Annotated in this window: 49 protein-coding genes (2 of these 49 only partly in view); 18 read left to right on the top strand and 31 right to left on the bottom strand. The window is 39.5% G+C overall.

The genetic code is table 11. The annotated features are described in order from the left end of the window. Positions 1-838, top strand: the 3' portion of a protein-coding gene (locus tag J8L73_RS04975; RefSeq protein ID WP_211015176.1) for an NAD(P)/FAD-dependent oxidoreductase. 347 nt of this gene lie to the left of the window's left edge; 838 of the gene's 1,185 nt are visible here — the last part of the coding sequence; the start codon falls outside the window, past its left edge; its stop codon occupies positions 836-838. Here J8L73_RS04975 and J8L73_RS04970 read toward each other — a convergent pair. Beyond that, the gene (locus J8L73_RS04970; RefSeq protein ID WP_211015175.1) at positions 835-1,950 is read right to left on the bottom strand and encodes a GGDEF domain-containing protein; all 1,116 of its coding nucleotides are present in this window, start codon (positions 1,948-1,950) and stop codon (positions 835-837) included. The genes J8L73_RS04975 and J8L73_RS04970 overlap by 4 nt on opposite strands. A 242-nt stretch (positions 1,951-2,192) precedes the next feature. Next, positions 2,193-3,119, bottom strand: a complete 927-nt coding sequence (locus J8L73_RS04965; RefSeq protein ID WP_210998830.1) for a manganese-dependent inorganic pyrophosphatase — start codon at positions 3,117-3,119, stop codon at positions 2,193-2,195. 118 nt (positions 3,120-3,237) lie between these two features. Here J8L73_RS04965 and J8L73_RS04960 point away from each other — a divergent pair, with 118 nt between their 5' ends. Then, positions 3,238-3,753: a hypothetical protein gene (locus J8L73_RS04960; protein ID WP_210998831.1), complete on the top strand. Its 516-nt coding sequence runs from the start codon at positions 3,238-3,240 to the stop codon at positions 3,751-3,753. After that, positions 3,753-4,562: a bifunctional DNA-formamidopyrimidine glycosylase/DNA-(apurinic or apyrimidinic site) lyase gene (gene mutM, locus J8L73_RS04955; protein WP_211015173.1), complete on the top strand. Its 810-nt coding sequence runs from the start codon at positions 3,753-3,755 to the stop codon at positions 4,560-4,562. The genes J8L73_RS04960 and mutM overlap by 1 nt, the downstream gene beginning before the upstream one ends. Positions 4,563-4,854: 292 nt before the next feature. On the opposite strand, the gene J8L73_RS04950 is transcribed toward mutM, so the two are convergent. The 7 genes from J8L73_RS04950 to lptD all read right to left on the bottom strand — a co-directional run bounded on the left by J8L73_RS04950 (position 4,855) and on the right by lptD (position 13,592). Beyond that, positions 4,855-6,870, bottom strand: a complete 2,016-nt coding sequence (locus J8L73_RS04950; protein ID WP_210998833.1) for a methyl-accepting chemotaxis protein — start codon at positions 6,868-6,870, stop codon at positions 4,855-4,857. A 136-nt stretch (positions 6,871-7,006) separates the two neighbouring features. Then, positions 7,007-7,825, bottom strand: coding sequence for a symmetrical bis(5'-nucleosyl)-tetraphosphatase (locus J8L73_RS04945; RefSeq protein ID WP_210998834.1), 819 nt, complete (start codon positions 7,823-7,825; stop codon positions 7,007-7,009). Positions 7,826-7,833: 8 nt separating this feature from the next. Further along, positions 7,834-8,223 carry a Co2+/Mg2+ efflux protein ApaG gene (gene apaG, locus J8L73_RS04940; RefSeq protein ID WP_210998835.1) on the bottom strand — a complete coding sequence of 130 codons (390 nt, stop codon included), beginning with the start codon at positions 8,221-8,223 and terminating at the stop codon, positions 7,834-7,836. Further along, entirely contained in the window at positions 8,207-9,013 is an 807-nt protein-coding gene (gene rsmA / locus J8L73_RS04935) for a 16S rRNA (adenine(1518)-N(6)/adenine(1519)-N(6))-dimethyltransferase RsmA (protein WP_211015171.1), read from the bottom strand. The genes apaG and rsmA overlap by 17 nt, the downstream gene beginning before the upstream one ends. Then, positions 9,010-10,002, bottom strand: a complete 993-nt coding sequence (gene pdxA / locus J8L73_RS04930; RefSeq protein WP_211015170.1) for a 4-hydroxythreonine-4-phosphate dehydrogenase PdxA — start codon at positions 10,000-10,002, stop codon at positions 9,010-9,012. Before pdxA ends, rsmA begins: the two co-directional genes overlap by 4 nt. A gap of 2 nt (positions 10,003-10,004) precedes the next feature. After that, complete coding sequence (gene surA / locus J8L73_RS04925; RefSeq protein WP_211015168.1) at positions 10,005-11,300, bottom strand: peptidylprolyl isomerase SurA; 1,296 nt, start codon at positions 11,298-11,300, stop codon at positions 10,005-10,007. A 39-nt stretch (positions 11,301-11,339) separates the two neighbouring features. Further along, the gene (gene lptD / locus J8L73_RS04920; RefSeq protein ID WP_211015166.1) at positions 11,340-13,592 is read right to left on the bottom strand and encodes an LPS assembly protein LptD; all 2,253 of its coding nucleotides are present in this window, start codon (positions 13,590-13,592) and stop codon (positions 11,340-11,342) included. A gap of 102 nt (positions 13,593-13,694) precedes the next feature. Between lptD and J8L73_RS04915 the strand changes: the two genes are divergently transcribed. From J8L73_RS04915 to djlA, 3 genes are read left to right on the top strand one after another with little or no spacing between them, the layout of a single operon-like run. Further along, a complete protein-coding gene (locus J8L73_RS04915) occupies positions 13,695-14,696 on the top strand; it encodes a phosphotransferase (protein ID WP_211015164.1) in 1,002 nt (333 codons plus the stop codon). After that, positions 14,693-15,352 (top strand): N-acetylmuramate alpha-1-phosphate uridylyltransferase MurU, encoded by a 660-nt coding sequence (gene murU / locus J8L73_RS04910; RefSeq protein ID WP_211015161.1) that lies wholly within the window; start codon positions 14,693-14,695, stop codon positions 15,350-15,352. Before J8L73_RS04915 ends, murU begins: the two co-directional genes overlap by 4 nt. A 29-nt stretch (positions 15,353-15,381) precedes the next feature. After that, positions 15,382-16,242, top strand: coding sequence for a co-chaperone DjlA (gene djlA, locus J8L73_RS04905; protein WP_211015159.1), 861 nt, complete (start codon positions 15,382-15,384; stop codon positions 16,240-16,242). Here djlA and J8L73_RS04900 read toward each other — a convergent pair. The 3 genes from J8L73_RS04900 to rapA all read right to left on the bottom strand — a co-directional run bounded on the left by J8L73_RS04900 (position 16,225) and on the right by rapA (position 20,997). Continuing rightward, positions 16,225-17,157, bottom strand: coding sequence for a DUF3530 family protein (locus J8L73_RS04900; RefSeq protein ID WP_211015158.1), 933 nt, complete (start codon positions 17,155-17,157; stop codon positions 16,225-16,227). The two genes, djlA and J8L73_RS04900, sit on opposite strands and share 18 nt — an antisense overlap. Before the next feature lie 81 nt (positions 17,158-17,238). After that, positions 17,239-17,892, bottom strand: a complete 654-nt coding sequence (rluA, locus tag J8L73_RS04895; RefSeq protein ID WP_211015156.1) for a bifunctional tRNA pseudouridine(32) synthase/23S rRNA pseudouridine(746) synthase RluA — start codon at positions 17,890-17,892, stop codon at positions 17,239-17,241. Between the two features lie 210 nt (positions 17,893-18,102). Continuing rightward, positions 18,103-20,997, bottom strand: a complete 2,895-nt coding sequence (gene rapA / locus J8L73_RS04890; protein WP_211015154.1) for an RNA polymerase-associated protein RapA — start codon at positions 20,995-20,997, stop codon at positions 18,103-18,105. Positions 20,998-21,303: 306 nt separating this feature from the next. Here rapA and J8L73_RS04885 point away from each other — a divergent pair, with 306 nt between their 5' ends. The 3 genes from J8L73_RS04885 (at position 21,304) to J8L73_RS04875 (ending at position 27,442) form a co-directional block, all read left to right on the top strand. Continuing rightward, positions 21,304-22,701 carry a PhoH family protein gene (locus tag J8L73_RS04885; RefSeq protein ID WP_211015152.1) on the top strand — a complete coding sequence of 466 codons (1,398 nt, stop codon included), beginning with the start codon at positions 21,304-21,306 and terminating at the stop codon, positions 22,699-22,701. Positions 22,702-22,767: 66 nt separating this feature from the next. After that, the gene (locus tag J8L73_RS04880; RefSeq protein ID WP_211015150.1) at positions 22,768-26,559 is read left to right on the top strand and encodes an ATP-binding protein; all 3,792 of its coding nucleotides are present in this window, start codon (positions 22,768-22,770) and stop codon (positions 26,557-26,559) included. Then, on the top strand, positions 26,543-27,442 hold the full coding sequence (locus J8L73_RS04875; protein WP_210998847.1) for a diguanylate cyclase: 900 nt from the start codon (positions 26,543-26,545) through the stop codon (positions 27,440-27,442). The genes J8L73_RS04880 and J8L73_RS04875 overlap by 17 nt, the downstream gene beginning before the upstream one ends. Positions 27,443-27,527: 85 nt before the next feature. On the opposite strand, the gene J8L73_RS04870 is transcribed toward J8L73_RS04875, so the two are convergent. Further along, positions 27,528-27,908 (bottom strand): DUF3192 domain-containing protein, encoded by a 381-nt coding sequence (locus J8L73_RS04870; RefSeq protein ID WP_210998848.1) that lies wholly within the window; start codon positions 27,906-27,908, stop codon positions 27,528-27,530. 183 nt (positions 27,909-28,091) lie between these two features. Next, positions 28,092-29,036, bottom strand: a complete 945-nt coding sequence (locus J8L73_RS04865) for a D-2-hydroxyacid dehydrogenase (protein WP_211015148.1) — start codon at positions 29,034-29,036, stop codon at positions 28,092-28,094. 604 nt (positions 29,037-29,640) lie between these two features. Here J8L73_RS04865 and J8L73_RS04860 point away from each other — a divergent pair. Further along, the gene (locus J8L73_RS04860; RefSeq protein ID WP_211015146.1) at positions 29,641-30,774 is read left to right on the top strand and encodes a 1-acyl-sn-glycerol-3-phosphate acyltransferase; all 1,134 of its coding nucleotides are present in this window, start codon (positions 29,641-29,643) and stop codon (positions 30,772-30,774) included. Positions 30,775-30,907: 133 nt separating this feature from the next. Continuing rightward, positions 30,908-31,153, top strand: a complete 246-nt coding sequence (locus J8L73_RS04855; RefSeq protein ID WP_211015144.1) for a DUF1289 domain-containing protein — start codon at positions 30,908-30,910, stop codon at positions 31,151-31,153. On the opposite strand, the gene J8L73_RS04850 is transcribed toward J8L73_RS04855, so the two are convergent. After that, positions 31,150-31,848, bottom strand: coding sequence for a transporter substrate-binding domain-containing protein (locus J8L73_RS04850; protein WP_211015142.1), 699 nt, complete (start codon positions 31,846-31,848; stop codon positions 31,150-31,152). The two genes, J8L73_RS04855 and J8L73_RS04850, sit on opposite strands and share 4 nt — an antisense overlap. Positions 31,849-31,967: 119 nt before the next feature. On the opposite strand from J8L73_RS04850, the gene J8L73_RS04845 reads away from it, so the two are divergent. The 3 genes from J8L73_RS04845 to J8L73_RS04835 are packed head-to-tail and all read left to right on the top strand — an operon-like array spanning position 31,968 to position 37,123. Beyond that, entirely contained in the window at positions 31,968-32,171 is a 204-nt protein-coding gene (locus tag J8L73_RS04845) for a DUF3283 family protein (protein WP_002962585.1), read from the top strand. A gap of 15 nt (positions 32,172-32,186) precedes the next feature. Next, on the top strand, positions 32,187-32,588 hold the full coding sequence (locus J8L73_RS04840) for a GNAT family N-acetyltransferase (RefSeq protein WP_211015141.1): 402 nt from the start codon (positions 32,187-32,189) through the stop codon (positions 32,586-32,588). A gap of 26 nt (positions 32,589-32,614) precedes the next feature. Continuing rightward, a complete protein-coding gene (locus tag J8L73_RS04835) occupies positions 32,615-37,123 on the top strand; it encodes an EAL domain-containing protein (protein WP_211015139.1) in 4,509 nt (1,502 codons plus the stop codon). A gap of 24 nt (positions 37,124-37,147) precedes the next feature. On the opposite strand, the gene J8L73_RS04830 is transcribed toward J8L73_RS04835, so the two are convergent. Further along, positions 37,148-38,101, bottom strand: coding sequence for an ion transporter (locus tag J8L73_RS04830; RefSeq protein WP_211015137.1), 954 nt, complete (start codon positions 38,099-38,101; stop codon positions 37,148-37,150). Next, positions 38,098-40,770: a bifunctional acetate--CoA ligase family protein/GNAT family N-acetyltransferase gene (locus J8L73_RS04825; RefSeq protein WP_211015135.1), complete on the bottom strand. Its 2,673-nt coding sequence runs from the start codon at positions 40,768-40,770 to the stop codon at positions 38,098-38,100. The genes J8L73_RS04830 and J8L73_RS04825 overlap by 4 nt, the downstream gene beginning before the upstream one ends. A gap of 114 nt (positions 40,771-40,884) precedes the next feature. On the opposite strand from J8L73_RS04825, the gene J8L73_RS04820 reads away from it, so the two are divergent. After that, a complete protein-coding gene (locus J8L73_RS04820) occupies positions 40,885-41,601 on the top strand; it encodes an SIMPL domain-containing protein (protein WP_211015133.1) in 717 nt (238 codons plus the stop codon). Here J8L73_RS04820 and J8L73_RS04815 read toward each other — a convergent pair. The 8 genes from J8L73_RS04815 to J8L73_RS04780 all read right to left on the bottom strand — a co-directional run bounded on the left by J8L73_RS04815 (position 41,598) and on the right by J8L73_RS04780 (position 48,632). Further along, positions 41,598-42,266, bottom strand: coding sequence for a hypothetical protein (locus J8L73_RS04815; RefSeq protein ID WP_211015131.1), 669 nt, complete (start codon positions 42,264-42,266; stop codon positions 41,598-41,600). The two genes, J8L73_RS04820 and J8L73_RS04815, sit on opposite strands and share 4 nt — an antisense overlap. Before the next feature lie 94 nt (positions 42,267-42,360). Next, entirely contained in the window at positions 42,361-44,193 is a 1,833-nt protein-coding gene (locus tag J8L73_RS04810) for a DUF885 domain-containing protein (RefSeq protein WP_210998859.1), read from the bottom strand. Between the two features lie 88 nt (positions 44,194-44,281). After that, positions 44,282-45,418, bottom strand: coding sequence for a radical SAM family heme chaperone HemW (gene hemW, locus J8L73_RS04805; RefSeq protein WP_211015129.1), 1,137 nt, complete (start codon positions 45,416-45,418; stop codon positions 44,282-44,284). Further along, the gene (locus J8L73_RS04800; RefSeq protein ID WP_211015127.1) at positions 45,415-46,014 is read right to left on the bottom strand and encodes an XTP/dITP diphosphatase; all 600 of its coding nucleotides are present in this window, start codon (positions 46,012-46,014) and stop codon (positions 45,415-45,417) included. The genes hemW and J8L73_RS04800 overlap by 4 nt, the downstream gene beginning before the upstream one ends. A gap of 4 nt (positions 46,015-46,018) precedes the next feature. Beyond that, on the bottom strand, positions 46,019-46,462 hold the full coding sequence (locus J8L73_RS04795) for a DUF4426 domain-containing protein (RefSeq protein WP_058549460.1): 444 nt from the start codon (positions 46,460-46,462) through the stop codon (positions 46,019-46,021). 57 nt (positions 46,463-46,519) lie between these two features. Continuing rightward, entirely contained in the window at positions 46,520-47,053 is a 534-nt protein-coding gene (locus J8L73_RS04790; protein WP_211015125.1) for a YggT family protein, read from the bottom strand. A 26-nt stretch (positions 47,054-47,079) separates the two neighbouring features. Next, positions 47,080-47,901, bottom strand: a complete 822-nt coding sequence (gene proC / locus J8L73_RS04785) for a pyrroline-5-carboxylate reductase (protein ID WP_211015123.1) — start codon at positions 47,899-47,901, stop codon at positions 47,080-47,082. 17 nt (positions 47,902-47,918) lie between these two features. Continuing rightward, complete coding sequence (locus J8L73_RS04780) at positions 47,919-48,632, bottom strand: YggS family pyridoxal phosphate-dependent enzyme (RefSeq protein WP_211015121.1); 714 nt, start codon at positions 48,630-48,632, stop codon at positions 47,919-47,921. 2 nt (positions 48,633-48,634) lie between these two features. Here J8L73_RS04780 and J8L73_RS04775 point away from each other — a divergent pair, with 2 nt between their 5' ends. Together J8L73_RS04775 and J8L73_RS04770 are read left to right on the top strand one after the other, a co-directional pair. Further along, positions 48,635-49,675, top strand: coding sequence for a type IV pilus twitching motility protein PilT (locus J8L73_RS04775; RefSeq protein WP_210998865.1), 1,041 nt, complete (start codon positions 48,635-48,637; stop codon positions 49,673-49,675). Positions 49,676-49,684: 9 nt separating this feature from the next. Next, a complete protein-coding gene (locus J8L73_RS04770; protein WP_211015119.1) occupies positions 49,685-50,812 on the top strand; it encodes a PilT/PilU family type 4a pilus ATPase in 1,128 nt (375 codons plus the stop codon). 96 nt (positions 50,813-50,908) lie between these two features. Here the strand turns inward: J8L73_RS04770 and ruvX are convergent, their stop codons facing one another. The 6 genes from ruvX to J8L73_RS04740 form a co-directional block, all read right to left on the bottom strand. After that, the gene (ruvX, locus tag J8L73_RS04765) at positions 50,909-51,358 is read right to left on the bottom strand and encodes a Holliday junction resolvase RuvX (RefSeq protein ID WP_058549466.1); all 450 of its coding nucleotides are present in this window, start codon (positions 51,356-51,358) and stop codon (positions 50,909-50,911) included. Positions 51,359-51,395: 37 nt separating this feature from the next. Further along, positions 51,396-51,953 carry a YqgE/AlgH family protein gene (locus J8L73_RS04760; RefSeq protein WP_211015117.1) on the bottom strand — a complete coding sequence of 186 codons (558 nt, stop codon included), beginning with the start codon at positions 51,951-51,953 and terminating at the stop codon, positions 51,396-51,398. 123 nt (positions 51,954-52,076) lie between these two features. Beyond that, a complete protein-coding gene (gene gshB, locus J8L73_RS04755) occupies positions 52,077-53,027 on the bottom strand; it encodes a glutathione synthase (protein WP_211015115.1) in 951 nt (316 codons plus the stop codon). 54 nt (positions 53,028-53,081) lie between these two features. Beyond that, positions 53,082-53,816: a 16S rRNA (uracil(1498)-N(3))-methyltransferase gene (rsmE, locus tag J8L73_RS04750; protein WP_211015113.1), complete on the bottom strand. Its 735-nt coding sequence runs from the start codon at positions 53,814-53,816 to the stop codon at positions 53,082-53,084. A 68-nt stretch (positions 53,817-53,884) separates the two neighbouring features. Then, a complete protein-coding gene (locus J8L73_RS04745; protein ID WP_210998870.1) occupies positions 53,885-54,364 on the bottom strand; it encodes a hypothetical protein in 480 nt (159 codons plus the stop codon). Positions 54,365-54,437: 73 nt separating this feature from the next. Next, positions 54,438-55,331 carry a hypothetical protein gene (locus tag J8L73_RS04740; protein WP_211015111.1) on the bottom strand — a complete coding sequence of 298 codons (894 nt, stop codon included), beginning with the start codon at positions 55,329-55,331 and terminating at the stop codon, positions 54,438-54,440. A 77-nt stretch (positions 55,332-55,408) separates the two neighbouring features. On the opposite strand from J8L73_RS04740, the gene glnE reads away from it, so the two are divergent. Further along, positions 55,409-57,671: the 5' portion of a bifunctional [glutamate--ammonia ligase]-adenylyl-L-tyrosine phosphorylase/[glutamate--ammonia-ligase] adenylyltransferase gene (gene glnE / locus J8L73_RS04735; protein ID WP_211015110.1), read on the top strand. Its footprint extends 539 nt past the window's final position; only the first 2,263 of its 2,802 coding nucleotides appear in the window; it begins with the start codon at positions 55,409-55,411; its stop codon lies beyond the right edge, outside the window.

The following is a 57,671-nucleotide window of genomic DNA, read 5'->3' as shown; positions in this document are numbered from 1 at the left end:
CGAGTGCGAGTGGGCGGGTGTTAATATTAAATTACGTAGCGAAGTGTTAAGTGTTACTAAAACTGACTCTGGCTATAGCGTAACCACAGAGCAAGAAACCTTAACATGCGAGTCGTTAGTTATTGCATCGGGCGGTTTAACAATGCCCAAGCTTGGCGCTTCACCCATAGGCTACAAAATTGCAGATCAGTTTGGCCTAAAAGTACTACCTACCATGGCGGCGCTTGTGCCATTTACTTTGCATCAATACGATAAAGAGCGCTTTGAAGGGCTATCAGGCATTAGTATATCGTGTGAAGTTTCCAGCGAAGATGGCACTATATTTAAAGAAAATATCTTATTTACTCACCGTGGTTTGTCGGGGCCTGCCATATTGCAAATAAGCTCATTTTGGCGAGCAGGGCAGGCAGTAACCATAAACTTACTTCCTGAGCTCGATTTAAAACAGCAACTGGCTGATTGGCGAGAAACACAACCTCAAAAGTCATTAAAAAATAGCTTGGCGACTATTTTACCCAAACGCTTTATAGAAATACTACACGACAGCAAAGCCATTCCTGATTGTAATATTAATCAGCTTACCCATACTCAAATAGATGAGCTGGTAAATTATATTCACGCATGGCAAATTAAACCTAATGGCACAGAGGGTTATCGTACGGCTGAGGTAACTTTGGGCGGCGTTGATACCGACGAGCTTAGCTCTAAAACCTTTGAAGCTAAAAAAGCGAAAGGCTTATATTTTATAGGTGAAGTAACCGATGTTACGGGCTGGCTTGGGGGCTACAACTTTCAATATGCGTGGAGCTGTGGATTTGCTGCAGGGCAATATGCTTAAGCATTAACATTGCTTTTATTTGGTTGTTTTATAGAGTCTTGGTAAGCGCTAATTTTATTATTATCGCTTATATACACTAAGTTTCGGCCATTCTTTTTAGCCGTGTAAAGTGCTTTATCGGCTTGTTCTAAAGTACTAAGTACGGTGCTGCCAAACTTAATGTGGGTTACGCCAATACTAATTGTTATTGGAATGTTTGCTACAGGGTTTTCCTTAATATACTTTTTTAATTGATTAGCCTGTGTTGTTACATCAGCAAGTGACTCGCCTGTTAAAATAACAGTAAACTCTTCACCACCCCACCTAGCTATTAATGTGTTAGGTGGTAGCTTATCTTTTAGTATATTAGCAAACTCGCTAAGTACACGATCACCGACTAGGTGTCCGTATGTGTCATTAACTTTTTTAAAGTGATCTATATCGCATATCAGTAGATAATTTGTGCTTTGTACATCTTCATCTTTAGCAATTAACCGCAATAATTCAGAATCAAATTTTTGTCTATTATACAGCCCTGTTAATTTGTCTGTTTCAGCTAAGTGTTGCACTTCTATATTACGCGTTGCTAAATGTTGGTATGCTGAAAAGCGGGTTTTTTCATAAAACCTAAAAATTAAAATATGTGCAAGGCTTACTTCAATAAGGTTAAATAAAGAGCCTAAGCCAATTGTTATGGTTTGCTGCTGTTGTAAGTAAACCAGGTATACACAAACACCAAAAGCGACTGCACTAAATATACTCCCCCAATTTCTGCCCACTAAAAAGAATGTGAATGGCGGAATAAGCGTAGCCCAAAATAAAGAATAGGCATGGCCTCGAACAGAAATCACAAACATTAAAATCAAGCTAACAACCATAAATGTGACTGCCCAAGCCGCTATATTTACATTGGCAGTTTTATTAAACCAAATATAAATTCCCAGCGATACAAATAGGCCAAAAGCATCAATAAGCGCGAGTTCGTAACTTGCAAAATAAAAGAGATTAAGCAAAGTTAATATTAAAAAATAGCTAGTTGTAATGAGTAAAGAGTGGGCAATTAAGCGAGTGCGCCAAAAGTTTTTGTGATCTTTAGGGTACTGTGGAATATTTTTGTACCAAAAGCTTAACATAACAAGTGACCCATATTTGTATACTATTATTATAGGGATTATTACTGATATACAATTATTATTATAGTTTTAATGTCGCGCTGTGTAGGTGGCATGTAATATTTCTCAATGTGTACAGCGGATTTGTAGTTATATTTAACAGAGAATAGTTGCTCATGGCGCTTAGATTGCACAGCTTTAAAAACAAAGAAGCCGATAATGCATATGCAATATCGGCTTTTTAGCGTTATTTATTTAAGCTATTAAGCTTTAGCAAACGCATCTTGTAGTGGTGGTACTACTTGCTTTTTACGGCTTAATACACCATCTAACCACACTTTATCATTTTCTGGTTTTACGCCGTAAGCCTGCTCAACTAGGTTTGCATCGTCAGATACAATGAGCATTTGTGAGCCTTCTTTCATGATATCGGTAAGCAGTAAAAATACAGAGTGACGATTACCTTCAGTTTTAAGTTTTGCAATATCAGCTTCAAGGTCAGCTTTAATATCGTCAAACACAGCAAGGTCGATTACTTCTAGTTGGCCAATACCTACTAGGTTACCGTTCATGTTGAAATCTTTAAAGTCACGCATAACTAAGTCACGTGCAGGTGTATCTTCTACTGCAGACTTAACGCGGAACATATCCATGCCTAGTTCTTTAAAGTCTTCAACACCCGCAATTTCAGCAAGTGCTTCAACACATTTAATATCGGCAGTGGTACATGTAGGCGATTTAAATATTACGGTGTCGCTTAAAATTGCACACATCATAATACCTGCGATGTCCTTAGGGATTTCTACGCTGTAAAAATCGTACATCATTTTAATAATCGTGTTTGAACAGCCCACAGGACGGATCCAACATTCAAGCGGAGTAGATGATGTTAAATCACCTAATTTATGGTGATCTACCACGCCAACAACACGGGCTTGGTCGATATCATCAGGTGCTTGTGTTTTTTCTGTGTGATCCACAATATACACATCTTCGCCCGCGTAGCTTAATTTAAGCTCAGGTGCTTCGAAGCCAAATTTATCAAGGATAAATTGAGTTTCTGGTGAAACTTCACCAAGACGAGTTGGTATTGCCGGCTCATCAATTTGGTTTTTTAAATAAGCCAGTGCAATTGCACCACAAATAGAATCTGAATCTGGGATTTTATGGCCCACTACATACATAGACATTGACGGAACTCCTTTAAATTTGCCGATATTCTAACAAAGTCTGCGGCCTTTAACATATAGACAGTGCAATTAAGTTTTAGTTACACTTTAAAATCTTGAATTTACTGAGTGTACAAATATGCGACTGGGCCGTAAAGGGTGGAACAACGTTATAATTTTTTCAATGTTGATTATGATCTTCTTTTTAAATGGCTGGCATAAGCAATTTTTGGGAGGGGAGGATAAACCAGCATTACAAGCAGTGCTTCCTAAGCAAAGTTTTGTATTAACACTTAAGTTTGTTGATCAAAAGATTGAACGTATAGGTACTAGCTGGCGTACAACACCACTACAAAAAGATGCCCCGCTTATTTGGCTGGCAACTGAGCAGCAACTTAAAGATTTAGTTAACTATTGGCAAAATGCGCAGTTGATGGGTGTTAATGAGTCAGTAGTTTTTAATCCTAATTCACCTTTATATGTTGCCACCTTTGAGCTTGCGGGAGAGAGTCTTCCTTGGGTTTACTTGCTATATAAAGGAGCAGGGCAATATTATTTGCTAGAAAAAAATAGCCAGCGAATACTCGCTCTTGATTTAAGTACTGCACAGCAGTTGTTTCCAAGTTTTGATTTTTCACAAAGTGAGTCTAATTAATGCCTGAATTACCAGAGGTAGAAGTGAGCCGTATGGGGATCACCCCCCATATAAAAAACCAGGTTGTAACTAAGGTCAATATTTATAATGCCAGTATGCGCTGGCCAGTCCCTGATGATGTTTACCAGCTAGAAGGGTTAACTGTTACTAGTATTGAGCGCCGTGCAAAGTATTTATTACTGCACTGTGAGCTTGGGAGCACTATTTTACATTTAGGTATGTCGGGCAATTTGCGGGTTGTAGATAAAAGCGAGCCTTTAAAAAAGCACGACCATGTAGAATTTGTGTTTGGAAATAATAAGGCGCTGCGCTTAAACGATCCACGCCGATTTGGTTGCTGCTTATGGCAAGAGCCTGGTGAAGTACATAAGTTGCTCTCTAAGCTTGGGCCTGAGCCTCTTACTGATGATTTTTTTGCAAAGCGGGTGTACGAGCAGTCACGCAATAAAAAAGTACCCGTTAAACAGTTTATTATGGATAACGCTGTGGTTGTTGGAGTAGGAAATATTTACGCTAACGAGTCATTGTTTAAAGCTGGGATACATCCAAAGCGCGAAGCTGGGAAGGTTTCCCTTAAACGCTATCAAGCGCTTATCCCTATAATAAAAGACACGCTTGCTGCCGCCATAACTCAAGGCGGCACAACCCTTAAAGACTTTGCGCAAAGTGATGGTAAGCCAGGCTATTTTGCACAAGAGTTATTAGTGTATGGGCGAAAAGGAAAGCCCTGTTTAACATGTGGTAATGAGCTGGAAGAAATAAGGCTTGGGCAGCGTAGTACCGTTTTTTGTTCAAACTGCCAAAAGTAATCATCTTTGCATTTTTAGTGCTATAGAGAAAAACCCCGTTAGCACATAGTGCTAACGGGGTTTTTATTATGTATAAAGCGTTTTATACCAATCCACAATAATACTTAATCATTTTGCGGGGCTAAACGTGCTGCTACCTGCGTTAAAAAACTCTCATTTACGGCTGCAGGGATGCAGAAGGTATAGTAATGCAGGAGCAATTGCCGAGAACAACTAAATAGCAAATGTTTTGCCAAGCTATCAACACGCTTTTCCAGCCTCAAAATAGATCATTTAATTAAGTCAATTGATATTAAACTTTGAATTCGTCTACTGATAAACGTAGTTCTTCAGCAAGTTTTGCAACTTCAGAGCTTGAAATGTTTGTTTGGCTTGCGCCTTCAGCTGTTTGTTCTGCAATCGCTACAATTGACTCTAAACGTTCGCTGATCTCTTGTGCTACTTGTTGTTGCTCTAGTGCCGCAGTTGATATTTCTTCACTTACATCGTGCGCTTGTGAAACCGCAAATGTAATTGAGTCAAGCGCACTACTAGCGAGGTCTGTTTGTTCAACACACGATACTGCTCGTTGCTTACCTTTCCCCATTGCTGTTACAGCGGCTTCAGCCCCTGTCTGTAAAGATTCAATCATCGATTGTATCTCTTGAGTAGATTCTTGTGTTTTACTCGCTAAAGAACGCACTTCGTCTGCTACAACCGCGAAGCCTCGGCCATATTCACCCGCACGTGCAGCTTCAATAGCGGCATTGAGGGCCAGTAAGTTAGTTTGCTCAGCAATACCGCGTATAACATCTAAAATACTACCAATTGATGCACTATCTTGGTGTAGTTTATTTATAACTTGCGACGCGTCATCTACTTCGCGTGCTAACTGCTCAATAGTTGCTTTATTTTGATTTGAAATGCCTTTAACGCGTTCCGCCTCTTTATCGGCATTTTTAATTTCGCTTAACGCTTGTTGAGCACTGCCACTTACCGTTTGTGAAGTGCTGCTCATTTCAGTTGTTGCCGTAGCTGCTTGTTCAACTTGTGCCTGCTGGTTACGAATTGCTTGGCTTGATTCTGCAGTAATTGCAGAAGTTTGCTCTGATGCAGCAGCAAGTTGGGTAGAGCGAGAAATAATGCCTTTAATTAAGCTACGTAGGCTGTCTATTAAGGTATTACAGCTTTTAGATAGTTCGCCAAACTCATCTTTAGCACTGTCGTCTAAACGCTGGGTCATATCGCCGCTGGCTACAATATCTAAAATACGGTTAACTTCAGCGAGTGGTTTAGTAATACGACTCACTGTAATAATAGCAATAGCAATGGCAATTAAAGTGGCAATAATCATACCTACCCATGTCCATAAATTAGCTGAGTCTACATCGCTGCGCACGCCTTGCTGCAATTGAAATGCAACGTCACTGGCTTGTTTTACTAACTCATCAATTTGGTTAAGTGCCATTTGGGTTGCTTGTTCTGATTGAGCAAGCTCTGATTCTGTCAGTGTAATCGCATCAATTAAGCGCTTTTTATTAGCGGCTAACCCGTTGTTACCTTTTATGTTGCTCTCTAACGTATCGACATACTCTTTAAGGCTTATGTACAAGTCACTATGTGTTTGTTCTATTGCTGGTTTAATAAGAGCAAGTGTGCGGGTAACTTCATCGAGGTAATAAGTTTGCTCATTTTTAACAATATCGAGCGTACTGAGTGTTTTTACAGTTAGCATATCGGTGCTGTTACTTACGACCGACATAAAGTTGTTTTCTAGGTTGTTGGCAGCTTGATAAGCACGGGGGTTGTTTTGCTCAAACCCATCAATATCAATAATGTCTAATACGACGGAGTTAGCATCTTCAGCGCTTAACTCAATATCCTCAAGTTGCGCGATTAAAGCTTTATTAAGTGCAAGCTGTTTGCTTTTGTCTGTTAGTAAGCTTTCTACTGTACTTAAAAAGCTTAAGTAAGTTTTTTCTACGTTTTGGCTGCTTTGATTAAGTGTAGTGTCGTTTTTAACTACTTCTTGCAGTTCTCGATGTAGTGTATTGAATAGCTGTTTTTGTTCATCAACTTGTCTTTTTATTGGTTCTAATTCTTTAGCTGATGAAGTGTAAAAGCTAGCTTGAGCGGCTTTACTCATTAAAATAAATTCAGCTTGTAACTCTGAGCTTTTATTTAATGCTGGAAGTGATAGTTGATTCACTTTTTGAGTAGAGCGATCGATGTTTGCTATTTTTATTAAGGAGTTACCGCCAATTATTAGTAATAACAGGGTAATAAATATAAAACCACCCCAAATACGTTGGCTTACTGTTAGGTTCATAAGTCTTCCACTCAAAAATACTTTAATTAAATCTTATCGGCGTTTGTAGCAATAAGTTAAGTAATTAAAATCAATTACTTCAATTAATTTTAACTTTCAATTTATAAATCTAACAGATGTATTATTTTATTTCAGTTTATTTAGGCAAAAGGTGGGATTTTTCTACAATTAACTTTTTACTACTTAACTCCATTAGGGTCATACTTCCCCCCCACACACAGCCAGTATCTAAGGCATGAATAGAGGGGGTTTCTGTTTTACCCTTAAGCGCAGCCCAATGGCCAAAAATAATATCGTGCTTTGTATTTACTATATTTGGGTGTTTAAACCAAGGGGTCAGTTCGCGGCTATCAGTTATTGCGCCTTTTGCATTAAGCTCTAATTGATTATTAGCCGTTAAAAAACGCATACGAGTAAAGTAATTAACTATGTATCTAAACTTTTCAAAATCATCAAGTTCGCTTAAAAGTTTACTCGGGTGGGGCTGATACATACGCTCAAAAAATAGTTTGGCATTACTTGATTGATAACAGGTTTTTGCAAATTCGGCGTACTTTAACGCGTTATTTATTGTCCAATCAGGGTTTAATCCTGCATGAGAAATAAAACAATCGTGTTGCTCTAGCGCTATTGCTAATGGCTGAGTTTGTAAAAAAGAAATGTAGCGACCAAGGTAAGGGCTTTCAAATATCGGGCTTAACTTGTCTTTAGGGTTAATTGGTTTATTAAGGTAGTGGCAGGCAACCATATGAAGGTCGTGATTACCTAAAGTGATGGTCATACTATCTTGGTGTTTATAAATGAAGTCTAGGCAAGCAAGAGAGTCTGGTCCCCTGGCTACAACATCGCCAACTAAATATAAGTGATCTCGACTTGGGTTAAAATTAACGCGTTGTAAAAGGGTGTTAAATTCACTAAAACACCCTTGTAAATCACCTATTGCGTAATCGGCCATCGATACACTTAATGTAAAATGTTAGGGCAGGCCAAACGAAACACATTGATAGGTGCCTGAAACTCAGAGCCAAACTCGTTACGTAGTGTGTAATGACCCTGCATTGTACCCACTGGCGTATCTAAAATAGCACCACTGGTGTATTTATAACTTTCACCAGGGGCAATATCTGGCATTTCGCCTACAACACCTTCACCTTCAACTTCGACTTCTTTGCCATTAGCATCAGTGATTAACCAATAACGACTTAGTAGCTTAGCACTACAAAGACTATGATTTTTAATTGTTACTGAGTAAGCAAATACATATTTTTCAAGCTCAGGTTGAGATTGGCCTTCTACGTAAAATGTTTCTACAGATACCTTTACAGGCGATCCTATATTACTGCTTGTTGTCATAAATCCAGTTAGCTATATCAATAAATTGTTGTAACGATAGGCTTTCAGCACGAAGAGTAATATCTATACCAATGCTTGTAAGCTCATCGGCTGTTAATAAGTTGCCTAAGCTATTTCGTAATGTTTTGCGGCGCTGGTTAAACGCTTCTAAACATACTGTGTTTAAAATTTTCACGCTTTTAGCTGTGCGTTGTTCTGCCTTTTTAGGGATTAAGCGAATAACTGCAGAATCAACCTTTGGAGCAGGTTTAAAGCACTCTGGCGGCACTTCTACTACAGGCATTGCATTACAGTAATACTGGGTCATAACACTTAAACGGCCAAATGTTTTACTGCCAGGACCTGCGACCATGCGCTTAACGACTTCTTTTTGCAGCATAAAGTGCATGTGCTCAATATGATCAGCAAATTCAAAAAGATGAAATAGCAAAGGCGTAGAAATATTGTAAGGTAAGTTACCAAACACTTTTAATTTTTTGTCATCACGTACCAAGCTTGCAAAGTCAAACTTCATTGCATCGCCTTGGTTTACCGTTAACTTAGGAGCTAAAAATGGGTGCTCAATTAAACGTTGTGCTAAATCTTTGTCTAGTTCAACAACCGTTAAATGGCCGCTTAAATCAGCCACAGGCTCAGTAATAGCGCCAAGGCCTGGGCCTATTTCTACTAAGTTGTCTTCTGGTTTAGGATCTATTGCGGTGACTATTTTATCGATGATAGATTCATCAAATAAAAAGTTTTGTCCAAAACGTTTACGGGCGCGGTGTCCTAAATGTACTTTATCGGTCATTGATTCTGTGCTTTTTCTTGGGCGAGCTTAATTGCTTCGCGGATCGCTAATTCAAAACTGCCAACGTCAGCGGTTCCAGTGCCTGCTAAATCTAGCGCAGTACCGTGGTCAACTGAGGTGCGGATAAATGGTAAGCCTAAGGTAATATTTACCGATTTACCAAATCCCTTGTATTTTAGCACAGGTAATCCCTGATCGTGATACATAGCAAGCACAGCATCGGCTTCAGATAAGTATTTATCTTGAAATAGGGTGTCAGCTGGCAGTGGGCCAATTAAGTTCATGCCTTGGCTATTAAGCAGTTCAAGCGTTGGGGAAATTGTTTCTATTTCCTCAGTACCTAAATGTCCGTCCTCACCTGCATGTGGGTTTAAACCACACACTAAAATACGTGGTTTTTCTATACCAAACTTAGTTTGTAAGTCGTGATTTAAAATACCCGCTACTTTAGTTAAACGCTCTGGTGTAATAGCGCGAGATACATAGGCAAGTGGAATATGAGTAGTTACAAGGGCAACACGTAAGCCTTCAGTTGCTAGCATCATTACTACATCGGCGGTATTTGATTGCTGTGCAAAATATTCAGTGTGGCCACTGAACGAAATACCCGCTTTATTTATAATACCTTTGTGAACAGGACCTGTAACAACAGCGTCGAAGCTACCGTCCATGTTTTTCTCGCTTGCTATGCGCAAGGTATCTAGTACGTATTGGCCGTTACCGTCATCAAGTACACCAAGCTCTACATCCACACCTAAGTCAACTTGATGAATGTATAAACTGCCCGCAGAGGCGACCATTGCTGGCGCGTTTTCATCAAATTCAATTAAGTTTATTGTTAAGCCTAAATGCTCAGCACGCTCTTTTAATAGTTTGCCATCAGCAATAGCTACTAGTTGAGCGTCCCACGCTTGCTGAGCAAGCGTGAGTAGCAAATCTGGGCCAATACCGGCAGGTTCACCCGGGGTAATAGCAATTCGTAAGGTCATATTTATTGTTCTGTTGGGAAAATTTCAACGTGAGCTTGCTCGCGCATTTCTTGCTGCCAGTTGAAACTTTCTTCCTTAAATTTACGGTTAAATAACATGCCGTGAGCACGGTTACGTTTAGCAAGTTCTGTTTTATCAGCTACGCGTTTTCCTAGTAGCTGAACAATGTGCCAACCAAATTGCGTTCTGAACGGCTCGCTTATTTCATCTTGCTCAAGAGAAAGTAACGTATCTTTAAACGCGGGTACGTAGGTCGTAGGATCAGTCCAGTCGTATTCACCACCTTTAAGTGCTGAGCCTGGATCTTCAGAGTATTCTTTAGCAAGCTCAGCAAAATCAGCTTTACCAGCTCGTAAGTCTTTTGCAAAACCGGCAAGCATAGAGCGTGCTTTTTCTTCGCTTAAAATAATAGATGGCTTAATAAGAATGTGACGAGAACGAACCTCTGTAGTTTCTACTACTTGCAGGCCACGTACGTCTTGTACTTTGATTATATGAAAACCTGCGCCTGAGCGAAGAGGACCAACGATAGCGCCTTTTTTCTTACCCTTTACTGCTTCAGCAAAAAGCGATGGCATTTCATTAATACCCATATAACCAAGCTGACCACCTTCAAGTGCTTGAGAACCACTTGATGATGAAATAGCAATACGTTTAAATTCTTGGCCGTCGTTTAATAGCTCAATAACTTTATCTGCACGTGTCTTAGCGCTAGTAATCTCTTCAGCGGTAGCATCGTTAGGGATATCAATTAAAATATGGCCAATATCGTACTCTTCAGCATTTTGACCTTGGGTTTCCATAATTTTTAAAAGGTTATCAACTTCTTGCTCGCTGATATAAATACGGCGATCAACGTTGGCACGCGTGACTTGTTGGGTGGTTATTTCTTTACGAATTTCTTCACGGTAGCTTTGAAAGCTTTCACCAGCACCTTCAATAGTACGGCGCAAATCGGCAATAGTACCGCCTTGCTCTTTAGCCATATTGGCAAGTGTTTGATCCAGTTGGCTGTCTGAAATTTGTAGGCCCATACGCTCAGCCATTTGCATCATAAGCGCTTGGTTTACTAAACGTTCAACAGCTTGTACACGAAGCGTTTCGTCTTTTGGAAGTTGTTGGCCTTGCTCTGCTGCTTGCTTTTTAACACGATTAATTATGGTGTCTACTTCGCTTTTTAAAATTACGCCTTGGTTTACAACGCCTATAACTTTATCAATTTCTACTGGTGCAGCCATTGCACTTTGACAAAGACTGATACTTAAAACTGCTGATGTTAATAATTTTTTTAAATTCATATTCTTTTTACTACTCTTGCTAATAGTACTGTTGTGATACTAGTTATTAAGAAAATACGGTCTACGATAGCCAAAAATACCTTGTTGTAATAATTTTTGTGCATCATAACGGCTTTTACTGCCAAGTCCTTTTAATACAAAATTCAAACTAATACCTGAATCAAAAGTTGCTTGTTCTTGCCCTATTAACTGATTTAAATCAGTTTCTATTTGGCGATGGCCAGTAATTTGGATTGCCCAACAGCATGATTCATACTGAAATCCGCTCAATACTTCGATGCTTCGATTATTTTCAAGGTCTCGGTGATAACTCGCAATAAATTGCCACTCGTCACTAATAGGAACACTTGTAAATACACCTGCTTGCTCGATTGTATTTCCTGAGACATCATTTGCATAGCGATGGTTCAATTGTACTAGCTGATTATTATCACCTTTGTAATCAAGCGTGACATTAGACTGTACCATTTGCTTGCCATCTGTATCGTACTGAATGCCCCCAGCAAGATACCAGCGGCGATGCCAATGTAACATGGTTTGTGCTGCAAACAGTGCATTATAATTTGTATCGGAGTTTAAGCCTTGCTCTGTAGGCTTTGCATCGTCACTTAAATAAAAGATTTGCCCAGCACTAAAGTTAAATACTTCTTCTTGTTTTTTATCAAACAAGCGAGTTGTTGCACCTAACGTAAATTGATTAGCTGCCGCTATTCGGTCAACACCTGAAAAACGCACGTCTCTGAATAAGCCGTAATAATCGTCTTGTAATTTGGTGGTATCAAATAAGCCTATGTCTGACTGATCTTTATTTGGGGTATACAAATATTGAATTTGAGGCTCGAGTGTTTGTACTGCATCTTCAAAAAAGTAAGATGCATCACGCTCAAAATTAAGCTGTGAGTAAAGGCGTACTTTAGGGATTGTGCGCGATACGGTATCGCTATATTGCGTACCGGTTAAGTTACCACTTTGCTTATAGTTAGTTTGTAACAAGCTCACTTCAGATAAAAAAGACCACGCATGCGTTGCGTAGTTATAGCGAGCTTTAGGCTCAATATGAACACGTGTTGCACTTTCAATATCTACTTCAGATGAGTCATTAGTAAAATGACTAATTTCACCTGATAAAGTAAAGTCAAAGTTATCAAAACGCCACGGTGCAATTTGTGTAAAGTTAATTTGAGGTACAGCGGTATAAGACTCTAAGTGATCACCGAGTACTTCGAAATTTTGTACTTTTATATCGGTACGCCATGTCTCACCTAAATGAGTTAGTGAGCCTGTACGATAAAGTTGAGTGTCCGTTTTGTTGGCATAATTTGAACCTAAGTCAGTGATGTAGTTATCATCACTTACGTTAGTAACATCAACATTTGCACGCCAGTTTTCACCTAAGTAACTTTGCTGCTGCCAATGAAATATGTAGCGTTCTTCTAAATCAGGTTCTGAGTCGTCGCTATCTAAATATTCAACACCCACTAAACCTTCATGCTGCTCAGTAAGGTATCTAAACTCAGTTTGTAATTGCAAACCTTTATTAGACATATAGCGCGGTGTGATGGTGGCATCAAAATTAGGCGCAATATTTAAATAATACGGTGTAACGGCTTCAACCCCGTATTTATCAGAGCTTGAAATGGTTGGTGTTAACAGTCCCGATTTACGGCGCTCATCTAATGGGAATGTAAAATACGGTAAATATAAAATGGGTGTATCTAAAATACGTAAAACTGCATTGTAGGTTTCACCCCAACCTTCTTCGCGAGAGAGATTAATTTCGTCGGCTTCTATTTCCCATACTGGTGTATCAGTAGGGCAAGTAGTAAAGCTTGCATTCATTAGCAATAAGCCAGACTGATTAACAGTCAGTTTTTCTGCGCCGCCTTTGCCTTGTTGTTCGCTCAGGCTGTAATCGGCGCCTAATAAACTCACTTCTGAATTATTTAAATCGGCGTTTAAGCCGGTGCTGTTTACCTTACTAACATAATCTTGATAAGTAATTGGCCCAGTTGCATTTAGTAACCCACGCTGTTTGTCTATCAGCGCAGTTTGTGCGGACAAACTCATCTTAAGGGTGTTAATATCAACATTGCCGGTAAATTCAGCGCTTTGAGTGCCAAGTAGCTCGACATCATCAGCTTGAATGTCAACTTCACCAAGGTTAAGGCCTTCAAGTGGTTGCCAAGCTCTGGTTTGCATTGAAATGCCACACAGGTTGTGTGCAAGTTCAGTTTCGGCAAGCGATGGTGCGCTAACTACGCTTAGCATCAATATGCCCCAGGTTTTGCTCATTTATTAACCTTAATGCTGTGTGATTAAATATAATCTACACATAATAAAGGAAAATAATGGCAAATACAGTAATTGACCTATAAAAATAGATATCACTATAAAATGACACGCTTTGAGAATTTACAACAATTTATAAACGTACAGCTTAATGCCAAATCACATACTCTAAATGCCATTACGGGAGATGCGAGCTTTCGTCGTTATTACCGTCTTAATCACGATAATAAACAGTTAATAGTGATGGACTCAGATCCGAAAAAAGTAAATAACGAGCCGTATATTTCGTTAAATAAAGTGTTTACTGAACAAGGCTTTTTGCTTCCCTCCATAATTGCAAGTGACGAACAACAAGGCTTTTTTATATTAAGTGATTTAGGGTCTACTCATTTAGCCGATATGCTCGATGACAAAAATAAAATAGAGCATTACCAAGCATTAATCAGTTTAAGTGCGCAGTGGGCAAAAACGCCTGCAGCTTCAGCCATGCAAGCTTATAGCAAAGATTTCATCCAACTTGAGCTAGGCATATTTAGCCAATGGTTAGTGAGTGATTTTATAAGTGAATCACTCACTACTGAGCAAGTTGCTGTGTGGCACTCAAGCTGCGAGTTACTTACAAATGCTATGCTTTTACAACCAATCGTGACAGTTCACCGCGATTATCACAGTCGTAATATTATGCATAGCAACAGCCAATGGGCCATTATTGATTATCAAGACGCCGTACAAGGCCCACTTTGCTATGACCTAGTATCGCTATTGCGCGATTGCTACTACAAACTACCTGAAAGTGAGTTATCAAGCTTACTTGATTTTGCTTATAAAGAATTTATCGCTCAAGGGTTAATAAAAAATACCTCTTTTAGTGAATTTAAATATTGGTTTGATTTAACCGGTATTCAGCGCCATTTAAAAGCCGCAGGCATATTTTGTCGGCTATATTTACGGGATTCAAAAACAGGTTATTTAGATAATATTCTACCAACACTCGATTACATTGTTGAAGTAGCCGCACATTACCCAGAGCTTAGTGATTTAAGTGAGTGGATAAAGAATACAATTGTGCCAAAAGTTACAAAGCAACTTGCTGTGGAGCGTACATGAAAGCAATGATTTTAGCCGCAGGGCGCGGCAAGCGAATGATGCCGCTAACGCAAAATATGCCAAAGCCCATGTTAAAAGTGGCTGAAAAACCACTTATTGAGCACCATATAAATAATCTAAAGGCGGCGGGTATTACTGACATTGTAATAAACCTCGCATGGCAAGGTGATAAAATTAAAGATTATTTTAAAGATGGCAGCCAATTTGGTGTGTCTATAAATTACAGCCAAGAGGTTGAGGGCGGCCTTGAAACAGCCGGTGGAATTATTCAGGCGTTACCGCTGCTAGGTGATTCGTTCATTGTTATAAATGGCGATGTATACACCGATTACGATGTAAGTGCGCTTATGCAGCTACATTTACAATCAGGCGAAGCGCATATAGTACTAATAGAAAACCCGGCGCATAACCCTGATGGCGACTTTACATTAAGTCATTTATCGGATGAGAGCCAAAAATATACGTTTTCAGGGATCAGTCGATATCACGCTGACTTTTTTAAAGGGTTAGCCCATGGAGTTCGGCCTTTAGGGCCAATATTACGTGAAAAGTTAAATGAACATTTAGTCTCTACTGAGCTCTATATTGGTCAATGGGATGACATTGGCACGCCAGCGCGTTTGGATGAATTAAACAAACGTTTAAAAGCGCAGTAAATATTAATTTAAAAAAGGCAGTATTATAAATGTGGGGAAAAATTCTCGGTTTTTGTTTTGGCTTTATGTTTGGCAAAATTTTTGGTGCCATATTAGGTTTATACCTAGGCCATTTATTTGATAAAAGTCTTAAAAACGATTTTGATAAAGCGGGTGGCTTTTCAAGCTTATTTAAAGGCGACGATGTGCATGAACGCCAAGCGTTGTTTTTTTCAAGTTGCTTTGCGGTTATGGGGCACATTGCAAAATCGAATGGTCGTGTAAGCGAAGTACATATAAAAGCAGCTAATTTATTTATGGATGAAATGGGCTTAAAAGGTGATGAGCGCCGCGAAGCCCAACATGCATTTCAAGCTGGTAAAGAAAGTGATTTCTCTTTAAAAGAAACCGTAAGCGATTTTAAGGAGCGCTTTACTACTCGCCACGATTTATTGCAGCTGTTTTTAGAAATACAAATTCAAATGGCATTTTCTGATGGTGTATTAGCTGAGCAAGAAAAGCAGTTATTAGCGCAGGTAAGTAAGCAGCTAGGTATTTCTAAACCTCACTTTGCATTTGTTTTAAAACGCTACCAAGCTGAGTTTAATTTTAGACAGCAACAGCAGCGTTATAAACAGCAGCAACAAGGTCAAAGTAGTAGCTACCGTGAAGGTTCTGGGCACCATGTGCCGCCAAATAATAGTATGAACCGCTCACAAGCACTTGCGCTACTAGGGTTAAATAGCGATGCAACTGCGCGAGAGATTAAAGTCGCATATCGAAAATTAATGGCGCAGCATCATCCTGATAAACTTGTGTCGCAAGGGTTACCAAAGCATATGATGGAAGTTGCGGTTAAAAAAAGCCAAGACATACAGGCCGCTTACGAGTACTTAAAAAAGGCGGCGTAAAAAACCGTCTATTTCTTTGCTTAAACGTGCATGCTGCTGTGGGGCGTTTCGCATACCAAAAAGCTGGCGCTGACGATAATCAAACTTAGCGTTTCTGTTAACCCAGCGCTTGCGGTTTTTAAGGCTAAGTAAAATGTCAGTACTGTCGTTTGTGTAGTAAATATCAAGTAACGCAGGGGTTACTAGCGATGTTGCTTGGCTTAATTCTTCATTGCGTTGAGCATTCGGTAAGTAGCTGCTTAGGCTAATAAATGCATTGATTTTAGACTCTGGGAAATCTGCATAATACTCAAGTAACATGCCTGCACTCGCTCCTTGCGCAATGACAACAATATTATTAGGCTCAGCCATCGCTGTTTGATAGAGCGCTTCATAGCGCAGTATTAAATTAGTTTTATAGTCATCAAGCACGTCGTTATTTATAAGCTCAGTTGCACTTACATAGTGTGGCTCTTCGCTTTGCTTGGCAGGCTCATTTGCATTATCTTTTGATTCTTTTACAGCTGGGTTCTCTGCAGCGTCAGTAGGCGTAGCAGGCTTCATTTTTTTTGCTTGCCAATCTATATCTGGCACAGTCATAGCGTAGGTTGTATAACCTAAATTGTTTAGCTCTTTACGAAGAAAATTCATACCAGAATTATTAGTTGGCACAGAATGCCAATCCGGAATAAGTAAAACGACTCCTCTAAAGTTACTGCTCATATATTCGCTATAAAGGCTTAAAAACTCTGTATCGCCAGCAAGAATTGGTTTTATTTCAGTACTGGGGAGTAGGCTTTCAATATCGCTGTTTTCAATACTGGAAAGTGCAGGTGGGGCAATATGTTCAACCGCAGTTGCAGGTAGAGCTAAAAAAACTGTGCAGCTAAATGCTAAGCAACACAAATTTTTTTTTAATAATTGCAAAAAAACCATAACACACCCAACTAAAAGCCATTAGTTAGGTATCGGCCTAGTTAACTAAAAGTTTAATAATTTAGTTAGTCATTGAGCTTATTAAAACTCAGGGTCAGCCTCAAAAGTAAGTACTTGCTCAGTAACAGGGTGCTTTAATGTAAGCATTTGCGCGTGTAATTGTAAGCGAGGAGCAGCAGCGAGTGCATCTTTATGTGCGTATAACCTATCACCTAAAATAGGGTGGCCAAGGCTTAACATATGCACACGCAATTGATGCGAACGCCCTGTTATTGGAGTGAGCTCTACGCGGGTAGCATTAGCTTCGCGATCAAGTATTTTATAATGTGTAAGCGAAGGTTTACCTCTTTCATGGTCAACCATTTGTTTAGGGCGATTAGGCCAGTCGCAAATAAGCGGTAAATCTACTGAACCGTTAGGGTGTTCAAGCTGACCGTAGACGCGTGCAATGTAACGTTTTGCGGTTTCGCGTTCTTGAAACTGCATACTTAAATGCCTATGCGCCGCCTTATTCATTGCCAAACACAATATACCTGAGGTCGCCATATCTAAACGATGAACTATTTTAGCTGTTGGAAAAACGCGATTAACGCGGTTAATTAAACTATCGGCATGTTTTGGATCTTTACCCGGAACCGTTAATAACTCACTTGGCTTATTAACAATGAGCAAGTCGTCATCTTGGTACAGTATGGTCAAATACGGACTCATTGGGGGATTGTAATTAACTAACACGGCCGACCTCAGTAATTTTGCAGGGCGCTATTTTAGGGGAGCAAAGGAAAAGGCTCAAGGAAAACATTCACAGCCTGTACAAAGGCTCCTAGCTTGTATGCAGTTTTCTAATGCATAAAAAAAGCGCGATATAAATACCGCGCTTTATTAAGCTGCCATTTTCAATTTTTTACTAACGTCTGACAGCTATAAACTTAAAACTCAAAAACCTTAGTGCGAAACTACAATTAAGCGAATTGCATCAAGTTGTAACTGCGCTTTTTCAATATGCGTAGTCAGCTCGCTGCGCTGCTTATCGAAGAAAGTAATTTCCTCTTGGCGAATATTCGGGTTAATTTGTTTAAGGGCTTCTAAACGAGATTGCTCTTCACCTAGCGTACTTTGCATTTTAGTTAAAGAGGCTTCACGGATCACTTCTAGTTTTTCTTGCGCCATGTCTTTTGCATTGCTGATCATTGGGTGAATAGCGCTTTGTAGTGCGCCGGCAAGTTTACTTGCTGTTTGGCGACCCACGGCTGAAAGTTGTTGGTTAAAGCCATCAAACGCTACGTTTTCACCTAAGTTATTACCTGCTTTATCAAGTAATATACGAATAGGTGTTGGCGGTAAAAAGCGACCAACTTGCAATACTTTTGGTGCCATTGCTTCGGCAACAAATATCAACTCAACAAAAAAGGTACCCGGTGGTAATTTTTTGTTTTTAAGCAGTGCAACCGATGCGCTACCAAAGTCGTCGTCACAAATCATGTCCATAGTGCCTTGCACCATTGGGTGATCCCAACTAATAAAATGTACATCTTCTTGCGAAAGTGCAGTATCACGGTCAAATGTGACTGTCATACCGTCTTCTTTTAAGCTTGGGAACGATGCGTTTAGCATATGCTCTGTTGGCTTTAATATAATCGTGTTTTCGCCTTTGTCTTCTTGGCTTACGCCGAAGGTGTCGAATACGTTGATCATGTAACTTGGAAGCTCAAACTGATTGTCGAGTTTTTCAATGTCAGTAACCAGAGAGTCAGCAGCACCTTGGCCAGAAGAATGCAGCTCTAATAAACGGTCTCGTCCACTTTCCATTTTTTTACGTAGCACGGCATTTTGTTGCGCTACTTGTTCTAGCATTGGATCTAGCTCGTCTTCATCACAGTTATGCGCTGAAATGTATTCAAGTAAATCTTCGCGAAACTCTTTATACAATAACTGACCAGTGGTTGATGTGGTTTCAAAGGCATCTAGGCCTTCGTTGTACCAACGCAATAATACTTCTTGAGCTGTGTTTTCAAAATATGGCACGTGAATATTCACGTCTTGTGTTTGACCTATGCGGTCAAGTCGGCCAATACGTTGCTCTAGTAAATCAGGATTTAGTGGTAAATCAAATAACACTAAATGATGCGAGAACTGAAAGTTACGACCTTCTGAGCCAATTTCTGAACACAATAGTATTTGTGCGTTGTCGTATTCGTCGGCAAAAAATGCAGCCGCGCGGTCACGCTCTATAATCGACATACCTTCGTGGAAAACCGAGGCTTTAATCGCTTCGCGTTCACGTAGTATTTGCTCAAGGCTAATGGCGGTTTCGGCTTTGGCACAAATAAGGAGTACTTTTTCGTGTTTAAGCGTTTTAAGTGTTTCGATTAACCAATCTACACGTGGGTCAAATAACCCCCAGCTTGCACTTTCGCCCTCAAACTCTTGAAATATTTTTTCTGGAAAAAGAGCGCGATGTGCACTTAGTTCAGCGTTTTGAATACCACCCATATTACCTAGTACCGACATAGCCGTTTTGTACTGCTTTGGTAATGCCATTGGGTAGGCGTGTAATTTACGACTAGGGTAGCCATCAATGCCACTACGGCTGTTTCTGAATAATATACGGCCAGTACCGTGACGATCGAGCAGCATGTTGAGTATTTCTTTACGCGCTGGTAAATCACCTTGCTGTGCTTTTGCAAGAATATCGGTAATGTCGGTTTCTTTTAATAGCTCGATAAGTGTCGCTTTAGCTGTATCGTCTAGTGCTTGCTCTTGCAATAACTGATTTGCAGCCTCTGCTACGTCTTTATAATTTGCTTCTTCTTCTTTAAATACGTCGTAGTCGTAAAAACGGTCTGGGTCGAGTAGTTGTAAGCGCGCAAAGTGACTGCTATGACCTAGTTGATCAGGTGTAGCGGTAAGTAAAATAAGGCCCGGAATATCTTGGCTAAGTTCAGCCATTCGTTGATATTCAGTACTTGGTTTTCCATTATTAATGCTTAAGTGATGCGCTTCATCAACAACGAGTAAGTCCCAATCAGCAAGTGTTGCTTGTTCAAACCAGCGTTTTTTCTTAGTTAAAAACTCAAGGCTTGTAAGCACTAGCTGCTCTGTATCAAATACGTTTGGTGAATCGGCAAAGGCTTCGTCACAACGCTCTTCATCAAAAATAGAAAAACGTAAGTTAAAGCGACGTAGCATTTCTACTAACCATTGGTGCTGTAGGTTTTCAGGCACAACAATAAGTACGCGGCTTGCACGGCCACTAATTATTTGTTGGTGTAAAATCATGCCTGCTTCAATGGTTTTACCTAGGCCTACTTCATCAGACAGTAAAACGCGTGGTGCAAAACGTTTACCTACTTCTTGTGCAATATAAAGCTGATGCGGAATAAGGTTAGCGCGTTGGCCAATTAAGCCCTTAATAGGTGATTGCTGGCGTTCAAACTGGTGCTGCCAAGTTTGGTAGCGAAGTGTATAACGATCAAAACGATCTATTTGGCCTGCAAATAAACGATCTTGTGGTTTATTAAACTTAATAAAATGATCTAGAAAGGTTTCTTTTAACTTTGCTTCTTCGCCGGTATCAACACGTGACCCTACATAGCAAAGTAATTCACCTTGAACTTCAATAGACTCTACTTCTAATTCCCATTCTTCAACGCTTTTGATCACATCGCCAGGATTAAATGCCACACGGGTAACAGGTGCTTCTGCTGTAGAATAAACACGGTTTTCACCACTGGCAGGAAATAAAATGCTGACCTGACGGCCCTCAATGGCAACTACGGTGCCTAATCCTAAATCTGACTCTGTATCACTGATCCAACGCTGACCTAAGGAAAAATTCATGTATGTCTCGTCTATGAAGAAAAAGGCGGCTATGTTACCTGTTACATAACACCACTGCAAGGCGCTATTTGGCTCACTTTTAATTAATTTTGTAAGTGTTAATTATTACTATTAAAACCGCTCGCTTATGGCTCTTTTTTGGGTAAATAAAAACTATATCATGCTTGTAATAAAACGGACTTTTATGACAAATAGACTAAACTTACATTATGCCTTAGCAATTAAGTATTGTAGGTTTGAATTTAGGCCCGTTTTACTTAGTTATTTTGGTATAGCATAAAAATCATAAAACGTAAGGAAAGTGCTATGGAAAAAGCTTCGAACCTTGAAAGTAAAATGTATGTGCTAGATACCAACGTACTACTCCACGAACCCCTCGCTTATTTGTCATTTCAAGAGCATAACGTTGTCATCCCCATGACGGTACTTGAAGAACTCGACCACATTAAAGACAGAAAACACGACGTAAGCCGCGATGCACGTGTAGCTATTAGAGGCTTAGATGAGGTATTAAAGGACGCAACCCCAGAGCAAATGCTGCAAGGTGTGGCGCTGCCTAGCAATAAAAAGGCAAATGCCAATTCAACTGGCACGCTTATTATTGTAAATGATCACCTTTTTGCAGACTCCATTTCTGGTTTACCGGGGGATGAAAATGACCATCGCATTATTAATTGCGCTGTGTACTTACAAAAACAGCACAGCGATTCAAAAATTGTATTGGTAACAAAAGATATAAACATGCGCCTTAAAGCTAAAGGGGCTGGTCTAAAATATGTTGAGGATTACCGCACTGACCAACTGATTGACGATATTGCATTACTAACCAGTGGTTATAAAAAAATTGAAGGAAATTTTTGGCAGCATGTAGGTGAGTGTAATACCGAGCAACTCGGGCGGGATACGATTCATCATGTGCCTAAAAATTTAATACCGGATGTGTTTTGTAATGAATATTTACTTGATGGTGAGGATCAGTTTGCGGCGCGTGTTAAATCGTACGATGACGAGCACATAACGTTAAAAGATATTGGCGTTGAGCGTCTAATGCACCAACAAGCATGGGGCGTTAAGCCTAAAAATATTTACCAAGGTATGGCACTTGATGCGTTACTAGATTCAAGTATTGAGCTTGTTATTTTAACCGGACCCGCAGGGTGTGGCAAAACGTTGCTAGCGCTTGCAAGTGCACTTGAAATGGTCATTGAAAAAGGTATTTACGATAAGGTTATTGTGACGCGTAACACGCCAGAAATTGCAGAATCTATTGGCTTTTTACCTGGCACTGAAGAGGAGAAAATGGCGCCATGGTTAGCGGCTATCACCGATACGCTTGAGGTATTACATAAAGGTGATGAAAACCCGATTTCTAGCCGTAACTACATAATGGAAAAAGCCAATGTACAATTTAAGTCGGTAAACTTTATGCGCGGGCGCAGCATCCAAAATGCGGTGGTAATTTTAGATGAAAGCCAAAATTTAACCGCTTCTCAGCTTAAAACGATTATTACGCGCTGCGGAGAAGGTACAAAGCTGATTTGTAGTGGTAACTTAGCGCAAATAGACAGTAATTACCTAACCCCCGTAACATCCGGCCTGACGTATATTGTTGAGCGTTTTAAAGATTTTGAAGGCAGCGCAACGATTAATTTAAATGGCGTAGTACGAAGCCGTTTGGCCTCTTTTGCGGAAGAGAATTTATAGCTTGCGCTTAGCAAATTGGCTCGATAGTCTAACGATTGATTTTCGAGCCATATAACAGGCAATACGTTGAAGTTTTTACCACTGAAATATTATTATCGTTCTTTATTTATTGCGCTGTTAGTACCGTTAATTGTCGCTTTTCTATTATGCCTGCATTTATACAACATAAAGCTTGAACGGGCGGTCGAAAAACGTGAAGCTGACTTTGCTAATGTATCTGCTCAAGTTGACCATGGCATGAACTCGGTAAATGATTTGCTCAACTCTATGTTTAGCTTATATCAGCGGCCTACATCTACTGAAATAAATCAAACGTTGCTAGAGAATATTAATCAGTTCAGTGGTTATTATTATCGCCATTTTAAGGAGCAAGGCACTGAAATTATTGGTAATGGGGAATTTTCGCTATCTACCAAAGCTCTTTTAAAGTGGCGTCAGGTATTTTCACTTGGACCATCTTTTAATACAACGCTTGCCCTTATGCCGTCGTTATCGGCCGTAGCGTATGTAGATGAAAATGGTTTTGCTTATGTGAGTAGGCGTAATAAAAGCCAAAGCTTAATGCTTAGTGAAATATTAAATGGTAAATTTAAACCTCTGTTTTCTCGCAATAAACTCACTTCAGGCCCACTAGTTAAAATTAAAGATAAATCCTATTTTGCAGTTGGCCGTCAACGAGATATAGGTTCCAGTGATTATATTATTTTGATTTACGACGTTCAGGCTATCTCCGGTTGGTTAAGTAAAGTTTCACCGAGTAAAGGTGAATATGTATTTATGAATCAGTCGCATCAAATTATTGCTAGTTCAAAAAATCTAATTGAGAAAGCGGTGCAGCCTAAGTCTTATTGGCCTAACTTGGCAGAGCACTCACAAGCAACAACAGTATTGAGCAGCGACAGTAACTTTTTCATGCAACCTATGGGCGACTTGCCCATTCATGCTGCATATTACGAAGGAAAACCGCAATTTGTAAGCTCAATTAAATACGAAATATTGCTAGAATTTGTATTTTTAACGTTGTTTTTAAGCATGATGTTTGCTGTGTTTTTTTGGTTGAGCCAACGAATTTTTGTAAAACCCATGACGCATTTAATGCATTTTTTGGAAAGTAATAATACGCAGCACAACAAACTAAATTATAAAGTGCCATTAAGCTGGCAACCTTGGTTTTCTAAAGTAAAAAGTGTGTTGAGTAAAAATGAGCAATTAGTCGACTCGCTTCAAAACGCTAACAAAGCCCTTGATGAGCAAGTACAGCGTCAATCAGAAAAGCTTAACCGTAGTTACGAGGCAAAAGAGCGCCATTTAGCTCTATTAAATACTATGTTAAATAGCGTGCCTGATCTTATTTACTTTAAAAATATTGATGGCACATTTTTAGGTTGTAACAGGGCATTTGAAGCTTATATAGGCAAAGACCAAACTTCACTCGTTGGAATGCATGTAGATAATTTTGGTGAAAACGCTCAACAAATAAATACGCTAGAAAAACAAGTACTACAAAATAGAAATACGTTAGAGCAGCGAATAGACACGGATACAAAATCATACCAGTTAACAATTGCGCCTTTTTACAATGAGCATCAGCACTTATTAGGCACAATGGGAATTGGACGAGATATCACTGAGCAACAGCAAACGTTGCATGCACTAAAAGCCTCAGAATCTAAATTCAGAAGTGCTATTGAATTTGCCGCTAACTGCGTAGTGCTACTTTCGCTAGAGCATACGATAGTGCAAGTAAATAGAGCCACTAGAAAGCAATTTTCTGTTCAGCACACCTTAGTGGGTGAGCCATTAAAAACATTGTTTGATGAATCACAATGGCTGCAAATTAAAGAGGCTTTAGCGCAACTGCTTGATGATAAAAAAAAGGTGCATCACTTAACTCTTTCTCAAGGAAAATTAACTAACTGGCTGCAACTGAGTATGTCGCTTGTTTGGGATGAAAACCGAGACCCTGCTTATTACGTTATTCACATTCAGGATGTGAGCGCTTTAACTAAGGCAAAGCACGATGCAGAGCGTGCAACATTAGCTAAAAGCCGTTTTATTGCTAATTTAAGTCACGAAATTCGTACTCCCTTAAATGCAGTATTAGGCCTGCTCGATATGCTTATTGAACAAGGTTTAACACAAAAGCAATTACAACATACAGACCAAGCTAAAAATGCAGCGCAAAGTTTATTATTAATGCTAAACAGAATGCTTGATTTTGCACGTATAGAAAGCGCTCAAACAGATTTGAAATTATCGCCTTTTAGTATAATTGAGCTTGTTGATATCTGTGAAAGCCTGACAGCACCACTCTGTGAAGGTAAAGGCATAGAGTTTATTATTGATATTGATCCGCTAATAGCGCCCGATTTAATTTGCGACAGTATTCGTCTGCAGCAAATATTAGGTAATTTACTTACAAATGCTGTTAAGTTCACTGAAACAGGCTCTATTACACTAAAAATGGAGCTTGTTGAAGGCGATAGCTTAGAGCAGCAACATATTTGTTTTAAAGTCATTGATACAGGTATGGGAATAGATGAGGCCGATCAGAGGCGCTTATTTGATGCGTTTACGCAAGGCGATGAGTCATCTACACGGATACACCAAGGTGTGGGTCTTGGTTTAGCGATTGTTAAACATGCAGTGTCGTTAATGGGTGGTGAGGTAGCGCTTAAAAGCAAAAAAGGTTATGGCTGTGAATTTTATTTCAGCATTAGCTTATTGGTTGATACGAGTCAAAATAAAATGCTACCAAGTAATGCGCTCGCTATTTTATCAGAGCAAAGTAAAGAGCTTGAGTACGTTGCTAACGCGTATAGTGAATTGGCTAATATTAGTTTAGATGAGGTATTAAAATACCCAATTAAGCTATCTAACACTAAACAAATAATAGTGGATGCAAATGATTTACCGGCGTTATTAAAAGTTAAAGTGATTAATAACGCACTATCAGCGAAAGAAGTATCAGTGATCATAGTGAATCATCAGCACACGCTTAATCTTCCCAACAGTGAGTATTTAGCTGCTAAGCATGTAAAAGCCTCTGCACTTGGGCAAAGGTTATTTAGCTTAAGCTCCTTAGCTGAGCCTAAAGCAGATTTAAATACTGTTTTACACAATGTTCCAGAATTAAAAGCCGATATATCAGGTCTACTTGTATTAGCAATTGATGATAACCAATTAAATTTAGAGGTTATTAGTTGTGTACTTCGCCAAGCAAATATAAACGTAGTCACCGCTTTGAGCGCATCAATTGGCATGGAGTTATTACAAGTATTAAAACCGGATCTCATATTAATGGATGTGCAGATGCCACACATAGATGGCTGCCAAGCAACGACGTTGATTCGCCAACAGTTTGACGTAAAGCAGTTACCTATTTTTGCGTTAACCGCGCATTGTGAACCCGCTGATATTGAGCGTTCTTTGCAATGCGGCATGAATAAACATTTAACTAAGCCTGTAGTTGCTAAAGTGCTTATTGATGCAATAGCTGATTTAAACTTAGCAAAACCGAGCTTTTTTGAACGTTCTTTTGCACTTGCTCAATTCAGTTCTGATGAAACATTACTTAATACTATGATCGGTAAGTTTGCTACCTTGTGCGAAGCTCAATTAGCGCAAATAGCAGAAACCACCAGTAAAGATGATTTGGTACGCTTAGTGCATAGCATTAAAGGTGTAGCTGGTAATTTAGGTTTTAGGCGATTATCGCATTGCGCGTTAGTATGCGAGCGAAACCTTAAAACAACTAACAAGCCAGTTGAAGCAACACTTAAAGAGCTTATTATGCAATTAGAGCAAGTAATTGTTTTTATAAATGGTTTAGGGGAGACGGATGTCGAAAAGAGCTAAAGTGTTGATAGTGGATGATGATCCGCTAAACAGATTGGTACTTGAAAAAACACTTAACGACGAGCACGACGTATTCTTAGTTGATAGTGGTGAAAAAGCGCTGACATTTATAAAAACCACACAAGTTGATTTAATTATCCTAGATATAATTATGCCTGGTATTGATGGCTATGAAGTTTTAGTGCAGCTTAAAGAAAACCCTATAACTCAATCTGTGCCTATTATATTTATATCAGCAAACCGTAGCCATGACGATGAGGCTAAAGGCCTTGAGCTAGGTGCAATGGATTATATAACTAAGCCATTTAGTCCATCCATTGTAAGAGTTAGGGTTCGCAACCAGCTACTTATCAAGCAAAAGAATGACTTGCTTGAAATGTTGGCCTCTATTGATGGGTTAACTGAAATTCCTAACAGACGTTATCTAGATGAAAATTTATCTCGTGAGTGGCGCAGAAGCAAACGCAGTGGAACGCCATTGTCGGTATTACTTATGGATATTGACCACTTTAAACGTTACAACGACTGCTATGGGCACCGTGCTGGCGATGAGTGTTTGAAAAAAATTGCGCAAGTTCTTGCAGCTCAATGCGAGCGAGGAAGTGATTTTATAGCGCGTTATGGTGGTGAAGAATTTGCTGCAGTGCTACCAGGAATTGGTAAAGCTGAAGCAATTGAATTTGCTAATAAATTGCGCAACGCAGTAAATAGTTTAGATATAGAGCATAAAGCTTCATTAAACGCAGATCACATAACAATTAGTATTGGTATAGCAACAACCGAAAGCGGAAAAGTATATGCCGAACAGACACTACTCGAAGAGGCTGATTTAGGCTTGTATGCGGCCAAAGATGAAGGTAGAGATAGAATAATAGCGCGTTAAAAATAATATTTTTAAATGCAAAACGCCAATATTTATATTGGCGTTTTTAGTTTCTAATTACTTTTGAGGTTAGACTTTTTGCTGTTTAGTGCGCAATCATACCTAAAGCTGTGTCACCAATACCTACCAACTTATCGTTTTTAAATACAAGTGGCGTACATTCATCTTTCGTTGTTTTAGAGTCTGAATGTTTACTATGAGTCGCATAAAAAAGCACTTGGTATACATCGCCATCTTTTTTTAATAGTTCTGTGAAATTAGGCGTTTTTAATTGCGTTAAAACGGATTGATAGCTGCTATCCATTTTTAGATCCGATATAGCTTCACGATTATTTTTATGTTGTGCTTGCCAGCTTGAAGCGTTTTTCCCTGACCAATGAGTCTCTGCTTCACCATCAGATACGGCAATAACACAGCCTGTTAAAAATGGTGCAATAAGGGCTGCTGCTAATAGAGATTTATTCATTGTTGTATTCCTTAAATGAGTTTTTGGTATTTTTATTATATAAGGCAAGTAGTAGGCCAAATTTAAAAGTCATTTAAATTCAGTTATTTAGGTTTTTTGTGGCTGTGTTTCACTAATCATTTGCAAACATAATTAGTAAAAACAGCCATATTTTAGCTTTTTTAACTATTTTTTGTATTGTGTTTATACTAAGCGATTACGCGATTCGCCGTTATTGAACGCAGTAATATTTAGGCTGACCTCATTGATTAGTCGTACTATTGATTCAGTACTTGCCCAGGCAATGTGTGGTGTAAGTAACAAGTTATTGCCAGTGTAATTAGCAAGCGGATTAGTTAGCTCCGCAGGCTCTTTTGTTAGAACATCTACACCCGCGCCAGCGATTAAGTTTTGCTCAAGTGCTGTGGTTAAATCTGCTTCGTTAATAATTCCACCGCGCGCGGTGTTAATAATAATTGCGCTTGGCTTCATTAGTTTTAGCTCATCAAGCGCTATTAAATCGCGTGTTTCGTCAGTAAGCGGGCAATGAACACTAATTATATCTGCTGTTTTTAGTACTTCTTCAAATGGGGTACGGCCATCTCTACATTTTACGCCTTTGCGCTCAGCAATAATTACTTTTGCTCCAAAAGCTTCTGCCACTTTTGCTACGCCTTTACCCAGTGTTCCACCACCTATAATGGCAAACGTTTTATCTTGAAGGTCATTAAAACCGTAATCAAGGCGACAAAACATTTCACTTTTTTGCCAAGCGCCTTGTTGGCAATCGGCTTGATAGCGGTGTGTATTTCCTAGCAAGTTAGTCACTAACGAAAATGTATGTTGAACAACAGAAGGTGTAGAGTAACCAGCGACATTAGTCACTGCAATACCAAACTCTTTTGCCGCGTTTAAATCAACATTATTTGTGCCTGTGGCACTTACGCATATAAGCTTAAGTTGTTTTAGTTGGCTGATTGTTTCGCGATTTAGTACGGCTTTATTGGTAATAAGTACATCTGCACCTTGGCAATGCTCAATAACTTGCTCAGGACTGGTCAGTTCATATGTTTTTAAATTGCCGAGTGCTTCAATACAGGCTAAAGACGTTTTAGCTAATGTGGCGTTATCTAAAATAGTAATGTTCATTATGAGCCTTTAATTAGTGGATCTTAAATAGTTTCAATCGTGAAGTGTTAGCGATTTATAGAAACTGAAAATGTGAAGTTAAGGTACTATGAAAGGAAGCCTTTGAAAATGGCATTACTACCAAATAACTAGAGGCAGTTTAGATTTTTTGATTAAAAATGACGGTATTTTGGGCTTACATTAGGACAAAAAATACTTATATTGCCAATATGAGTGAATTGTTGAGTGTGAGCCGTTTGCACAAGTTTTGTTTAGTGTATATTTATTACTGCGCTGTAATTAGCGCGTTATTAGTTTAGGCGCATTTTATTATTAAAAAGTCAAAAAAGGTTATATGTTGAGTATAGTGGTCTGCCCACTAGCGCATTGATAACATGGTATTTTGGCCAACTAAACAGAAATTTTGCACTTATGCGTCAGCGCAGGGTCATAAGAGACGCTACTTAGCTAAATTAGGTTAAGAGATTTATTATTTAAACTCAGAATGGATAAGATCATAATCGCTTTTTGGTTATTTCGTATTTTAGATCGCCTGAGTTATAATCGAACTTAGACATAAACGGTGCGCCTTGGCGTGCCGTTTTTTAACATTATAGATGTAGTAATGAGTGAATTAGAAGATAAATACGCAGATATACGCCCATACAATGACAGCGAGGTTACCGCCTCACTAACACGTTTAATTAACGATAATGCGTTTATTGATGTAATAGCAAAATATAATTTACCGGGTTTTTTATCGGCAATGCCTTTTATTGCGCGCCCACTGGTAAAAAGCCAGCTACGTAAAAAATGGGGCAAAGTTAGCACCATTGAAGACGTACAAAATGAAGTGGCGCAATATTTAGATAAACTAGTAAAGCGTACGACTTCAAAGGTCACTTTTTCCGGATTAGATCAATTAGATCCAAACCAAGCTTATTTATTTATTTCAAATCACCGCGACATTGTACTCGACCCTGCGTTAGTTAATTGGGGTTTATACCAGCATAAAATGAAAACAGTACGCATTGCTATTGGTGATAATTTATTGCAAATACCTTACATCACTGAACTAATGCGCTTAAACAAAAGCTTTATAGTAAAACGCTCAGCAAAAGCGCCAAAAGAAATGCTTAAAGCACTAACGCAGCTTTCATCTTATATTTACGACTCTTTATCTGGCGGTAATTCTATTTGGATTGCGCAAAAAGAAGGGCGTGCAAAAGATGGCTTTGATCAGACAGATCCGGCACTTTTAAAAATGCTGCAGTTAAATGGCCGTAAGCAAAAGAAAGAGTTTGGCGAGTACATTAAAGAACTTAAAATTGTTCCAGTGTCTATTTCGTATCAGTATGAGCCGTGTGCTATTGCCAAAGCCAAAGAGCTTTATCATAAGCAGCAGCATGGCGAATACGTAAAATCAGCGGGAGAAGACATAGCAAGTATTGTTGAAGGCTTTAGCGCAGCTAAAGGGCATGTGCATTTAGCATTTGGTCAGCCAATAGAAGAGCAGTGCGATAGTGCAGAGGAGCTTGCTAAAACAATTGATAAGCAAATAGTTGATTCATTTTACCTGCATCCGGGAAATTATATTGCTGGTGGCTGCAAAAAAGCGGTTATTGATTTGCCAGATACTGCTAAATTTGAGGAGCGCTTGGCATTGGTTCCACAAGAGCTGAAACCGTTAGTACTAGCTATGTACGCTAAGCCGTTTCATCGTAAGGCAGAAATAAATACTAATAGCTGCGAGCATTAAGGGTCGTTATTTTGGTAATGTTTTAAGCTAACGTCAGATCAAATAGATAAAAGCAGCAACGATAAGGCTGCTTTTTTTTTGTGCAAAAATAACGCTATACTGATACGGTTAATCATATTACTAGGGGAGAGCAATGCAACAAATTGAAATATTTGATATTCCAAGCCCTTGCAAAAGCATTTGCCTAGTAAATAACAGAGGATATTGTAAGGGGTGTTATCGTAGTCGTGACGAGCGCTTTATGTGGAACTCACTCAATAATACACAAAAAAAGAAGGTGCTTAGTTTATGCCAGCAGCGCTATAAACGATATTTACAGAAACAGCAGCAAGCGGCAGCTCAAAGCACGGCAGTAGAACAAAAAGGGTTCGATTTTTAAAAGTGTAAACCGTATTTGGCTTTTAGTGCGTATACAGTGCCGTTATTAGTTAAATTGGTTAACGATTTCTCAAGTTTACCTATCAGGTTTTTGTTATTTTTATTTAAGTAATGGTAAAGCGGATAAGAGGCTAATACTTCTTTTTGAAAGCAGCTTTTTGACTCAAACGCGGCGCTATTAGTCGCTGCAAAGTCGACCATTAAAGCACCTTGAACTTTTTGTTGAGCGAGTAAATTTAATTGAGTACTTATACTTTTAACTTTAATAACAGAGCCGGAGAATTTAGTGTTTGTTAAATAACGTTCTTGTACTGGGTAAGCGTCAACAATAGCAATGCTATTGAGTTGTTCTAACTTATTGGGCAAGCATGTTTTATAAAGTATTAAGTCGAATTTAAATAGCTCGTAATTAACTCTAACTAAATTTTTATAGTTTTGTTCAACGCTTATATCCCTTCCTAATTGGCCATCTAATACGCCATTATTTGCAGCTAGTAATGCATTTTTTCGGCTAAAATCGATAATATGAATTTTAAAGCCAATATCGGCGTACGCTAACTTTAATAACTCTAATGCATAATCAGCTTGTGGAGAGCTTTGTGGGCGATTAAAAGTCAATCTATACTGGTGGCTAAAACAAGACGCACTGAAAAATAAATTTATCAATAATAACAAGGTACTAAAACGACTGTTCATTATCAGTTCCAATAACTACAGAGATAAATAAAATAAGACGCGTATAATAGCAAGCCGACTACCGCTTGCCCAGTTTAGTGGGAGAGCTTATCAATTTCATATGTGAATAAGGAAGTATTGTGAGTTTTAATTTATGCCTGTTACCACGAGAAGAGAAATACCAAATTCAGCTTGATTACGAAGCGTCTTTTTGGGCGTATCAAATTAAGCGAAATAAAAAAACACGTGAGCAAGTATACAACACTATTCATAGCCGCCCGATGGCTGAACAAATGGTGCTCAAGCAAAAATTTGAGCAATATTTAGCATTAATGCTTAGTTAGCGCTTAGGTTAAGTGATGTATAGCGTTGGTGTGCTCGATGAGCTAAAAACCCCACTCGTTAATAAATTTTACAAACAATACAATGTAAGAGGGCGCGCAAACAAACAAGATAAGCTCTGGGTTACTTACTATAATAATGAAATAGTCGCAGCATGTAGGCTACAAAATAAAGTAGATTTTTTGTTTTTATCTACTGTTTTTGTCGCTCCAAAGCATCGTGGTAGAGGCGTGGCTAAGCAGTTAATATCGGCTCTTATAAAACAGCAAAATAAAGTAATTTACACCTTTGCTTATAAAAATCTTAGCGATTTATATTGTGCTATTGGATTTAACCAAGTGTTAACATATACTCTTGCTTTACAAGTACTTTTTGATACTTACAAGCATAGAAATATTATCGCCCTAGAGTACCCATAGTAATAAAATAATAATATGGAATAAGCATGAGCAAATGCGTTAATGGGATCATTAGTTGCTTTATAGTTTTTATAACTATTTTAAGTTGCCAAGTTGGCGCACAAGTAAAACGCTTATCTCCTAGCGAAGGTTTATCACAAAGCTACGTCAATACAATACTAATTGACAATAACGGCTATCTTTGGCTTTCTACTGAGGCAGGACTTAACCGTTACGATGGCTATCAAGTTATTCCAATTAATGGGCCTAATGGTGAGTTAGAAGAAGCCATAATTGACCGCATTTACCAAGATCCCGCAGATCATATTTGGATCGCCTCGTTATTAGCAGGATTATTTAGATATGATCCTGTTACTGATTCTTACCAGCAGTTTTTAGAAAAACCAACCAGTGAAGAAGAGATAATTAATCAGTCTGTTTTTAGCATGATTGCAGTTGATAAAAAAACGCTTTGGATTGGACGAGGACGAGACTTTGCAAAGCTTGATATAGCTACAGGTAAAATTACCACAATTTTTGAGCTTCCTGAAAAATTCAAAAATACCTTAGTAAGAAAGCTATTTGCTTACAATGGCTACATATTTATAGGCACAAGCCACGGAGCTTATGTTTTTGATATTGCTACAGAGCAAGTAAGGCCCTTACAGCACTTAAAAGGTGAGGCTGATCACATATATCAAAACAATGTAAAGTCGTTTGCTCTAGGTGAAAACAATCAGCTATTAGTGGGGGCGGTACAAGGCTTATATGAAGTTGATATTAGTAACTTATCAAAAATGTTTGAACGCCCTGACTTACCGTTTAAAAATAAAGTACTACTCACCGATTTAAATGTGTGGGCTATTACCAATACCCACGGAAAATTAGATCTAGCGACTGATAAAGGCCTGTTTAAGTTTGACTTAAACAGCGGCGAAATGGTTAAAAATATACGTATCACGCAAAGTAAGTATACCCTTGCTGACACCAGTATTATTGATATGGCCAAAGATAAGTCGGGTGGAACATGGGTTGCCACTAAAACAGATGGCGCCTTTTATTTATCTCACGATAGCTATCATTTTAATAATGTCGATGGCAGTTTACTGGGTGGTGATGGATTATCGCACCACTCTATTTGGGGTATTACGCAATACAAAGACAAGCTTTGGCTTGCTACTCATAACGGCATAACCGAGGTTGACTTAAAAACCAATATTGGCAAAGCCTATCTAAAAGATTACAAAGTAGACTTACTCACTACCGAATTTACTGTATATGAAATAACACCGTATAAAGATAATTTATGGCTTTACACAAACCGTGGATTATTTATTTTTGATCCGGTAACGCACCAAATTACTGAGCCTAAAACACACAACCCTGCTAACCAAGCATTTATAACTGGCCGGGTGCATGGTGTTACTTTAATGCCAAATGGCGATTTATATTTTGTACACTCTGATCATGGGGTATTTATATACAATATAGATACGCAAATTATTACTCGTTTAGGGGGGCAACTTGCGCAGTTTGAACCTTTTTTAGCGCATGGCTTTTTACCTGCTTTAAGTAATAAACCTGACTCGCCGTTGTTTTTCAATGCCGGTATTCTATATCAAGTAAACCCTAACGATTTAACTCTTAAAATGATTTATAAAGTACCAAAACAGCATGAAAATGTTGCTATTAGCGTGCTTTCTTACTTAATCGATAATAACAATATTTTATGGATATCACTGTCTAACTTTGGCTTGATTGGGCTTGATGCATCGACTTATCAGTTAGTACATACTATTGATTTAGAAAAAAATAAATTGGGCACATTGCTTTACGATATGGTGCTTGATGACGATGGCATGATTTGGATGAGTAGTCATAAAGGTATTTGGCGACTAAATCCTGAAACACTTCATTTTCAACAGTTTAGTACATCGGAAGGGCTGCTCTCAGCTGAATTTAACAGTAATGCTATGGCTGAGCTCAAAGATGGCCGTATTGCGTATGGCAGCTTAAAAGGGTTTACCTATTTTCATCCAATGGAAAACCAAAGTTATCAATCTCTTATTGATCATGTAAATATCACGCGAGTTGATTTAATGTCGCGAGACTTATCGCTTGATTTAAAACAGCCTCTTAATGAAATTGTACTTAATCATGATGACATTGGGCTAGAAGTTGCGTTCTCGGCAATGGCTTTTAGTAACCAAGAGCGAATTATTTATGAATACCAACTCGATAACGGCCAAAAAACATATACGCGTAATAATAATCGAGTGTTGTTTCCAAAATTAAATCCAGGCAATTATCAATTAAAAGTATGGGCAAAAGATCCGTTTACTGGTGAATATACGTCACCCGCTGTTTTAAAAATAAAAGTGAAGTACCCACTTTGGCGAGCGCCCTATTTTATGGTGCTTTATGCCATGTTATTTATTGGCATCGTTGCCATATGGGTTATGCGTCGAAATAAAGTGCAGCGAATTTTATTAGCTGCAAACAAAGAAAGTAAAGAAAGCGAAGCCCGCTTAAAGCTTGCGCTTGAAGGCAGTGAATCCGGTGTTTGGGATTGGAAATCAAGTAGCCCAAGTATTTATCAGCCACGCTTAGTAAGCGAGCTGGGCTACGAAAATGAAACCGTGAGCCTGGATGAGTATTTATCTAAAATACACCCGCAAGATAAGCAACTATTTCGCTTAGAGTGGCTAGAATTCTTATCAACTGAGAAAGGCTATTTTAACTGCACTTACCGTTTACGCCATGCCAAAGGCTATTGGCGCTGGTACAAAGACTTTGGTAAAGTAGTTGAGTGGGATGATAAAACGCCGCTAAAAGTAGCGGGCACTTATACCAACATGACCCGAGAAATGGTGTTTGAAGAGCATGCTTTATTGTTTACAGCTGCGTTTGAGCAAACACGCGATTGGGTATTTATTTTGGATAAAAATTTAAATATTCGTGCTTCAAATAAGTCACTGCAAACAGCGTTTAATTTTTCTGCTGAGTCTTTATCAAGCCGTGCGCTCGATTTAGGCATATCGCGTAGTAACCGTTTTGATTATTTACGCATAATGCAAAAGCTATCGGTAGGGGAGCACTTTACGTGTGAAGACCGTGTAGTGTTAGCCAATGGCGAATCGCGTCATGTGCTGGTAAAAATAAGTGCAGTGGCCGATAGCGAACAACGACTCAATAGCTATGTAATTATTTTAACTGATATTAATGCACAAAAATCGGCCGAAAGTGAGCTGCATTTACTGGCCAATTACGACGGGCTTACGGGGTTACCTAATCGAGCATTATTTAACGACCGAGTAGAGCATGCATTAGAGCAAGCTGAACTACACAAGTGTAAAGTGGCTTTATTACATATTAACATTAAGCGTTTTAAATATTTTAATGACTCATTAGGGCATGAAGCGGCCGATGGGCTTATTAAAGAAGTTGCAGAGCGGTTAAAGAGCGCCTTACGCCCATCAGACAGTGTTGCTCGCTTTGGAGGCGACGAATTTGTTGTGCTAGCTGAGGATATTTATCAAATCGAAGAAGTACTCATAATGTGTACTAGATTGATGGATTGTGTAAAACAAAATATTTCAATTAATGGCCAAGTGGTTAATGTTAATTTGAGTATTGGGGTCGCTATATCGCCGGATGACGCACAGGCAGGGCCGGCACTTTTAAAAGCGGCAAGCATAGCGCTTTACCATGCAAAAGACGCTTTAGAAGGGCGCTATCAGTTTTACAAGCAAGAGATGAATCAACATGTTCAAAAAGCATTGCACCTTGAGTCGCAGTTAACTAAAGCATATCAAGAAGAGGAATTTTGTAACTATTACCAACCTATTATTAATGCTGAAAGCCAAAAAACAGAAGGCTTTGAAGTACTGTTGCGTTGGCCAGAAAACAAACTAGTACAAACTCAAGAGTTTTCGGTTGCGGCAGAGGGAATAGGGCTAATTACAAAAATAATGCTGCAGACCTTTGCTCGTGCATTGCAAGAGTTGAAAGAATGGCGAAAAGCCTCACCTCATTTATACCTTTCTATTAATTTATCGGCGCTTGATTTTGAGTTTGAAGATTTAGTGCCAGAGATCAGAAATGCCCTAAACCGCGCTCAAGTATCATCAGAAGCGATTGTTTTTGAAATAACAGAGTCTGTACTTATGCGCGACTCCCATCAAGCATTGAAGAGTATGGAGCAGCTAAAAAAATTAGGATGCAGACTCTATATGGATGACTTTGGGACTGGATATGCGTCACTGACCTATTTAAAACGCTTTCCTATCGATGTATTAAAAATTGATAGGAGCTTTGTTGAAGATATTGGAGTTGATTCTGACGATGAAGCAATTATTCAGTCAACGCTTGCGCTGGCACACAGCCTAGGAAAAGAGTGTGTTGCAGAGGGCGTAGAAAGCTTACATCAACTTAGCTTTTTAAAAGCTCGAGGATGCAAGCATTTTCAAGGTTACTTATTTTCTAAGCCAGTGCCTAACAAAGAAGTGTTGGGGCTTATTAATCGCGACTGGAGCGATATATTTAATCAACAATAGTACCTTAAAACAAAGCGCCTTTATTTATGGGCGCTTACCGCAGTGGCGACAATAAATATGGCTGTTGCGCTCACTTAGCTGCGTTTTTATGGCTTTATTCGCCTCAAGTTTACTGAGACCTAGCTTATAGCGTAATTCTTCTAAATGGGCTAATTGCTCTTTATTAAGCGTGCTATCGTGTATTTGTTCGTGAACGGCGTCTTCAAAAAACTGGCGACGTTTACGTATTTGCTCTGAAAAACTAGACGCGAGTAAACCGGTAGGTATCGCTACCATCCCCATGCTGAGTAGTGTGATTACCCCACCAAAAAATTTACCCAACGAGGTTATAGGGACTACATCGCCATAGCCAACGGTAGTAAGTGTGGCCATTGCCCACCACATAGCTGCTGGAATAGAGCCAAATTTGTCAGGTTGTATATCGTGCTCAATTAAATATATACCGCAAGAGGCTAAAATAAGTACCACAGCCATAATAAAAAAAGCGGCAAGCATTGAGCTGCCTTCATCTAAAAATGCTTGTAAAAGCAGCTGCATAGCACGAGAGTAACGAGTAAGCTTAAATACTCTTAATAGCCTGAGTACGCGTAAAAAGCGTAAATCGAGCGGAAATAAAAACATTAGCAAACTTGGCAAAATAGCAATTAAATCAATTAACGCCAGTGGCGAGAAAAAATAATGTAACCTGCGCTTTGAATTACTGCCGTTAATGGCAGCGTACTTTGTTTTATCAACACAGGCCCAAAGCCTTGCTAGATATTCAATAGCAAAAATACTAACAGAGACGATTTCTAGAATTAAAAATTCATCATAATATTTCAATGCCACGCTCGCAATTGATTCAAAAACGATGGCTATCACGTTAATCATTATTAAGCTAATAAGGGCTATGTCTAAAAGATGGCCAGCGCGATGGTATTGCCCAGTGCCTTCAAACAAACAGGCTAGTTTTTGTCTAAAAGTTTGCGGATTATTCATTCGTTAATTTTTAGCACCATGTTAATACTGCCCTCTTCAAAATCGCGGCTTATTTTAAAGCCAAGTTTGCGAGCAAGTTCAATCATCCCGGTGTTCTCGGGAAGTGTAATTCCTTCAACAGTTTTAACGCCTTGTCGCTTGCAATGATCAATCGCTGCTGTCATGAGTATTGTGCCAAGGCCTAGCCCTTGATAATCAGAGCGCACTACAGTTGCAAATTCGGCATGTAAATTATCAGGGTCCATAATAACTCGTGCCACACCAAGTGTGCGGGTTTTGCCTTCAAAGCGTTGGCAAACAATAAACGCCATTTCACGGTCGTAATCAATTTGGGTCATTTTAGCGAGCTGATCGTGGTTAAACTGAGGGAGCTCCCCAAAAAAACGTTTGTAACGATCTTCTTTATTTAAAGATTGATCAAACTCTTGGTGGGCCTTTTCATCCTCTGGTTTTATCGGTCTAAGGGTGGCTTGGGTGTTATTTTTAAGTGTCACCACTTCGACAAGTTCAATAGGGTAAGGACGAATAGATAAACGTTTGCGATTACTTTGCGCTTGATATTTATTAAGCGTCATAGTGGCATCGAGCACTAAAAATTGTCCGTTACTGGCAAGTATAGGGTTTAGCTCCATAGAGCTAATATCTGGCTGATCTATCACTAATTGCGAAATACGTGTGAGTAGGGCGCAAAGTCGATATTTATCAACTTTTTCGGGCAATATACGCTCTTTTAATACGCCTTTGTCGTGGGCCGCCGCAATTAAGTATTTAGCTAGGTTCATGTTAAGGGGTGGAAGTGCAACAGCAGCTTGTGCGTATTCAAGGCCATTACCGGCTTCACCAAGTAAAATAACGGGCCCAAAATTGGGCTCTGTTTTAATGGCTATTCTAAGCTCATTTGCACCAGCTCTTGGTGCCATTTTTTGTAGTGAAAACCCTTCAATTACTGCATCTGGGTAAGTATTTTTAATCCGTATTAACATTGCAAAAGCAGTTTGTTCTACTTCATTTGCATCGTTAAGGTTTAGCACCACGCCGCCTACTTCCGATTTTGAAGCAATACTTGGGCTTATTAGTTTTAATGCGACAGGAAACCCTAGTTCTATTGCTTGTTCACGCGCTTCGGTGGGGGTGTAAGCAACCTCTGTTTGAATACACTCAACGCCATAATGGCTCAATACTTGGCTTGCTTGGTGGGTGGGTAAATAGCTTTGGTCGTCGTGTAAGAATTCATCTATTAATGTCGTTGCAGCTGATTTATTTATTTTTGCATCATCTGTGTTCGACTCGGGTGTTTGTGTTAAATGCTTTTGGTTTCGGCGGTAACTAACTAAGTGCATGAATGCGCCTACTGCACCTTCGGGGGTTCTGTAAGTAGGTATTGCATTATTCGAACAAACTCTTCGTGCTGCATATGAGGCATCTTCTCCCATAAAATTTGTAATAACATAGGGGCGCGCCATTTTAGGAATAGTTTGTAGAGTTTGCACAATTATATCAGCGTAATCTTCACTTGGCGCAAGTGCGGACGGAGTATGGATTATCAATAAATTTTTTACTTCTTTAGCGCGTAATAAAATATCAAGTGCTTGTTTGTAACGAGCAGGCGCTGAGTCACCAAATATATCAACAGGGTTTGATGTAGTGTCTGATTGAGGGATCACCTTATTGAGAGCTGCGCGAGTTTCATCGCTTAACTGGGCTAACTTGCCAGAGTTTAATATAAGCTCATCAACGGCCATAACGCCTGGGCCGCCCCCGTTGGTTAAAATGGTAAGCTGTTCTACTTGTAATAATTTTGGGTGCATAGCAAGAGTTTGCGTTGCAGCAAACAGCTCTCGTAGATCTTTTACGCGCAACATACCCGCACGTTGAAAAAGCGCATCGTACACCGCATCTGAGCTTTGCTTACCGCCGGTATGAATTTCAGCAGCAAGCGCGCCCGCGCCAGTTTTACCTGTTTTGATGGCTATGACAGGCTTACTAAAAGCAGCAGCCCTTGCAGCTGATATAAAGCCACGAATGTCTTCAATATTGTCTATGTATAACAAAATAGCTTTGGTTTTAGCATTACGTCCTAAAAAGTCGAGTAGTTCATCAAAGTCTATATCTAGGCAATCGCCAACCGAGACAAAATACGAAAAACCAATCTCTTTGTTTTGAGCCCAGTCTAAAATCGTTGAACATACAGCAGCCGATTGCGATACAAAGGCTAGTTTACCCGGCGCTGCGACAGTGTGTGAAAAGCTAGCATTTAAACCAATATGCGGAATAAGTAGCCCTAAACAGTTTGGCCCAAGCAACGTAACGTTATGCGCTTGAGCCGATTTTTTTAGCGCTGCCTTTAGCTCATGTGACAGGCCATCTGCAATTAATATCGCGCTTTTACAACCGAGTTTACCTAGCTGTTCAATTATACTTAAAAGGGTATTTTTATTAGTACAAATAACAGCAAGATCAGGCACTTTAGGTAGCTTAGCTATACTTGGGTAGGCGAGTACCCCATGCACCGCTGTGTGGGTGGGGGTGACGGGCATAATTGGCCCGTTAAAACCGCCTTGTAGTAAATTACGCATTACTACAAAGCCCGCACGAGTTGGCACGTTTGAGGCGCCAATAACAGCCACTGACGCGGGGTTAAAAAATTTGCTAATACGTTTAAGGCTCATAGCGTATCCTTGGCTGATTATATTTTGCGTTATTTATACTCACAATGTACCCTGTTTAGTGTGTTATTTCGAGCGTCTAAGTGCTTATTATTGATATCAATCAAGGAGATTTTAGTGAACAAAACCGCTGGTTTTTATACAGTTATAGCATCAATTTGCTTAAGCATAGGCTTTATTTTATGTGGATTTATACTTAAAAGCGCAGCCCTTGATGTAAAAGGGATGGAACGCAGCGTGCAAGTTAAAGGCTTAGCCGAGCGAGAAGTAAATGCAGACACCGTAATTTGGCCTTTGCAGTACAGTGATGCAGACAATAACCTCGAAAAGTTAGTCAGTCGGGTTGAGCAAAAAAATGATGCGGTTATCGCCTTTTTAAAGCTACATGGCTTTGATGATGAGGAAATAAGCACTGGGAGTCAGTCAATTATTGATAAGCAAGCCCGCGAATACGCTAACGAAAATCAAAAGTTTAGGTACTTGGTACGCTCTAATATTATTGTTTACTCTCATTCGCCAGATAAAGTACAAAATGCGTTGAGTAAAGTAAGCACATTGGCCAAACAAGGTATAGCTATCGCCCAAGGTAATTATGAAACTAAAATTGAGTACTTATTTACTACTCTTAACGATATAAAGCCTGCCATGGTGCAAGAGGCCACCGAGAAAGCCCGAGAAGTGGCGAATAAGTTTGCTAAAGATTCTAATTCAACGCTTGGTAAAATAAAAACCGCACGCCAAGGCCAATTTAGTATTACTAATCGTGACTCAAACACGCCACATATAAAAAAGGTAAGGGTAGTAACAAGCGTAGAGTATTACTTAAGTGACTAAATTGCTTTTATTAAGTGGGCAATTTGCGCGGTTGAGCGCTGCAGGTAAGCAGCGCTAAGTAAAATACTGGTTTCGTTTATAGCTGCGCCTTTTAATATATTTGCCAGCTGCTGTTTAGCTGTAGGGTTTTGTTTTTGCTCTATTTCCATAAGCGCTAACAGTGCTGAGAATTCATGTTTTACGGGCGTATTAGGTTTATTGGCATAGGCAATATAACAAGCAACGGGCGTGAGACCGCGAGCATTGGTTTGTGCAAGGGCTTTGACTAAATCATCGTTTGATTCAAACAACATTAAAGATCGCACGTAGTTAAAAGCCAGCTTTTGATCATCGGCGTGTTTAAATACATTATGTAGCACATTATTACCTTGGGTATCTTGTGCTAAAAAGCCTTTGTTTTCTTTTAATGCTGGCGTAAAAAACGTTAATGCATCAGTGGTTGTTAATTGGTTTACAAAAGGCGCTGGTGGTGCGTTGGTCGTTAAAATACGTGTTGCCATATTTTGCATAAAGTCGTATTTAATATCCATACGTAAAGCTGTTTCACAAAGGTGATTAAGCTGTAATGTTTGCTGGGCAGGGCTTAGCTGTTTAAAGTCGTTATCGAGCTCATCTAGCTGATGCTTAGCAATGCGCGCATTAAGTAACTGTATGCTTAAATCCATTTTATCACTCTACCTCTCAACGTTTTTATTACTATAAAACAAAAAAGGTCGCATAAGCGACCTTTCACATTTAAACAGTTGCTTTAAATTGGTTTTAAGCTTTTTTGCTTGCTACCCATTCGTTCACAAAGTTCTCTAGTACGTTAAGTGGTACAGGGCCATTTTTAAGTACGACATCGTGGAACTGACGAATATCGAACTTATCACCAAGTTGCTTTTTAGCATCTTCACGTAGTTCTAAAATCTTAAGCATACCTACTTTGTAAGCTGTTGCTTGCGATGGCATTACAATGTGACGCTCAACCATTTTAACACCGTCTGATGTTGCGTTAGGCGTGTTATTTACGTAGTAATCAATACCTTCTTGGCGAGTCCACTTCATTGCGTGAATACCCGTATCAACCACTAGGCGACATGCGCGCCATAATTCCATTGAAAGGCGACCAAAGTCTGAGTAAGGGTCAGAGTACATGCCCATTTCTTTAGGGATGAACTCTGAGTATAAGCCCCAACCTTCAATGTATGCTGTGTAGCCACCAAACTTACGGAACTTAGGTACACCTTCAAGCTCTTGCGATATAGCAATTTGCATGTGGTGACCCGGAATACCCTCATGGTACGCTAATGCTTCCATTTGGTACGTTGGCATCGCTTCCATGTCGTAAAGGTTTGCGTAGTAAATACCAGGGCGTGAGCCATCTGGCGCAGGTTGTTGATAAAATGCTTTACCTGCTGCTTTTTCACGAAATGCTTCAACGGCTTTAACTTTAAGGTCTGCTTTTGGCTTAACAATAAATAGCTCGTCTAAACGGGTTTTCATGGTATCAATTAGGCCAGTTGCCTCATCTAAATAACGCTGTTTACCTTGTGCGTCATTGGCATAATAAAATTGTTTATCAGTTTTCATAAACTGCATAAACGCTTTTAAATCACCTTTAAAGCCCACTTTATCTTTAATTTCACGCATTTCGTCATGAATACGCTCAACTTCAGCAAGACCAATGGCATGAATCTCTTTAGCCGTTAAATCGGTTGTGGTAGTGCGTTTAAGGGCGTTATTATAAAACGCTTCACCGTCAGGCAGTTTCCACGCGCCATCACGATTATCAGCACGTTTCTCAAGCTGTGCTAAGTAGTTAATTAGCTTAGAGTAAGAAGGTTTAACTGCTGATTTAAGTGCATCAGTTGCATCACTAATTAAGGCATCTTTTTCATCTTGGCTAATTTCAAGCGCGCTTACTTTGCGTTTAAAGTCGGCTAAAAGCGTAGAGTCTTCACCTTTTTCAAACGGTGCACCATGAATGATGTTTTTGCTTGAATCAATAACATGTGGGAACACAAATTTAGGGGCAATAATACCTTTATCAGCACGCGTTTCTAAATCAGTAATTAGCTGATCAAACACAGTAGGTACACCGTTTAAGCGTGCAATATAGTCTTTTGCTTCTTTAACGTTGCTAATTGAGTGCTGGTTAATTAAAAATGCAGGCACCATAGAGTGAGTCCCAAACATCTGATTCACTGGGTAGTTATGGTAACGCCATTTAAAATCAGCAATTGAGCTTTCTAAGTCTTGTTTTTTTAAGTCGTAACTTACTTTTGTTGCATCATCAAGTAGGTCGCGGTTAATTGCTTTTAACTCAACTAAATCAGCTTTAGCTTGCGCTAAATCTTTTAATTTTTGCTCTTCGCTGCCGTCATCCCATTTGTCATAATCTTTTTTAATGCCCATGTAAGTTTGGTACACAGGGCTGCTCATTACGTCGCGGTTGAATGTGTCTTCAAAAAACGCATTAGCTTTGTCGATTTCGCTTTGCACTGGTTGTGCTTGTACAGCAGGTGCTGGTGTTGTTTGTTGTGTTGTTTGCTGACAACCAGCAATAAGTGCAACGCTTACGGCTGCTGCAATAAAGGTAAGTTTACGCATTGTTTTCCCTTTGTTGTTAGAAACCCATTAGGGCGTATTATATTTATTTGCTTGTATTTTTATGTTTATCGCGCGTGGTTAAAAACCATTACACGAACAATTCTAGCAGGTCATTTAAAAAACGATGTCCTTTAAGGCTAACTTGCCAGTGGTCGTTTTCTTGTATTAACAATCCTGCGTTTATAGCTTTTGTTAAAGCCGCTCGCTGGCTTTGTAGCGGCTGACTAGTCAGCGCACTGAAGTCTTCAATTGGGCAAGGCTCAACAAGGCGAAAACGATTCATAAAAAATTCAAAGGCTAAATCGTCTTGTTCTACTTCCCAGTTTTTGTACATATATGGCTTAATTAAATCCATATAACCGCGAGGGTGTTTAACCTTTTCGGTGCGTGTTATTACACCCGTTTTTGCATCAGTCACTTTACCATGAGCGCCACAACCAATACCGAGATAATCGCCAAAACGCCAATAATTCAAGTTATGTTGGCATTGATAACCGGGCTTTGCATATCCTGATATTTCGTATTGAATGTAACCTGCTTGAGCAAGTAACGCTTGGCCTTGCTCTTGAATGTCCCATAGGGTTTCATCTTGCGGCAGTGTAGGTGGTTTTGAAGCAAACTGAGTATTAGGTTCAATAGTAAGTTGGTACCACGATATGTGCGGCGGATTTAAAGCAATAATGTGTTTTAAATCGCTCAGTGCATCGTCCAGGCTTTGCCCCGGTAAACCATGCATTAAATCAAGATTAAAGCTATTTAATCCGGCTTGCTTAGCTTGCTCTGCAGCATAGTTTGCTTCATCGGCACCATGAATACGGCCAAGTGCTTTTAACTTGTCGTTTTGCATGCTTTGCACGCCAATAGAAATACGGTTAATACCCGCTTTAACGTACTCTTTAAAGCGTCCGGTTTCTACGGTGCCAGGATTTGCTTCAAGGGTTATTTCGCAGTTATCGCTAAGGCCAATCAGGTTATCGACTTCGTTTAATAAGCGGGTATATGCATCGCCAGTTAATAAGCTTGGCGTGCCACCACCAATAAAAATACTGTGTATTTTACGCCCTTGCACTAAATGTAAATCAGCTTTTAAGTCATCAATTAAGTGCTGAATATATTCAGCTTCGGGTATGTCGCCTTTTTGCCCATGGCTATTAAAGTCGCAGTAAGGGCATTTTTGCACGCACCAAGGTACGTGTACATATAAACTAAGAGGTGGAAGGTTCACAGGCCGCCTTTGTTTTGAAGCTCTAGTAGTAATTTTTTAAGTGCTTGGCCACGATGGCTTACTGCATTTTTTTGCTCTTTAGTAAGCTCTGCACTGGTACAGTTTTGCTCAGCAATGAAAAATACTGGGTCGTAACCAAAACCACCTTCGCCATTTTGGGTTTGTGTAATTTCGCCTTCCCAACTTGCGCTACAAATAAGTGGAGTAGGGTCATCTGCGTGGCGCATTAATACCAGTACACACCAAAAGCGAGCTTTACGGTTTGGATTACTACCTAAATCATTGAGTAGTTTATTTATGTTGTCTTGATCGCTTGCGCTCTCACCAGCAAAGCGAGCAGAGTAAACGCCCGGCGCGCCATTTAAGCCATCTACTTCTAGGCCTGAATCATCAGCTATGGCTGGCATACCTGTAATTTTAGCCGCATGGCGGGCTTTTATAATGGCGTTTTCTACAAAGGTGGTGCCGGTTTCGGCTACTTCACTTACATTAAAGTCACTTTGTGGCACTACGTTAATGTTGAGTGGGCTTAGCATATTTGCCAGCTCATTTACTTTGCCAGGGTTACCTGTAGCAAGTACTAAAGTTTTAGTCATGATATTAATCTACGTAAAATTTTTGCTGAAATTGTAATTTTTGAAACTGGTTACTTTGTTGTATTTCAATTTCAAAACGTAAAATTTCTTCGTTGGTGTAATTTACTTGAGCAAGATAATAAATTGAGTCACCTTCTTTAACTTCTTTAAAAGTTAAGGTTTGTTTATTACCCAGTAAGTTTTTGGCTGTGCCAGTTAGCGTGGCTGTTTGTGCTGTTTTATCGGCATCATTTTTTAATATCGAAATGTTTACAACCCCTTTGTAGCCACTGCGCTCAAGGTTGTACGCTTTAGCTATTTTGGGCTGGATAAACGTAGAAGGAAAGGCAATGTAATGAACTTGCCAAGGGCCAAGCTCTTTGTACTGAGCGCCTTGCATTTCTTCACTTTGTGCATTAAATGCAAAGGCTAAACAAGCAATAAAACAAAACTTAATTAAACGATTCATTATGGTGTCCTATATAAAAAAGAGGCCATAAGGCCTCTTTTACTTAAAATTGAGTGCTTAGGCTAAAAAGTCCATAAACAGCATTTGTAAAAACTGAATACCAATAATAAGTACTAATACTGATAAATCTAAACCACCCATTGGCGGAAGAATTTTACGAATAGGTTTAAGCATTGGCTCAGTAAGCTGATGAAAAACCGCTTCAATAGGGTTATAGCCTTGGCTTACCCAGCTTAAAATAGCACGGATAATTAACACCCAAAATACTAAGTTTAAACCTTCTTTTAATACAGTTATTAATGCTTGGACAAACACCGGCTGCGGTGCCCATGCGCCATAAATGACAAGCATTAGGGTACTAACTTTAGCTACGGCTACAAGGTATGCCAGCAACAATGACGCTAAATCGAGCCCGCCTAGCCCTGGTATAATTTTACGTAGCGGTTTAACGGCAAACGACGTTGCTTTAACTACAAATTGGCTCATTGGGTTGTAAAAGTCGGCTTTTGCCCACTGTAGCCAAAAACGCAGTAGCACCACCATTAAAAATAAATCAAACAGGGTACTGATCAAAAATTGCATGGCATTCATAATGTAACCTTCAATAAAAAGTAATTTTAAAGTTCTTTTTCCATTTGCTCTGCGCGGGCAATACATGCATCCATCGCGTCGCTAACAGTTTGTGTTAAGCCTTCGCCTTTTAAATGCTCAACTGCGGCATGTGTAGTACCGCCTTTAGATGTTACATTTGAGCGCAATTGCGAAATAGTAATATCTGGTTGGCTAAGCGCCATTTCTGCCGCGCCAAGCGCTGTCTGTTGTACTAAGCGACGGGCATCTTCATCGTTAAAACCAAGTGCTTTAGCTTTTTCTTCAATGGCTTCCATAAATAAGAAAAAGTAAGCAGGAGATGAGCCAGTCACTGCAATAATATCGTTAATTTGCGACTCTTGCTCAACCCATACTGCAATACCAGTACATTCAAATACTTTTTGTACAAACGCGTGTTCATCGGCTGTTTCGTTTGCGCCAAATAAACCCGATACTCCACGACCAAGCAGCGATGGGGTATTTGGCATACAACGTACCATTTTAACGTCTTGGCCTAGCATTTCACGTAAACGCTTAACGGTTAGACCTGCGGCAACCGATATAAATAATTTATCACTAAAGTCTACGCCTGACTCTTGAAACGATTTACATAAGTCGCCCATCATTTGAGGCTTAACAGATAATACAATGACGTCAGCATCGCGTAGGGCTTCGTTATTGTCACTGGTGGTTTTCACCTTGAAATCGTCTGCTACCTTTGCAAGCTTTTCTTGGTTGCGGTTTGTAGCAATGATGTTGTTTGCGTTAAAACCGTTTTTTACCATGCCACCAATAATGGCATAGCTCATGTTACCTGTGCCTATAAATGCGATTGTTTTATCTGACATATGTCTGTTATCACCTTTTAAGTTCGCGTTCCAAAAATATCTGTGCCGATCCTCACCATAGTCGAACCTGCACTTATGGCAGCTTCAACATCTCCACTCATACCCATCGACAACGTATCTATATGAGGATATTGGGCCTTTAGTTTATCAAAGCAAGTTTGTAATTGCTCAAAAGATTGAATTTGCTCAGCAGGATCGTCACTTTTAGCCGGAATTGCCATTAAACCACGCAAAGTTAACTGCTCACATTGGCTAATAAATTCTGCAAGTTCAGGTATTTGGTCAACGCTACAGCCTGACTTTGCCTCTTCTGTACTTATGTTTACTTGAATAAGCACATTTAAAGGGGGTAAATCAGCGGGGCGCTGGGTGTTTAACCGTTTAGCTATTTTTATGCGATCAACACTTTGCACCCAATCAAAATGCTGTGCAACCAGCGCGCTTTTATTTGATTGAATAGGGCCAATAAAGTGCCAAGTGATGTCGCTAAATGTGTGTAGTTGAGCTATTTTATCTACAGCCTCTTGAACATATGACTCACCAAATTGGCGCTGGCCATGCTTGTAAGCAGCAATAATATCGTCGCTTGGTTTCGTTTTTGATACCGCTAGCAGCGTAATGCTATCGCTATTACGTTGTGCTTTTATTGCCGCATTTGCAATTCTAGCGTAGGCGGATGTGAGTCGTTCTGCTATTGTAACCATATATTTATCAGTTAGTTGTGGAGTCATAAATGGATATTACCGAATTATTGGCGTTTAGTGTGCAACACAAAGCATCCGATTTACACTTATCGTCGGGTGTTTCACCTATGATACGCGTAGATGGTGATGTTCGCCGTATTAATATACCAGCACTTGAAGACAAAGATGTAAACAGTCTGGTTTACGATATTATGAACGATAATCAACGTAAGGACTACGAACAAAACCTTGAAGTGGATTTTTCGTTTGAGGTACCTAACCTTGCTCGCTTTCGTGTTAATGCATTTAACTCTAATCGCGGACCTGCAGCTGTATTTCGTACCATCCCAAGTGAGGTATTAACGCTTGATGATTTAGGCGCTCCTGATATTTTTAAAAAGATTTCAGATACTCCGCGAGGACTTGTGCTGGTTACAGGGCCAACGGGTTCCGGTAAATCAACGACGCTTGCGGCTATGGTTGATTATATAAATCAAAATAAACATCACCATATTCTGACTATAGAAGATCCTATCGAATTTGTTCACGACAATAAACTGAGCCTTATTAACCAACGTGAAGTTCACCGTGATACGCACAGCTTTTCAAATGCACTGCGCAGTGCACTGCGTGAAGACCCTGATGTAATATTGGTTGGTGAGCTTCGTGATTTAGAAACAATTCGCTTAGCAATGACCGCAGCAGAAACCGGTCACTTAGTTTTTGGTACGCTACATACAACCTCAGCGCCAAAAACCATTGACCGTATTATTGATGTATTCCCAGGTGAAGAAAAGGCAATGGTACGTTCAATGCTCTCTGAGTCATTACGTGCGGTAATTTCGCAAACACTACTTAAAAAAATTGGTGGCGGGCGAGTCGCTGCACACGAAATAATGATTGGTGTACCCGCAATCCGTAACTTAATCCGTGAAGACAAAATCGCGCAAATGTATTCGTCTATTCAAACAGGTGCATCGCACGGTATGCAAACCATGGATCAATGTTTAACAAATTTAGTAAATCACGGGCTGGTAACAAACAAAGCTGCGCAAGAAAAAGCGCAAGATAAAACACAGTTTGGCGGTTAAGGAATCTTTATGAATTTATCTTTAAACCACTTTTTACTCATTATGATTGAGAAAAAAGGCTCTGATTTATTTGTATCGAGCCAATTGCCAGTTAGCGCTAAAATTAATGGTGAGTTAATCGCGTTAAGTGACGATAAACTTACTGATGAACAGGCTTTAGAGCTTGTTGAGTCGGCAATGAGTGAAAAGCAAAAAAACGAATTTCATTCCACTAAAGAGTGTAACTTTGCGATAGCCACAGATGAAGGGCGCTTTCGTATTTCTGCGTTTTGGCAACGCGATAGAGCGGGTATGGTTATTCGCCGTATTGTGACACAAATACCTGATGTAGCTGATCTAGGGCTGCCTTCTACGCTTACCGATGTAATTATGGCAAAACGTGGTTTAGTGCTGTTTGTTGGTGGTACAGGTACTGGTAAATCAACATCATTAGCTGCACTTATTGGCTACAGAAACCGTAACCAACGCGGTCATATACTTACGATTGAAGATCCGATTGAATTTGTGCATGAGCACCGTAAGAGCATAATAACGCAACGTGAAGTAGGACTTGATACAGAAAGCTTTGAATCGGCGCTTAAAAGCTCATTACGACAAGCTCCCGATGTAATATTAATTGGTGAAATACGCTCGCAAGAAACTATGGAATATGCGCTTAGTTTTGCTGAAACCGGTCATTTATGTGTAGCTACACTGCACGCTAACAATGCAAACCAAGCGATTGACCGTATTATGCATTTGGTACCAAAAGAAAAGCACGACAAGCTTAAGTACGACTTAGCGCTTAATCTACGCGCTATAGTTGCTCAGCAGCTTGTACCTACCTCTGATGGTGAAAGTCGAGTAGCTGCAATAGAAATTTTACTTAATTCACCTATGGTGGCGGAGTTAATTAAAAGCGGCGATATTGGTGGAATTAAAGAAGCGATGTCTAAATCTAAAGAAATGGGCATGCAAACCTTTGATCAAGCGCTATTTGAGCTTTATAGACAGCAACGTATTAACTACGCCGATGCACTACATCATGCTGACTCGCCAAACGATTTACGTTTAATGATTAAGCTACGTAATAACGAGCAGCAAGGCGCAGGCTTTTTGCAAGGCGTTACTATTGATGGTCTTGATGAAAAAAAATAATAACTAATAGCTATAAAAAAAGCGCCAATGGGCGCTTTTCATTTGTTTATTAATCCACAGCAATATTTTACTAAGCGAACTGGTATAAAGTCGTGATTACTCGCCGTAGCTGGCTTCAAAAAAACTTTCTAAAATAATCACCGCAGACATATTATCTACATTACCTTTGCCTAAGTTTTTATAGCCGCCGTGTTCAAATAGGCGAGCCTTTGCATCCGCTGTTGTTAAACGCTCATCTTGTGTTTGCACGGGAATGCCGTAATGATTATGCAGCCTATTGGCAAACTTTTTAGCTTTAAAGGTTACCTCTTGAGAGGTGCCATCCATATTAAGAGGTAAACCTACCACCATTAAATCTGGTTGCCACTCTTTAACCTGTACAGCGATATGATCCCAATTAGGAATGCCATCTTGTGCTTTTACAGCCTTAAGGCTAGAAGCACTGCCTGTAAGCTCTTGACCAATGGCTATACCAATACTTTTAGTACCAAAGTCAAAGCCCATTACCGTACGTTCACCTTGCGGTTTAAGCGTTTTTTTTGTCATGTGTATCTTGTTTAAGTTTGCTAAGGGTTAAATTATATTATGCGTGACCCGCTTCAGGGCTAAGCTGGCTAATATCAAAGCCCAACATAGACACCGCTTTTTCCCAGCGCTTTTCAACGGGTGTGTCAAAAATGATCTTCGGATCTGCCTTTATGATCAACCAGCTATTATCCAAAAGCTCTTGCTCAAGTTGGCCTTGCTCCCAGCCTGAATAACCTAGCGTGATAATGAATTGTTCAGGTGCGTGGGCGGTGGTTAAACTTGCCAGAACGTCTTTAGATGTGGTGATCATTATATCACTGCTAAGCTTTTGACTTGCAGAATATCCCGGTTTTGGCGAGTGCAAAACAAACCCTCGATCGGTTTTAACCGGCCCACCTGCAAATACATTTACTTTTGCTGCATTTTGGGTTTTGTCGTTATCAATTTCTATTTTATCTAAAAGCTCGCCAACAGTAACATTAATAGGTTGGTTTATTACCAAGCCCATAGCCCCATCTTCGTTGTGCTCACAAATGTACGTAACGGCACGTTTAAAAAAAGGGTCTTGCATCGACGGCATAGCGATTAAAAAATGGTTTTCTAATGATTGCATAGATTTCGCCCTTTAGTTAATGGATATTAGTTGAACTTTTAGTATGGCATAGTTCTATAAATTGAACATAAAAAGCGCATTAATTGTATGAAATTATTAAATTAATACGCTTTTTAACGGTGTTTATTTTGTAAGTTTGCGCTCAATGGCGTCAAACAAAATACCGGTGATAGAAATATCGTATGCGGCTTCAATTTCACGTACACACGTTGGTGCTGTTACGTTTATTTCAGTTAGTTTATCGCCAATAATATCTAAGCCTACAAATACTAAGCCTTTCTCTTTAAGCGTTGGTGCTACAGCTTGTGCTATTTTAAAATCAGATTCGCTAAGAGGGCGAGCTTCACCGCGACCGCCTGCTGCTAAGTTACCGCGTGTTTCGCCATTTTGAGGAATACGCGCTAAACAATAAGGAATCACTTCACCATCAATAACTAATACGCGCTTGTCGCCTTGTTTGATCTCTGGAATGTAATTTTGCACCATCGCAAAGCGGCTGCCGTGCTCGGTTAGCGTTTCGCAAATTACACCAATGTTTGCATCATCTTCTTTAATACGAAAAATTGATGCGCCACCCATACCATCAAGCGGCTTTAAAATAATATCTTTATGCTCGGCTAAAAATGCGCGTATTTGCGCTTGACTGCGCGTTACAAGGGTATCAGGCGTGTGTTCGCTAAACCACGCTGTAAATAGTTTTTCATTAGCGTCACGAAGGCTTTGTGGCTTGTTAACGATAAGCGTACCTTCTTGCTCAGCGCGCTCTAGAATATAGGTTGCGTAAATGTATTCAGTATCGAACGGTGGATCTTTTCGCATTAAAATAACATCTAGGTCAGCAAGAGCAATAGTGGCTTTTTCTTCAAGCTCATACCATTTTTCGGTGTTGTTAAATACTTGAGCTTTAGATGCTGTTGCATAAGATTTACCTTTACGCAGAGATAAGTCATCCATCTCCATGTAGTAAATTTCGTAGCCGCGCTCTTGCGCTTGCATCATCATTGCAAAACCGGTGTCTTTTTTAATGTTAAATCCGCTAATAGGATCTGAAATAATACCTAACTTAATTGCCATGCGCTGTGCCTTACTATAAATATTAATGTTTATATGAGGGTACTTTTAGTTATTTCAATTAGCTAAATCGCCAAATTGTAACTGTAATGCACTTAAGACCGTTAAAGCAGCAGTTTCCGTTCGTAAAACACGCGGGCCTAAGCGAATATCTACAAAATCTTGCTGTTTAGTTTGTGCCATTTCTTCATCGGTAAAACCGCCTTCAGGACCTACTAAAAAGCGCACACCATCTTTGGGCACTGTAATGGTTTTAATGCTGTGCTCAGCACGAGGATGCAAAGTCAGTTTTATTGCCTGTGTTTGCTGCTCTAGCCACTGTTTTAAATCAACGGGAGGGTGAATAACTGGTACAAAGTTACGTCCAGATTGTTCAGCTGCAGCAATTGCAATTTTTTGCCATTGCTGATGTTTTTTCTCTAAGCGATCGCCACTGAGTTTAACGCCGCAGCGCTGGCTAAAAAGTGGTGTGATCTCTGTTATACCAAGCTCTACAGATTTTTGAATGGTAAAATCCATCTTATCGCCACGAGATACACATTGGCCTAAATGTATTTTAAGGGGGGATTCTACGTCATGTGGGTTGAGTTCTAATGGCATGACTACCACTGTTTTTTTAGTTACCTCAATTATTTCACTAAGGTACTCGCCGCCTTCTCCATTAAAAATAGACACATGCTCGCCTACTTTCATACGCAGTACTCGGCCAATATGCCCAGCAGCGTCATCATCTAACGTTACAGGGGTGTTTAAGGCAATATCCGATGCCTGATAAATATGAGGAACTCGCATGGTACGTTACTTACTCATTAGCGAAAAATAGATACCGCTATGGTAAGTAAGCAAGCAGCTAGGCGCAATTATTTATTTTTAATAAGTTGCTCGGTTTGGCAGATAAGTTCTTGTGTGCTGTGTGCAATGTCATGATCAGCAATTAAGGGCTCAGTTAGAGTCTCATCGGTAATTCGGCTTAGTGTATATTCTGTATCATCGAGGTTTATTAAAAAGCGGTTTTCGTTTAATGAATTATATATTGAGCGCTGATTATCACTTGCCAGTAAGTAATCGGCGCTATTAAAAAGAACGCCATGAATACTGTGATGCTCAGTTAAATAATGGATAAGTTCAGCGACGCTTATTTCGTTTTCAAGGTCGCAATAACAGTAATCTTTAATTTGCTCATCAAACATCATCTTTACAAGCTGGCGTGTATTACTGCCCACAGCGATAAGCTCGCACGACGTGCCGCTTTTATTATTTTTTTGATTGTACTGCGCAAATGCACGGCTAAATTCGTTATCTATGTCAATTAACAAATAATTTGTTACTTCCGCTGGCATTAGGGCCTCGTTGCAGTTAAGCAAAGTCATTACCACCTTTGCGTAACTGCATAAGCGTTAGCAAAGGGGGGAGTTAGATAGAAAACATGCTTATAAGCAAATAGCCTATAGCACAAAAAACAGCAAACTCTATACATGCAATCCCAATGTTATCTTGGTGATCGACCTCTAAAGCAGTATTAATATTTGGTAAAGATATAACTTTTATTACACCAGTCAAACAATAAAGTAACAGCCACATTACACCGCAATGCATAACGAGTGTAAATATATTTTCCACCATTTTGCCGTTTTGAAATGCGGCGCTCGATAAACCAGCGTAAACGGCAAGTGCCAAGCCTATTGATTTGCCTGCGTATCTTATACCAATAGAGGTGTTTTCTAGATTAAAGTTACTTTGTAATGATGCACCTTGATTAGCTTTAGCAAAGCGATGTTCGCGTATTTTACTGTCAAGAGCAAACATTCCTTGTAGGGTAAAAAAGCTAACGAAAGCAATAAGTAAGTTACTAAATCCTTGAGTGTGGGTCCATGTATATAGGCCAAGTGCAATAATACAATTTGCTATTAGCATGCCAGAGTCAACCAAGGCGGCACATACATTTTGTTTTAATATAGCGGCTTCTTCATTGAATCTGTGCAATATCCATTTTCTGTGGATTAAGTGACCAACTTTTATAAACGTAAATAGTAAAACGATTAAAATAATTACTTTTACTGGATTCGACTGCGCGGTACTTACGCTTATTTCGTCAAATAAAAAAGCCATAGTGGCTATAACTACAGATATTTCAGACGCAAAACTAATTCCCATGGCAAAGTTATCGTGTTGTGCTAACTCCTCTTTAAGCGCTTGTTTTGCCTTAAGTTGAGTTACCGTACGCAAACCAAAAATAGTTATGCAAATAACCGCAAAACTAATGGCAATCGCAATAAAACTAGTGTTAGATAAAGACAAATATGACATGGTGATCCTAATTAAGTTAACCTTTCTAGGTTTTAGTCATTCTAGTATGGTTATTGACGATATAAAAGAGAGGATTGATGAGTAATCTAAAGCAACTTCCTATTCAATTACAAAAACTTGGCTTAGAGCGCTTTGAACAGCTATATCCGCAGCAAAGCGAAGAAAGTGGCATTGTAAGATTACTCGCATTGAGTGACTTTGCATGGCGCTGTTTAGAGTCTCAGCCTGATTTAAAAGATTGGTTGTTGTGTAAAGATGAAATTAAAGATAGGCATGTTATATCACCCTTTGATGCTCTAGACCTTGCTAGTATTGATGAAGCTAAGTGCAATCAAATTTTACGAAAGTACCGCGAAAAGTACTGGCTCAAGGTTGCATACCTCGACCTCTGCTGCGCTAACCCCATTGCCGACAGTATAAATTACATTAGCCAATTAGCCGATATGCTAATTAATAGCGCTAACCAGTGGGCGCATGCACAGGTTGCTAAAGTAAATGGCGAGCCTCTTGATGAGCAAAATCAAGCAATGCCGTTGATGGTGTTAGGAATGGGAAAGCTCGGTGGCAAAGAGCTTAATTACTCATCAGATATCGATTTAATTTTTGCCTATCCGCGCAGTACAAAAACACAAGGCGGGCGACGAACCCTAGAAGCCCAAGTGTTTTATACAAAAGTGGCGCAAAAGCTTATTGCGGCGCTTAACCAAGTAACAGGTGACGGGCAAGTATTTAGAGTAGACATGCGGTTGCGCCCGTTTGGTGAAAGCGGTCCTTTAGTTATGAGCTTCAATGCGATTGAGGACTACTACCAAGAACAAGGTCGCGATTGGGAACGCTATGCCATGTTAAAAGGGCGTTTAATTGGCACACCCAACAAATATTGGGATGAGTTTATTAAGCTATTAAAGCCATTTGTTTATCGTCGCTATATTGATTTCTCGGTAATTGAATCGCTGCGTAAAATGAAGTTAATGATTGCTCAAGAAGTACGCCGAAAAGGCCTCACTAATAATATTAAACTAGGTGCAGGGGGGATTCGTGAAGTTGAATTTATTGTACAAGCTCTGCAAATGGTTAGAGGTGGGCGAGAGGCTAATTTACAAACGCAATCACTGCTTAAAGCATTAAATGAGTTATCACTTAGCCAAGTTATAGACGAGCAAGAAGCAATCGAGCTTAAAAGTAACTACCTATATTTACGTAAAGTTGAGCAGTACCTCCAGATATTTGACGATCAACAAACACAAACTTTACCTGATGATGAGCTAAATCAGCAGCGCTTAAATTTATTATTAGCGCAAGACGATTTCAATACTACATTACACACGATTGAAAAGGTGATGAAGCAAGTTAATAGTGAGTTTTCATTGGTGATTGGTGAAGAAACGGCGCCATTAGATACTTGTGAAGGAGCTTTTATTAGCGCGTGGGATCACGGTGATTTGAGCTTTTTAAAAGACAAAAGAGATGAGTGGCAGTTACCGCTCAATGATTTTAAATTAAGACTTTCGAAGGTCAATATTGGTAATCGAGGGCGTGAAACGCTCGATAAGTTAATGCCGGTATTGTTAGAGCAACTAAATAATTTTAATGCCAGTGCCGCTGCTTTCACGATGGTTTGCCAAATTCTAAATAAAATAATATCGCGTACCGCTTATTTAGAGCTACTTTACGAAAACCAAGGTGCATTAAAGCAACTAGTATTGTTGTGCTGTCATAGCAAGTGGATAGGGGAGCATATTTCTAGATACCCTATTTTGCTAGACGAGCTTATTGACCCCGCAGTACTTTATAAGCCAACACCGTTGAGTGCGTACAAAGACGAGATAAGACAATATTTTTTACGCATTGAGCATGACGACCTAGAACTACAAATGGAGTCGCTCAGGCAATTTAAGCAAACTCATCAACTGCGTATTGCAGCCGCTGATGCCACTGGCGTTATAGATGTGATGAAGGTAAGCGATCACCTTACAGCACTTGCTGAGGCAATAGTCGAACAATCAGTCAATATTGCTTGGTATAATACTGTTAAACGCTTTGGTATGCCGCCGGGCACTGATGATGAACATAAAGGTTTTGCCGTTATAGCTTATGGAAAAACAGGCGGCTTTGAGGTGGGGTATGATTCTGACTTAGATCTCGTTTTTGTGCATAACCATGATGGAAATAGTACTACCAATGGCGATAAATCAATTACTTCTAGGCAGTTTTATTTAAAGCTCGCGCAGCGTTTAATGCATTTATTTAATACGCGAACAGCTTCAGGCATTTTGTATGAGCTTGATACGCGATTACGTCCAGAAGGTGCCTCTGGTTTATTAGCAATTAACTTAGAAA

Source organism: Pseudoalteromonas sp. MMG006, assembly GCF_018101025.1.
Lineage (GTDB): Bacteria > Pseudomonadota > Gammaproteobacteria > Enterobacterales > Alteromonadaceae > Pseudoalteromonas.
This window is presented reverse-complemented; position numbering and strand designations above follow the sequence as displayed.

Bases quoted from the DNA above. Each gene is read 5' to 3' on its own strand.
- J8L73_RS04950 (WP_210998833.1), bottom strand. From the start codon at position 6,870: ATGAACCTAACAGTAAGCCAACGTATTTGGGGTGGTTTTATATTTATT.
- ruvX (WP_058549466.1), bottom strand. From the start codon at position 51,358: ATGACAAAAAAAACGCTTAAACCGCAAGGTGAACGTACGGTAATGGGC.
- J8L73_RS04970 (WP_211015175.1), bottom strand. From the start codon at position 1,950: ATGTTAAGCTTTTGGTACAAAAATATTCCACAGTACCCTAAAGATCAC.
- J8L73_RS04850 (WP_211015142.1), bottom strand. From the start codon at position 31,848: ATGAACAGTCGTTTTAGTACCTTGTTATTATTGATAAATTTATTTTTC.
- surA (WP_211015168.1), bottom strand. From the start codon at position 11,300: ATGAATTTAAAAAAATTATTAACATCAGCAGTTTTAAGTATCAGTCTT.
- J8L73_RS04830 (WP_211015137.1), bottom strand. From the start codon at position 38,101: ATGAATAATCCGCAAACTTTTAGACAAAAACTAGCCTGTTTGTTTGAA.
- djlA (WP_211015159.1), top strand. From the start codon at position 15,382: ATGTGGGGAAAAATTCTCGGTTTTTGTTTTGGCTTTATGTTTGGCAAA.
- J8L73_RS04960 (WP_210998831.1), top strand. From the start codon at position 3,238: ATGCGACTGGGCCGTAAAGGGTGGAACAACGTTATAATTTTTTCAATG.
- J8L73_RS04835 (WP_211015139.1), top strand. From the start codon at position 32,615: ATGAGCAAATGCGTTAATGGGATCATTAGTTGCTTTATAGTTTTTATA.
- pdxA (WP_211015170.1), bottom strand. From the start codon at position 10,002: ATGACCTTACGAATTGCTATTACCCCGGGTGAACCTGCCGGTATTGGC.
- mutM (WP_211015173.1), top strand. From the start codon at position 3,753: ATGCCTGAATTACCAGAGGTAGAAGTGAGCCGTATGGGGATCACCCCC.
- J8L73_RS04885 (WP_211015152.1), top strand. From the start codon at position 21,304: ATGGAAAAAGCTTCGAACCTTGAAAGTAAAATGTATGTGCTAGATACC.
- rsmE (WP_211015113.1), bottom strand. From the start codon at position 53,816: ATGCGAGTTCCTCATATTTATCAGGCATCGGATATTGCCTTAAACACC.
- J8L73_RS04855 (WP_211015144.1), top strand. From the start codon at position 30,908: ATGCAACAAATTGAAATATTTGATATTCCAAGCCCTTGCAAAAGCATT.
- J8L73_RS04815 (WP_211015131.1), bottom strand. From the start codon at position 42,266: ATGGATTTAAGCATACAGTTACTTAATGCGCGCATTGCTAAGCATCAG.
- J8L73_RS04900 (WP_211015158.1), bottom strand. From the start codon at position 17,157: ATGGTTTTTTTGCAATTATTAAAAAAAAATTTGTGTTGCTTAGCATTT.
- J8L73_RS04915 (WP_211015164.1), top strand. From the start codon at position 13,695: ATGACACGCTTTGAGAATTTACAACAATTTATAAACGTACAGCTTAAT.
- J8L73_RS04825 (WP_211015135.1), bottom strand. From the start codon at position 40,770: ATGAGCCTTAAACGTATTAGCAAATTTTTTAACCCCGCGTCAGTGGCT.
- J8L73_RS04870 (WP_210998848.1), bottom strand. From the start codon at position 27,908: ATGAATAAATCTCTATTAGCAGCAGCCCTTATTGCACCATTTTTAACA.
- apaG (WP_210998835.1), bottom strand. From the start codon at position 8,223: ATGACAACAAGCAGTAATATAGGATCGCCTGTAAAGGTATCTGTAGAA.
- J8L73_RS04770 (WP_211015119.1), top strand. From the start codon at position 49,685: ATGAATTTATCTTTAAACCACTTTTTACTCATTATGATTGAGAAAAAA.
- J8L73_RS04800 (WP_211015127.1), bottom strand. From the start codon at position 46,014: ATGACTAAAACTTTAGTACTTGCTACAGGTAACCCTGGCAAAGTAAAT.
- J8L73_RS04965 (WP_210998830.1), bottom strand. From the start codon at position 3,119: ATGTCTATGTATGTAGTGGGCCATAAAATCCCAGATTCAGATTCTATT.
- proC (WP_211015123.1), bottom strand. From the start codon at position 47,901: ATGTCAGATAAAACAATCGCATTTATAGGCACAGGTAACATGAGCTAT.
- rapA (WP_211015154.1), bottom strand. From the start codon at position 20,997: ATGAATTTTTCCTTAGGTCAGCGTTGGATCAGTGATACAGAGTCAGAT.
- rsmA (WP_211015171.1), bottom strand. From the start codon at position 9,013: ATGACCGATAAAGTACATTTAGGACACCGCGCCCGTAAACGTTTTGGA.
- J8L73_RS04795 (WP_058549460.1), bottom strand. From the start codon at position 46,462: ATGAATCGTTTAATTAAGTTTTGTTTTATTGCTTGTTTAGCCTTTGCA.
- J8L73_RS04840 (WP_211015141.1), top strand. From the start codon at position 32,187: ATGTATAGCGTTGGTGTGCTCGATGAGCTAAAAACCCCACTCGTTAAT.
- J8L73_RS04865 (WP_211015148.1), bottom strand. From the start codon at position 29,036: ATGAACATTACTATTTTAGATAACGCCACATTAGCTAAAACGTCTTTA.
- gshB (WP_211015115.1), bottom strand. From the start codon at position 53,027: ATGGCAATTAAGTTAGGTATTATTTCAGATCCTATTAGCGGATTTAAC.
- J8L73_RS04780 (WP_211015121.1), bottom strand. From the start codon at position 48,632: ATGACTCCACAACTAACTGATAAATATATGGTTACAATAGCAGAACGA.
- J8L73_RS04875 (WP_210998847.1), top strand. From the start codon at position 26,543: ATGTCGAAAAGAGCTAAAGTGTTGATAGTGGATGATGATCCGCTAAAC.
- J8L73_RS04860 (WP_211015146.1), top strand. From the start codon at position 29,641: ATGAGTGAATTAGAAGATAAATACGCAGATATACGCCCATACAATGAC.
- J8L73_RS04745 (WP_210998870.1), bottom strand. From the start codon at position 54,364: ATGCCAGCGGAAGTAACAAATTATTTGTTAATTGACATAGATAACGAA.
- J8L73_RS04790 (WP_211015125.1), bottom strand. From the start codon at position 47,053: ATGAATGCCATGCAATTTTTGATCAGTACCCTGTTTGATTTATTTTTA.
- J8L73_RS04775 (WP_210998865.1), top strand. From the start codon at position 48,635: ATGGATATTACCGAATTATTGGCGTTTAGTGTGCAACACAAAGCATCC.
- J8L73_RS04760 (WP_211015117.1), bottom strand. From the start codon at position 51,953: ATGCAATCATTAGAAAACCATTTTTTAATCGCTATGCCGTCGATGCAA.
- J8L73_RS04740 (WP_211015111.1), bottom strand. From the start codon at position 55,331: ATGTCATATTTGTCTTTATCTAACACTAGTTTTATTGCGATTGCCATT.
- J8L73_RS04945 (WP_210998834.1), bottom strand. From the start codon at position 7,825: ATGGCCGATTACGCAATAGGTGATTTACAAGGGTGTTTTAGTGAATTT.
- murU (WP_211015161.1), top strand. From the start codon at position 14,693: ATGAAAGCAATGATTTTAGCCGCAGGGCGCGGCAAGCGAATGATGCCG.
- lptD (WP_211015166.1), bottom strand. From the start codon at position 13,592: ATGAGCAAAACCTGGGGCATATTGATGCTAAGCGTAGTTAGCGCACCA.
- J8L73_RS04810 (WP_210998859.1), bottom strand. From the start codon at position 44,193: ATGCGTAAACTTACCTTTATTGCAGCAGCCGTAAGCGTTGCACTTATT.